This is a genomic window from bacterium (assembly GCA_035559435.1).
Lineage (GTDB): Bacteria > Zixibacteria > MSB-5A5 > WJJR01 > WJJR01 > JACQFV01.
This window is the reverse complement of the sequence record DATMBC010000043.1, coordinates 1-54,291: the sequence shown is the minus strand read 5'-3', so window position 1 is coordinate 54,291 and position 54,291 is coordinate 1. Positions and strand designations below refer to the sequence as shown.

General features: G+C 62.8%; 42 protein-coding genes, 1 tRNA gene and 1 riboswitch. Of the genes, 6 read left to right on the top strand and 37 right to left on the bottom strand.

Going from position 1 to position 54,291, the window contains the following annotated elements; translation table 11 throughout:
- Positions 1-62: 62 nt before the first annotated feature.
- From dnaB to VNN55_04835, 12 genes are all read right to left on the bottom strand, one after another.
- On the bottom strand, positions 63-1,499 hold the full coding sequence (gene dnaB, locus VNN55_04890; protein ID HWO56885.1) for a replicative DNA helicase: 1,437 nt from the start codon (positions 1,497-1,499) through the stop codon (positions 63-65).
- 653 nt (positions 1,500-2,152) lie between these two features.
- Complete coding sequence (locus VNN55_04885) at positions 2,153-3,199, bottom strand: Gfo/Idh/MocA family oxidoreductase (GenBank protein ID HWO56884.1); 1,047 nt, start codon at positions 3,197-3,199, stop codon at positions 2,153-2,155.
- Complete coding sequence (locus VNN55_04880; GenBank protein ID HWO56883.1) at positions 3,196-5,391, bottom strand: glycosyltransferase family 39 protein; 2,196 nt, start codon at positions 5,389-5,391, stop codon at positions 3,196-3,198. The genes VNN55_04885 and VNN55_04880 overlap by 4 nt, the downstream gene beginning before the upstream one ends.
- A gap of 6 nt (positions 5,392-5,397) precedes the next feature.
- Positions 5,398-6,417, bottom strand: a complete 1,020-nt coding sequence (locus VNN55_04875; GenBank protein HWO56882.1) for a lysylphosphatidylglycerol synthase transmembrane domain-containing protein — start codon at positions 6,415-6,417, stop codon at positions 5,398-5,400.
- A gap of 3 nt (positions 6,418-6,420) precedes the next feature.
- Entirely contained in the window at positions 6,421-7,554 is a 1,134-nt protein-coding gene (locus VNN55_04870; protein ID HWO56881.1) for a glycosyltransferase family 4 protein, read from the bottom strand.
- A 107-nt stretch (positions 7,555-7,661) separates the two neighbouring features.
- Positions 7,662-10,277 (bottom strand): DUF2723 domain-containing protein, encoded by a 2,616-nt coding sequence (locus VNN55_04865; GenBank protein ID HWO56880.1) that lies wholly within the window; start codon positions 10,275-10,277, stop codon positions 7,662-7,664.
- Positions 10,278-10,283: 6 nt separating this feature from the next.
- Positions 10,284-10,709, bottom strand: coding sequence for a transcription antitermination factor NusB (nusB, locus tag VNN55_04860; GenBank protein HWO56879.1), 426 nt, complete (start codon positions 10,707-10,709; stop codon positions 10,284-10,286).
- A gap of 87 nt (positions 10,710-10,796) precedes the next feature.
- Positions 10,797-11,261: a 6,7-dimethyl-8-ribityllumazine synthase gene (gene ribE, locus VNN55_04855; GenBank protein ID HWO56878.1), complete on the bottom strand. Its 465-nt coding sequence runs from the start codon at positions 11,259-11,261 to the stop codon at positions 10,797-10,799.
- 38 nt (positions 11,262-11,299) lie between these two features.
- Entirely contained in the window at positions 11,300-12,592 is a 1,293-nt protein-coding gene (locus VNN55_04850) for a bifunctional 3,4-dihydroxy-2-butanone-4-phosphate synthase/GTP cyclohydrolase II (protein ID HWO56877.1), read from the bottom strand.
- 61 nt (positions 12,593-12,653) lie between these two features.
- Positions 12,654-13,283, bottom strand: coding sequence for a riboflavin synthase (locus VNN55_04845; protein ID HWO56876.1), 630 nt, complete (start codon positions 13,281-13,283; stop codon positions 12,654-12,656).
- 15 nt (positions 13,284-13,298) lie between these two features.
- The gene (gene ribD / locus VNN55_04840) at positions 13,299-14,528 is read right to left on the bottom strand and encodes a bifunctional diaminohydroxyphosphoribosylaminopyrimidine deaminase/5-amino-6-(5-phosphoribosylamino)uracil reductase RibD (GenBank protein HWO56875.1); all 1,230 of its coding nucleotides are present in this window, start codon (positions 14,526-14,528) and stop codon (positions 13,299-13,301) included.
- A 153-nt stretch (positions 14,529-14,681) separates the two neighbouring features.
- Positions 14,682-14,844: riboswitch (FMN riboswitch) on the bottom strand.
- Between the two features lie 498 nt (positions 14,845-15,342).
- Positions 15,343-15,969 (bottom strand): thermonuclease family protein, encoded by a 627-nt coding sequence (locus VNN55_04835; protein HWO56874.1) that lies wholly within the window; start codon positions 15,967-15,969, stop codon positions 15,343-15,345.
- A gap of 158 nt (positions 15,970-16,127) precedes the next feature.
- On the opposite strand from VNN55_04835, the gene VNN55_04830 reads away from it, so the two are divergent.
- The 3 genes from VNN55_04830 to VNN55_04820 all read left to right on the top strand — a co-directional run bounded on the left by VNN55_04830 (position 16,128) and on the right by VNN55_04820 (position 18,489).
- Positions 16,128-17,918 carry an ATP-binding protein gene (locus VNN55_04830; GenBank protein ID HWO56873.1) on the top strand — a complete coding sequence of 597 codons (1,791 nt, stop codon included), beginning with the start codon at positions 16,128-16,130 and terminating at the stop codon, positions 17,916-17,918.
- Between the two features lie 92 nt (positions 17,919-18,010).
- Positions 18,011-18,096, top strand: a tRNA-Leu gene (locus VNN55_04825).
- 153 nt (positions 18,097-18,249) lie between these two features.
- Entirely contained in the window at positions 18,250-18,489 is a 240-nt protein-coding gene (locus VNN55_04820) for a dockerin type I domain-containing protein (protein HWO56872.1), read from the top strand.
- Positions 18,490-18,636: 147 nt separating this feature from the next.
- Here the strand turns inward: VNN55_04820 and VNN55_04815 are convergent, their stop codons facing one another.
- From VNN55_04815 to VNN55_04740, 16 genes are all read right to left on the bottom strand, one after another.
- Positions 18,637-20,271, bottom strand: coding sequence for a S8 family serine peptidase (locus VNN55_04815; protein ID HWO56871.1), 1,635 nt, complete (start codon positions 20,269-20,271; stop codon positions 18,637-18,639).
- 189 nt (positions 20,272-20,460) lie between these two features.
- Positions 20,461-21,087 (bottom strand): SCO family protein, encoded by a 627-nt coding sequence (locus tag VNN55_04810; GenBank protein HWO56870.1) that lies wholly within the window; start codon positions 21,085-21,087, stop codon positions 20,461-20,463.
- Complete coding sequence (locus VNN55_04805; protein ID HWO56869.1) at positions 21,080-22,012, bottom strand: COX15/CtaA family protein; 933 nt, start codon at positions 22,010-22,012, stop codon at positions 21,080-21,082. Before VNN55_04805 ends, VNN55_04810 begins: the two co-directional genes overlap by 8 nt.
- Before the next feature lie 572 nt (positions 22,013-22,584).
- Positions 22,585-23,007, bottom strand: coding sequence for a cytochrome C oxidase subunit IV family protein (locus tag VNN55_04800; GenBank protein ID HWO56868.1), 423 nt, complete (start codon positions 23,005-23,007; stop codon positions 22,585-22,587).
- A 7-nt stretch (positions 23,008-23,014) separates the two neighbouring features.
- Positions 23,015-23,662: a cytochrome c oxidase subunit 3 family protein gene (locus VNN55_04795; GenBank protein ID HWO56867.1), complete on the bottom strand. Its 648-nt coding sequence runs from the start codon at positions 23,660-23,662 to the stop codon at positions 23,015-23,017.
- Between the two features lie 7 nt (positions 23,663-23,669).
- Positions 23,670-25,289, bottom strand: a complete 1,620-nt coding sequence (gene ctaD / locus VNN55_04790; GenBank protein ID HWO56866.1) for a cytochrome c oxidase subunit I — start codon at positions 25,287-25,289, stop codon at positions 23,670-23,672.
- A gap of 2 nt (positions 25,290-25,291) precedes the next feature.
- Positions 25,292-26,248: a cytochrome c oxidase subunit II gene (gene coxB / locus VNN55_04785; protein ID HWO56865.1), complete on the bottom strand. Its 957-nt coding sequence runs from the start codon at positions 26,246-26,248 to the stop codon at positions 25,292-25,294.
- A 14-nt stretch (positions 26,249-26,262) separates the two neighbouring features.
- Positions 26,263-27,132, bottom strand: a complete 870-nt coding sequence (locus VNN55_04780) for an SCO family protein (protein HWO56864.1) — start codon at positions 27,130-27,132, stop codon at positions 26,263-26,265.
- Positions 27,129-27,482 (bottom strand): hypothetical protein, encoded by a 354-nt coding sequence (locus VNN55_04775; GenBank protein HWO56863.1) that lies wholly within the window; start codon positions 27,480-27,482, stop codon positions 27,129-27,131. The genes VNN55_04780 and VNN55_04775 overlap by 4 nt, the downstream gene beginning before the upstream one ends.
- A 4-nt stretch (positions 27,483-27,486) precedes the next feature.
- Positions 27,487-28,671: a hypothetical protein gene (locus VNN55_04770; protein ID HWO56862.1), complete on the bottom strand. Its 1,185-nt coding sequence runs from the start codon at positions 28,669-28,671 to the stop codon at positions 27,487-27,489.
- 5 nt (positions 28,672-28,676) lie between these two features.
- Entirely contained in the window at positions 28,677-29,318 is a 642-nt protein-coding gene (locus tag VNN55_04765) for a cytochrome c (protein ID HWO56861.1), read from the bottom strand.
- Between the two features lie 4 nt (positions 29,319-29,322).
- The gene (locus VNN55_04760) at positions 29,323-29,865 is read right to left on the bottom strand and encodes a DUF3341 domain-containing protein (protein HWO56860.1); all 543 of its coding nucleotides are present in this window, start codon (positions 29,863-29,865) and stop codon (positions 29,323-29,325) included.
- Positions 29,862-31,277, bottom strand: a complete 1,416-nt coding sequence (gene nrfD, locus VNN55_04755) for an NrfD/PsrC family molybdoenzyme membrane anchor subunit (GenBank protein ID HWO56859.1) — start codon at positions 31,275-31,277, stop codon at positions 29,862-29,864. Before nrfD ends, VNN55_04760 begins: the two co-directional genes overlap by 4 nt.
- Positions 31,274-34,291 (bottom strand): TAT-variant-translocated molybdopterin oxidoreductase, encoded by a 3,018-nt coding sequence (locus tag VNN55_04750; protein HWO56858.1) that lies wholly within the window; start codon positions 34,289-34,291, stop codon positions 31,274-31,276. The genes nrfD and VNN55_04750 overlap by 4 nt, the downstream gene beginning before the upstream one ends.
- Positions 34,279-34,926 carry a cytochrome c3 family protein gene (locus VNN55_04745; GenBank protein ID HWO56857.1) on the bottom strand — a complete coding sequence of 216 codons (648 nt, stop codon included), beginning with the start codon at positions 34,924-34,926 and terminating at the stop codon, positions 34,279-34,281. Before VNN55_04745 ends, VNN55_04750 begins: the two co-directional genes overlap by 13 nt.
- A 430-nt stretch (positions 34,927-35,356) precedes the next feature.
- Positions 35,357-36,349 (bottom strand): DUF6569 family protein, encoded by a 993-nt coding sequence (locus VNN55_04740; protein HWO56856.1) that lies wholly within the window; start codon positions 36,347-36,349, stop codon positions 35,357-35,359.
- A gap of 260 nt (positions 36,350-36,609) precedes the next feature.
- Here VNN55_04740 and VNN55_04735 point away from each other — a divergent pair, with 260 nt between their 5' ends.
- Positions 36,610-39,009 carry a hypothetical protein gene (locus tag VNN55_04735; protein ID HWO56855.1) on the top strand — a complete coding sequence of 800 codons (2,400 nt, stop codon included), beginning with the start codon at positions 36,610-36,612 and terminating at the stop codon, positions 39,007-39,009.
- A 66-nt stretch (positions 39,010-39,075) separates the two neighbouring features.
- Here VNN55_04735 and VNN55_04730 read toward each other — a convergent pair whose 3' ends face one another.
- Together VNN55_04730 and VNN55_04725 are read right to left on the bottom strand one after the other, a co-directional pair.
- A complete protein-coding gene (locus VNN55_04730) occupies positions 39,076-39,411 on the bottom strand; it encodes a hypothetical protein (protein ID HWO56854.1) in 336 nt (111 codons plus the stop codon).
- Positions 39,412-39,435: 24 nt separating this feature from the next.
- A complete protein-coding gene (locus VNN55_04725) occupies positions 39,436-40,002 on the bottom strand; it encodes a hypothetical protein (protein HWO56853.1) in 567 nt (188 codons plus the stop codon).
- Between the two features lie 372 nt (positions 40,003-40,374).
- Between VNN55_04725 and VNN55_04720 the strand changes: the two genes are divergently transcribed.
- A complete protein-coding gene (locus VNN55_04720) occupies positions 40,375-40,569 on the top strand; it encodes a hypothetical protein (GenBank protein ID HWO56852.1) in 195 nt (64 codons plus the stop codon).
- Positions 40,570-40,700: 131 nt separating this feature from the next.
- Here the strand turns inward: VNN55_04720 and VNN55_04715 are convergent, their stop codons facing one another.
- The 6 genes from VNN55_04715 to VNN55_04690 form a co-directional block, all read right to left on the bottom strand.
- Entirely contained in the window at positions 40,701-42,206 is a 1,506-nt protein-coding gene (locus VNN55_04715) for a pitrilysin family protein (GenBank protein HWO56851.1), read from the bottom strand.
- Positions 42,203-43,543: a pitrilysin family protein gene (locus VNN55_04710; protein HWO56850.1), complete on the bottom strand. Its 1,341-nt coding sequence runs from the start codon at positions 43,541-43,543 to the stop codon at positions 42,203-42,205. Before VNN55_04710 ends, VNN55_04715 begins: the two co-directional genes overlap by 4 nt.
- A gap of 58 nt (positions 43,544-43,601) precedes the next feature.
- Entirely contained in the window at positions 43,602-45,125 is a 1,524-nt protein-coding gene (locus VNN55_04705; protein ID HWO56849.1) for an aromatic amino acid ammonia-lyase, read from the bottom strand.
- A gap of 170 nt (positions 45,126-45,295) precedes the next feature.
- Positions 45,296-45,805, bottom strand: coding sequence for a hypothetical protein (locus tag VNN55_04700; GenBank protein ID HWO56848.1), 510 nt, complete (start codon positions 45,803-45,805; stop codon positions 45,296-45,298).
- Positions 45,806-46,074: 269 nt separating this feature from the next.
- On the bottom strand, positions 46,075-48,285 hold the full coding sequence (locus VNN55_04695; GenBank protein ID HWO56847.1) for a S46 family peptidase: 2,211 nt from the start codon (positions 48,283-48,285) through the stop codon (positions 46,075-46,077).
- 529 nt (positions 48,286-48,814) lie between these two features.
- Positions 48,815-49,021 (bottom strand): cold-shock protein, encoded by a 207-nt coding sequence (locus VNN55_04690; GenBank protein ID HWO56846.1) that lies wholly within the window; start codon positions 49,019-49,021, stop codon positions 48,815-48,817.
- Between the two features lie 2,336 nt (positions 49,022-51,357).
- On the opposite strand from VNN55_04690, the gene VNN55_04685 reads away from it, so the two are divergent.
- Positions 51,358-53,274 (top strand): S8 family serine peptidase, encoded by a 1,917-nt coding sequence (locus VNN55_04685; protein ID HWO56845.1) that lies wholly within the window; start codon positions 51,358-51,360, stop codon positions 53,272-53,274.
- Positions 53,275-53,387: 113 nt separating this feature from the next.
- On the opposite strand, the gene pgl is transcribed toward VNN55_04685, so the two are convergent.
- Complete coding sequence (gene pgl, locus VNN55_04680) at positions 53,388-54,167, bottom strand: 6-phosphogluconolactonase (protein HWO56844.1); 780 nt, start codon at positions 54,165-54,167, stop codon at positions 53,388-53,390.
- Between the last annotated feature and the right edge of the window lie 124 nt (positions 54,168-54,291).

Genomic DNA, 54,291 nt, shown 5'->3' with positions numbered 1-54,291 from the left:
CGACCGGGTGAGGGCATTCCCCCGCCCCACCTAATCCCGCACATGACCGACGGTCTCAGGGACTAAAACGGCGCATCATCCGGGGGCGCTCCCGCGGCGGAGACGGTCGGCGGCGGCACGCCAACGGTGCGGGTGTCGGCCCGGTTCTCGAAGCGGGTGAACTCTTTGAGGAAGGTCAAAAGCACGGTCCCGGTGGGACCATTGCGCTGCTTGCCGACAATGATTTCGGCGGTGTTTTCCAGCGACTGCCCCTTCTCCTCGGTGATGCCGTAGCGCTCGGGACGATAGACAAACATGACGACGTCGGCGTCCTGCTCGATGGCGCCCGATTCGCGCAGGTCCGCCAGTTGCGGGCGACGATCGCCGCCGCGCTGTTCGACCTGACGGGACAGCTGGGAGAGCGCGAGGACCGGGACCTTGAGTTCCTTGGCCAGAGCCTTCAATGACCTCGAGATCAAAGAGATTTCCTGCTGTCTGTTTTCAAGACTTCTCGGACCATGCATCATTTGAAGGTAGTCAATCACAACAAGAGAAATGTCATGTTGCGCTTTCAGCCTGCGTGCTTTGGCCCTGAGCTCCAGAATGCCTAACGCTGCGGAATCGTCTACGAATATCTTCGTTTCATAGAGCATTCCCGCCGAGACGTTCAGTCGAGCATATTCTTCATTGCGTAGACGGCCAGTCCTCAGGTTATGCGCGCTTACTCGCGCATGTGATGAGAGCAGTCGCTCGGCGAGTTGCTCCTTGGACATTTCGAGGGAGAAGACAGCGCATCCTTTACCCGTTGAAAGCGCGATGTTCTCAACGATGTTCAATGCGAAGGCAGTCTTACCCATTGAGGGTCGACCCGCAAGAACGACCAAGTCTGTCGAATGGAGGCCACCTGTCAGAGCATCGAGATCTTTGAATCCCGTTGAAAGTCCAGTGATGCCTCCGCCTTGTGTGCGATAGCGCTCAATCTGCTCGAAAGTGTGTGGTAACACCTCTCCGATCCTTGAGAAGTCTTGGTGCAGCCTTCTCCCAGCGATCTCGAAGATGACCTTTTCCGTTTCGTCAAGTAGATTCCCGATATCACCGAACGCACCAAAGCACTTTTGTTCAATCTCAGATGCAGCGGCTAACAATTGCCTTAGGAGTGACTTCTCAAGGACGATTTGGGCATGAGTCTTCGCATTTGCCGAAGTGAAGACAGAATCTGCGATGTCTACAAGGTAGGTTCTGCCTCCAGCGCTGACTAATTCAGAAGTTCGTTCCAGCTCGGATGCCACAGTTGCGATGTCAATAGGTTCATTCTTCTGAAACAATTCCTGCATTGCCAGAAAGATCTTCCTGTGTGCCGGTTTGTAGAAGTCCTCTACGCGCAGAAGCTCGATTACCTCGACACTCGCGGCCGAATCTCGCATCATGGCCCCAAGTACCGCCATCTCCACCTCAGGAGCCGAAGGTGGAACTCGACGAAGTACTTCCTCTATTGAGATCGACTCAGGGTTAATGCCCATGGCGTGGTATCACTCCAGTCATTGCCTCAAAAGCACTCAATCTGACTTATCAAAGGCTGCGAGGACTTACGTAGGAGCCTGAAGCTACCATGAATCCGCTCCCAAGAAACTCAATCAGCCTTCCACCCTCACTTTCTGTCAATAGGGATGAGTAAATGTGGGAAACTTGTCAATCATATGTTGAGAAGTCCGAATCTGACCCCAGCGGTACCAGGGGGTCCACTCCCATGTCGAAAAAGCTTACTCAGCAGCGGAAGGCCACGGATGATGCGCGGGAACAGGGATTGCTTCGACCAACCGATCCGTCGGCGGCGGCGCGCCCTCCCGATACTTCATGGAATACGTGAATGGGAGGGCGAAGCTCCTGCTGAGCCGCCGTGGATTGTAGGCCCCTCGCGCGGCGATGCGCAAATCCATACAAGTGAAAGCAACGGACTTGGGTGCTACGTGGTGGTACGTCGGCGGCGGCTCGCCGGGAGGCTCGCCCTCCCGATACTTCATGGAATGCGTGAATGGGAGGGCGAGGCTTCCGCCGAGCCTGTTCTTTTTCCGATGGAGACGCGGGTCTCGGACCTGCCCCATGATCCGACTTCGTGATCCCGGCCCCAACGTTGTCATCGCCCCGTGACGATGACAGGATTGTTTCTGGCGCGCTAAAGCCGCACCAGCCGGCCTTCCTGGGTCAGCGATTTGTTGGCGGCTTCGAGGACGGCGACCACCCGACGGCCGGCGTGGGCGTCGGTCAAGGGGGCCCGTTTCTCGCGGATCGAATCGGCGAATTCGCGCGCCACCAAAAGCAGCGCCTCGGTGTCGTCGATTTTGGGAGCGTGCATGTCGCCGGTGCGGTACTGGACCAGCGTGCGATGGACTTTCTCGACGTCGGTAGCGACATCGACGCCCTTGTCGTAAATCTTGACCTTCTCCGACGGCTCGGTGTCATCGTAGACGATCATCCGGCGCGAGCCGCCGATGAGGGTGGTGCGGACCTTGACCGGCGCCAGCCAGTTGACATGAAAGTGGGCGATGGCGCCGTGATTGAACATCACGGTCATGTAGGCGATGTTCTCGACATGGGTGCCCAGATGGGCGCGTCCGAGCGCGGAGACCGCCTCGGCGCCCGGCCCCATGACCGCGTCCATGATCGACAGATCATGCGGGGCAAGGTCCCAGAGCACATTGACATCATGTTGGAACAGTCCGAGGTTGACGCGCACCGAGTCAAAGTAGAGGACCTCGCCGATCTCGCCTCCGGCGACCAGCGCGACGATCTTGCGGACCGCGCCGGTGTAGAGGAAGGTGTGGTCGACCATCAGAGTCAGCCCTTTTTTCTCGGCCAGTTCGATCAACCGGTCGCACTCGGCGACCGAGGCGCACATCGGCTTTTCCAGCAGGACATGCCTGCCCGCCTCCAGCGCGGCCTTGGCCAGCGGGAAATGGGTATGGACCGGGGTGGCGATCACCACCGCATCGGTTTGGTCCCAGCGGATCAGCTCCTCGGCCGACGCGAAGACCTTGACCGTCGGAAAGCGCGGCGCAATGAAAGCGCGGCGTTCGGGCTTAGCATCGGCCACCCCGGTCACCGCCGCATCGGGAACGAGCGCAAAGTTGCGGATGAGATTGGGACCCCAGTAGCCGGCGCCGATGACGCCTACGCGCAGTTTGTCGGATGCTGTGATGGCACACCTCCCATTGGACGTCAAAAATACAGCGAGCGCTCGTCGGCAAGCAACAACTGCAGGATCATGCGGTACTGACCGGGCTGGCGTCCCCACCGCTCCGAGAGATCGTCGAAGTCGCTCTGACCGTTCTCAATGCGGACGCTGACCGTGGAGTCGGAGCTGATTGTCAATTTCTGCCAGATGCGCGGATCGGCGCCCTCGTAGTAGCGCTCAATCGACGAGTAGGTCAGGCCCGGCAAGTCCCAGTGATCCGGGTTCTCCTGCGGCAGGTCGCCATAGACGATCAAGGCGCCGCGCGGGGCGCCCTCGGATTCCATCCCCAGACGCACCTCGACCTGCCCGTCGGCGAGGATCGAATCCAGAAGCGGGCCTTCGAAGAGATTGCGCGACCAGCCGCGAATGGTGGCGGGCACGTCACCGTTGTAGCGCATGAAATTGCGGTAGTGCGGCTTGCCGTAGAAGGAATCATCGCTGATGATCAGACTCTCGGGAAAAGCGGAACGGACATGGTCGACGTGGGTGACGACCTTAAAGTCGCTGCCCGGCGTGATGTTGGCGTCAATCAGGACATAGGCGCGTTTGACCGAACCCAGATGGAGATCAGCGGGCAGGATGATTCGCCGGCTGATCTCCGTTTGCGGGTCCTCAATGGATGCCGCCCACTCGGCATGCCCTTCACGCGTGGTGGCCCAGCCGAGGAACACCAGCGCCACGCCGCCGCCAACGACGACCGTGTAGGCCCAGCGTTCCCACCCCCGGTGTCCGCAGAGGACAATCGCGGCGCCGACCGTGGCGATGATGACCAGTAAACCGACTATCCAGTACAGCCACGCGGCCGTGGCCGCGGAGACGCCGGGAACCATCAGCCAGAAGGATGGCCGGACCATCGCCAACACCAGCAACGCCAGAAGGACCAGGCCGCCGACGATGCCGAGACGCCGGAGGGCGCCTGGCATCTCCTGCCGCACAAGCCAGAATGCGCCGGTCACCGCCGCGCCGATGACAAAGGGCATCGCCGGCAAATTGTAGCGCGAGACCACATGCATCATCGTGTGCAATCCGGCAAAGTAGACGATCACCGCCAGCGCAAGCCAGACCGGCGGCCCGGCGCGACGGGTCCACAGCCACATTCCCAGCGCGGCCAGCAAGACAATCAACCGATGCAGCCACTGCGTGGCGGCCGGACCAAACGGAAAGCCGATGCGATAGTCGTCGCAGGCGCGCCACCAGAGACGGCGGAATTTCTGCAGATAGAGACGGGCATATTCCATCGGCCGGTTGCTCAATTCGCGCCAGACCGGATAGGTCCAGAAGTCGACCGGGGCCATGTCGGTGTTGTATCCCTCGGTCTCGAGGATATTCGCCTGCCGGAAGTTGGCCGTGCCATAGGAAGGGTCGCGCACGGCGAATCGTCCGTAGCGATGGTTGACCAGAAAGAGCCAGGGCAGCATCACGATCAACCATGACCCCAGAAGGCAGACGACGCTGGTCCGGGGACGGAGCGCCCTGCCGCGGTTGGCCCAGAGCCAGGCGGCGAGCACCGGGGCAATCAACAGGGCGGTCGAGGCCTTCCCCATCGCCAGAATCGAACAGACCGCGCCGGCGGCAATCAGCCATTTGCGCGACTGCAAGTCATAGGCGCGCAGAAGCAGCCAGACCAGGAGCACGACCAGAAAGATGGAGAAGGTCTCAGTCAGCAGTTCGGCGGTCTTGACGATCGCCGGACCATACACCACCCACGCGCCGGCGGCGATCGCGCCGCCGAGGGGCGAGATCAGACGTGCCATCACCAAACCGATGAGCGCGGCGGTCAACGCATCGAGGATCGCCTGCGCGATGCGCACGACCCAGAAATCATGCGCGGGGGTCAAATGAAAGATGGCGGTGAGAAACGCCGGATAGGCCGGGCCGCTGAAAAACAGCCAGTCGAGCGCCTGCCCGAAGGTCGGCGGGTCATACGGGGCCCAGATGACGGTCTCGTCATCGATCAGATCATTCATCACGCGGCTGAAGGAAATGTTCTCGCGCGCGGTGGTGTCGTTCCAGAGAGACGGATTCCACACCGCGATCGGAGCGGCCGCGGCAACGGCGACATACTGCCGGGCGTCGAATTGCACCGGCGGCTGGTCGACCGCCGCGAAGTAGATCAGGCGGACCAGGAGCGCCGCGGCAAAGACGGCCAGCGAGGGGCGCTTGGTAAGCCGGTTCCACATGGCGGGTCAGGGATGGGTGGATTGGGCCGGCGGCGCGGGTTCCTCGCCCCCGCCGACACGCGACAACGTCAGATGCTCACTGCGCAGATGGTAGAGACCCAGAAGCGTGATCGGGATGTACTGGGCGGCATGGAGAACAATCGCCACCGCCAACGCCTGGCCGTCGTTGAGTCCATAGATCCGCAGCGAGACCTGCACCCCCCAATGGAAGACCCCGACGTATCCGGGGCTGGAGGGCACGGAGATCATCAGCGAGACCACCACCAGCACCACAAACGATGCCTCCACCGGCAGATGGTCGAACCCGAGAGCCAGCAGGACGAAGTAATTCGAGATGCCCAGAATAAACCAGATGACCAGCGAGGAAGCGGCCACACCGATCGTCGTGGGAACATTGTGGTGCATGCGCAGGCCGCGGGCGAACTTCTCGGTGATCTCGCCGGCGAGGTTTTGTATCCGCGGCGAGAACCGACGGCTGACCTTGCGAATCCAGCGGACCGCCGCCTCGTTTTTGACCTGCAGGATGATCAGGATGGCCAGCAACGCGACGTTGATGGCCAAAAAGATCCAGCCCACATAGCGGACCCGTCCCACCTCGGTCAGTTCGCTGATACGGGAGAAGGCAAAGACCAGCCAGAGGAACAATAGCAGCGTGAAGGAATCGTAGATGCGCTCGACGATGATGGTCGCCAGCGTGGCCGAGCGCGACAGATTGGCCTTGATCCCCAGCGAAACCGCGCGGGCGATCTCCCCCAGCCGCGCGGGGAGCACGTTGTTGACCATGAAACCGATCATGGTGGAGGAATACACCCGCGAGAACGAGACATCGCCGACCGGCTTGAGGATCAACTGCCAGCGCCAGGCGCGCACCCACATCACGCCGACGACGAGGATGATGTTGGGGATGAGCCACTCCCACTTGCAGCCGCTCACCACCGCCCAGAGTTCGGAATAGTCGACCTTGCGCAGCGCCAGGTAGATAAAGACGATGCTGATGATCGTGCCGATGATGGCTTTGCGTTTCATGCGCTACCGCTCACGTCCGATGGCGGGGTCGCCGCCGGCCACCTGACGGAGAATCGCCTCGGTCTGTTCGGCGGCCTGATCCCAGCTGAACCGTTGCGCCCATTCCAGCGCCCCGCGTTCGAGGCGGGCCCGCAGGTCGGCGTCGGTCAACAGGCGCCGGATGCGCTCGGTCAGCGCCCCGATGTCGCCATAAGGATACAAGAGTCCGGTTTGGTCATCACGCGCCGAATCACGCAGCCCGGGGACATCGGCGCAGATGACCGGCGTGCCGCAGGCGTTGGCCTCGATATTGGTCAGCCCCCACCCCTCCTTAACCGACGGGCAAACCACCGCCCAGCAGCGGCGGACCAGGTCGATTTTCCTGTTGGCTTCGGCGAACCCATGGAAGGTGACCCGGCCGGCGATTCCCAACCGTTCGGCGATGGCCTTCAAACGCGGCTCATCGCCGCCGGAGCCGATGATGTGCGCCGCCAGATTCGGGATCTCCGTTTGCAGACGGGCGATGGCCTGCAGCAGATGGTCGATCGACTTGTAGCGTTTCACCCGTCCGAGAAAGCAGAGGGTGGGATTGGGCGCCTTGGGCACCGTCGGATCAGGCGTGTACTGGGCCAGATCGATGCCGTTGTGGACGACCCGGATCAACTCGCGGCTCATCCCCTTGGACACCAGGTCATCGCGCGTGCTCTCCGAGACCGCCATGACCGGCAGCCCGCGGTAGTAGCGCGGCACCAGCGATTCGGCCAGGTAGACATAGGCCCCCGCGATCGGGTTGACTTCGCGGAAGATCGCTTTGCCGAAGAGGTGATGGACGACCGTCAGGATCGGCTTCTCCACGAAGCGCGCCGAATAGAACGGGATCTTGTTGATGTCATCGACGACGACATCGAACGTCTCGCGCCGCATCAGCTCGCGGGTCCAGTCCGGCACCCCCCAATTGAAGAGGAGCCGTCCGCCGCGACGGATGATCCGCATGTGATCGTACTCCTCCTCTGACGGCGCCCGGTCGAAGCCGCAACAGAGCAGAGTGACCTGATGGCCGCGCGCGCCGAGGCGGGAGAAGATCTCATGGAGATGGACCTCCGCCCCACCCGCATACGGGTGTTTGCGGTCCTGCCAGTTGAGGATGAGGATGCGCATGGTGGCTGGTCGCTGGCCAGACCCGCCGGTCGGCACGGCGGTCGCGGTCCGACGGGACGGGAAAGTTAACGGCCCGGGGCAATTGGCCCAAGGAGAGTTTGGCGGCGCTATGGGGGCGTCGGTGCCGGAGCCGCCGACTGCAGCCGCGCCAGCACGCGCACCGAGTCGAGCAACACCCGGGTCTGCTGGTCGCCGGGGTTGGCGAGAGACCAACGCTCCATCAAGGCCAACAGCGAATCGAAGCGGCGCTCGCCGTAGTAGGCCTGAACCAGCGTGCGGTAGGCCGGCTCATACGCGGTGTTGCGCGCCAACACGTCGCGCAGGATGGCATCTCCCCGCTCGGCGCGTCCAAGACGGCGCAGCGAGTAGCCGATGGCGGTGGCCGCCCGCTCCCACTCGGCGGTCACCCGCTGCGACAGCGGATAGAGGGCTTCCAGGCTGTCGGGTTGCCGGGTGTCGGTGTAGAGCTGGGCCAGATAGACGTACGGTTCGCACAGCCCCGGCAGTAGTTCCAACGCGCGCTTCATCTGACGGATGGCGCCTTCGAAATCGCCGGCGCGGCGGAGAGTGTCGCCCAGGTAATAGAAGCCGGCAAGGTAACTGCCCGTCATCCGCTCGCCGTTTTCGTCCTTGTACACCGTGGGGTCATTGACGCCGCGGTACTGGTAGACCTGCCAGACCAGGCTGTCGAGCCGCGCGACATCGATTCGTCCGGTGCCGGTGTCGGCGACCAATCGGTACGACATGCCGGTGAGCACCAGGTAGGGTTCGAGCGACTGCTCGCGGAAGCGGCGGTTGCCTTCGGTGACCGTCACCGCGAAGTTGACCGGGATGCGGTTCTTGTTCGCCATCAGGATGGCGTCGATCATTTGGTCCTGCACGCGGCGGATGCTGCCGTCGTTGCGATAGTAGTGCACCATCCGCGCGAGCTTGTCATCGGGCAGATCCATCGGCACCTTGCGCAGATCGCGCAGCTGGCGGATGTACCAGTGCGTGTTGAGCAGACTCAGGTTGATGATCTGGACATCACGACGGACCCCATAGACTTCCTGCAGGCACCAGACCGGGAAGGTGTCATTGTCGCCGTTGGTGAAGAACATCGCCCCCGGGTCGGCCGAGGCCAGCAGGTTGTAGGCGTAGTCGTAGGCGAGAAAGTTGCGCGACCGGTCGTTGACGTGGTAGTTCGCCTGCAGGGTGCGCAGCGGCAGACACGCGATCACCAGCGCGCCGGCCAGCGGCCAGATGACGGACCCGCCGCCCAGCCAGCGGATCAGCGCCCCTCCGCCCATGCCGATGGCGAGCCCGAAGAGGATGAACGCCGGCGTGAAGAAATAGTCACGATCGCGAACCTCGAGGTAGGCATCCTGGGTCGCCGCGTTGTAGCGGGTGCCGTCGGCGAAATTCATGTACCAGACCAGCCCCACCGATGTGATCAGCAAGAGCAGCAGGAGGACGATCCCCAGCGCGCGCCGTGAGCGGAACAACTGGTAGACCCCCAGCATGCCGAGCCCGAACAACGGCAGAAAGGCAAGGTCATTGTAACCGTACTGGCGGTCAAAAAAGCCCCAGAAGCCCATGCGGGGATGCTGTCCCAGTTGGTTGGCCAGTTCACCGCGACGGATCAGCGCGCGCTCGAACATCGTCTCGGTGCCGTACTGCTTGCGCTCAAGAAAGCCGCGGAAGGCATCCCAATCCTTCGGTTCGTTCTCGTTTATCGAGGGATTCTGCTGGGCGCGGATCGGGATGTACGCCTGCGTCGAATAGCCGACCAGCGCGGCCACAATCAGGAAGAATGACAACCGCCAGGCCGTGCCGACCATGACCCACGGGATGATTGCCAGCCCCCAGGCCAGAACCGACAGGAAGACCGGCCAGGGTTCGCCGGTGCGCAGCGCCCAGAGTCCGCCGAGGCCCCACAGGACGACGGTGAGGATCGTTGGCGCCAGTCCCCAACGCCTATAAGCGCTGACCACGCCGGTGATCGCCAGAAGTCCGGTCATGGACCAGAGGAAGAGCGAGACATTGACGGTGACCAGGAACATCACGACGCCGGAAAGCCAGAAGCGCCAGTCACGGCGCAACTGCGGCGAGAGCCACACGACCAAAAGGAAAATCGGCGGCATGACCAGGAAGACGGTCATGTGGACGCCAATGGAGAGAAAGGCGACGAGCGCAATGGCGATGAGAAACCGCTCGCTGCCCGGCTCGTCGCGTTTTTGCGCCCAGATCAGCGCCAGCCAGATCAGCGCCATCATCAGGAACATCGAGAGACCATAGACTTCGGCCTCCACCGAGTTGCTCCAGTTGGTCGAGGAAAACGCAAACAACAGCGCGCCGCACAGCGACCCGGCGTAGACCGACAACCGCTCGGTCGGGCCCAGCCTGGGATCGGGGTAGCGGTCGGAGTACCACCAGGTGATCAGCCGCGCGGTGACGAAGAATCCCAGCGTGGCGGCCGCGGCGCTGGAAAACGACGAGAGCAGATTGACCCGGTGGCCGATGTCGCCGGCAATCGGCAGCATCGCGAAGATGCGTCCCAGCAGGATGTAAAGCGGCGCGCCGGGAGGATGGGGAATGCCGAGAATGTGGGAGCAGGCAATGAATTCGCCGCAGTCCCAGAAGGAGACCGTGCGCGAGACGGTCGCCAGGTAGACCACCGTGGTCAGCAGGAAAACCAAACCGCCCAGAGCGCTGAGGATCGGATCGACAAAGTAGCGGCGCATCGTCGGTCAGGGTTTGTCGGACGGTGCCTGGTCCATCGCTTTATACACCGCGTCGAGGATCCCGTTGATGAAGGTGCCCGACTCGGCGGCGCCGAACTCGCGGGCCAGATCGACGGCCTCATCGATGACCACTTTGGCGGGAGTTTCGGGGAAAAACCAGAGTTCGGCGATTCCCATGCGGAGGATGTTCTTTTCGACCAGGCCGATGCGGGCAAAATCCCAGTTCAGGGCGCGGTCGCGGATAACGCGGTCGATCGTCTCCGCCTCGCTGATGGCGCGCAGGAAGAGCCGCTTGGCGTAGGCCAGCGTGTCGGCGTCATAGGTGACCCGCCCGGCCTGGGCGCGGAAGATCGCCTCGGCCGCCTCGCCGGTGGAGAAATGGGCGTAAAGACATCCAAGGACCAACTCTCTCCCCTGACGGCGTCGGCTCATGGCGTCAAATCCGAAAACGGCCCCGCAGGCGGGGCCGTTGGGAAGGCAAGGTACGGCGAGGGAAGTGGGATTGCAACAGAGCTCGGCTTACAGTTTCCGCCGCAGATCCGCCATTTCGATGGCCGATAGCGCCGCGTCGGCGCCCTTGTTGCCCGACTTGGTGCCGGCGCGTTCGATCGCCTGTTCGAGCGTGTCGGTGGTGATGACGCCATAGATGACCGGCGTGTCGCCCGCCAGCCCGATCTGCGCCACCCCTTTGGTAACCTCGGCCGCGATGAAGTCGAAATGGGGCGTGTCGCCGCGGATGACCGCGCCGAGCGCGATCACCGCGTCGTACTTGCCCGATTTCGCCAGCCGCTGCACCGTCGGCGGAATCTCGAACGATCCGGGCACACGCACCACCGTGATGTCGGCATCGGATGCGCCATGCCGGACCAACGTGTCGATGCACCCCGTCAGCAGTTGATCGGTGATGAAGTGGTTGAAGCGGGAGACCGTCACGGCGAACTTCCGTCCGGCGGCGTTGAGATGACCTTCGATATAGGTGGGCATGTGGCCTCCAATGTGCCTTGCGATGATCGCGCCGGATCCTACCAGCGGTCCGGGATGATCCACGGGGCGCCGTTGACTTCCCCGGCGCCGGACTCCTCCGCCACCGACAATAGATGGCCCAGGCGGTCGCGTTTGGTTTCGAGGTAGCGGCGGTTGCTGTGCGACGCGGGAATCTCAATCGGGACCCGTTCGACAATCTTCAGTCCGTATCCCTCCAGCCCGACAACCTTGCGCGGATTGTTGGTCAACAGGCGGATGGTCGAAAGTCCCAGGTCGCGCAGAATCTGAGCGCCGAGGCCGTAATCGCGCAAGTCGGCCGGGAATCCCAATTTCAGATTGGCGTCGACCGTGTCCAGTCCATTTTCCTGCAGATGGTAGGCGTGAATTTTGTTGGCCAGCCCGATGCCGCGTCCCTCCTGCCGCATGTAGAGGAAAACGCCCGCGCCGGCGCGGTCGATCATGCGCAACGCCTCATCACGCTGCTGCCCGCAATCGCAGCGCTCGGAGCCGAAGACATCGCCGGTCAGGCATTGCGAGTGCACCCGGACGAGGACATCCGCGCGCCCGGCCACGTCGCCGCGCACCAGCGCGACATGATGGTCGCCGTCGACCAGCGATTCGTACAGATGCAGTCGGAAGTTGCCGTGCTGCGACGGCATGTCGACTTCCTCAATTTTCTTCACCAGCCGCTCGTTGCGGCGGCGGTGGGCGATCAGGGCGGTGATCGAGACCAGCGGCATGCCGTGACGGTCGGCGATCTGGCGCAGGCGCGGCAGACGCGCCATCGAGCCGTCATCGTCCATCACCTCACAGACCACGCCCGCGGGGCGCAGCCCGGCCAGACGCGCCAGATCGACCGCGGCCTCGGTGTGGCCGGCGCGCACCAACACGCCGCCGTCGACCGCCGCCAACGGGAAGACATGGCCCGGACGCGCCAGGTGCTCGGGACGCGTCCCCGGATCGACCAGCGCGCGGATGGTCAACGCGCGGTCGGCCGCCGAAATGCCGGTGGTGGTCCCGTCGATCAGGTCGACCGATTCGGTGAAGGCGGTCTGCATCTTGGCGTTCGAATGACGCACCATCGGGTGCAGATCAAGGGCGGCCAGCTGCGTCTTCTCCAGCGCGACGCACACCAGACCGCGCGCGTGGGTCACCAGAAAGTTGATCTTCTCCGGGGTGGCATGCTCGGCGGCGAGAATGAAATCGCCCTCATTCTCGCGGTGCTCGTCATCGACCACGATGATGATCTCGCCACGGCCGATGGCCGCGATCGCCGATTCGATCGGATCGAGACGGACCGGCTCCGGCGGATGTGGCGTGGCGGTCTTCACGGTCAGACTTCCCTGCATTGCGACATTCCTTTCATGCGCGGCGTTGCTCGGCCACGGCGCGCTATTTCCAACCCGCGCGGACAAGCGCCTGCTCGTCGAGGCGGGATGATTCCGGATCGGGGACCACGGCCTTCACCAGCATGTCGAACTCGAGATTGACCCGGTCGCCGCGGCGCAGGTCGGCGAGCGTGGTGCGCGCGACGGTCTCCGGGATGAAGGAGACGGTCAACAGGCCGGGTGATTTGTCCATGACGGTCAGACTGACACCCTCGATGGCGATCGAGCCCTTGCGCAACACCCAGCGGTCGAAGCGGGGCGCGAAGCGGACATCGACCCAGTGCCCCGCCGGGGACACGCGGATGTCGGTCACCGCTCCGGTCGTGTCGATGTGGCCGGTCACAAAGTGGCCACCCAGACGGTCGGTCGGTCGCAGCGCGAGTTCAAGATTGACCCGCCGTCCCACGGTCCAGTCGCCGTAGTTGGTGGCCTTCAGCGTTTCCTGAATGGAGGTACCGGTGAACAGTTCGCCGGACACGGTCTCCACCGTCTGACAGGCGCCGGCGATGTTGACCGAATCGCCGGGCTTGATCTCGGCGGCGGTGCGGGGAGCGTGGATGGTCCAGCGCATCCCGCCGGCGGAGGGAGACAGGGCGCGGACGAAGCCGATATCGGAAACCAGGCCGGTGAACATGGTCGCTTAACGAGACTATCGCTCCTCGGCGCGCTGCGGCGCGCTGGTTTCTTCCTCGACGATGACCCCGGCCGGCCCGGCATTCGTCGCCGATTCGACATCCGGTTCAGGCGCAACGAGCGGCGGCTCGCTGGATTCGGGGCCATAATCCGGATAGCCGGTAATCAGCAAATCGCGTCCCAGCCAGCGCACATCCGAATCGATCAGCCTCACCGCCGCATCCAGCGACGGCGCCTTCCACTTGCCGGTCGATCCGATGCCGCCGGCGCCGAGCAGACGCGTGGAGACGATCAGATGCGCTTTGTCGGCCAACTGTTCGCGGATGAAGGAGCCGAACACTTCGGCGCCGCCCTCCACCAGGATGCTGGTGATGCCGTTGCTGGCGGCCTTCTTCAGCATCTGGTGCAGATCGACCTGATGGCGATCGTCATGGTCGAGGTACCAGTCGAAGCAATCGGGGTGCGGCGAGGTGTCGGGGCGTTTGCCCATCGACAACCCGACGCGCACCGTCTTTTTGTCGGCGTTCTCCCTGAACACCCGGGCGCCGAGCGGGATCCGTCCCCAGGAGTCGAGGATCAGCCGCAACGGATCGCGTCCGGGCACCTCGCGCACCGTCAGCGCCGGATCATCCAGCGCCACGGTGTTGCGTCCGACCAGGACCGCATCGTAGCGGGCGCGCAGCGAGTGAACAAACTGCCGCGCCTCGGGACCGGTGACCATCTCCCGACGTCCGCCGAGCGTGGCGATCTTGCCGTCGAGCGTCTGCGCGATCTTGAGCGTGATCAACGGCAGGCCGGTCACCGAGAACTTGATGTGCGCCTCATTCTGACGCATCGCCGCGCGCCGCAACACGCCGACACGCACCCCCACCCCTTGCGCGCGCAGATGGCGGATGCCGCTGCCGTTGACCTGCGGGTTGGGGTCTTCCATCGCGCAGACCACGGTGGCGATGCCGGCATCGAGGATGGCTTTGACGCAGGGCGGAGTCTTGCCGAAATGCGAGCAGGGCTCGAGGTTGACATAGAGCGTGGCGCCCTGGGCGCGTTCCCCGGCCTGTTCGAGCGCGATCACTTCCGCGTGTGGGCCGCCCGCCCGTTGGTGCCAGCCGCGGCCGACCTCGAGGCCATTTTTCACCACAATGGCGCCGACCATCGGATTGGGGCTGGTGCGGCCGGCGCCATGCTCCGCCAGCGCAATGACCTCGGCCATCCACTGACGATCCAGTGCCTGTTGATCTATCGTCACGGTCGAATCCTCAAAAACGAAAACCGCGTTTCAATCCCGAAGACCCGGTGCGGGCGGACGGGGCTGAAACGCGGGATGGCCTGACTTAGAGCGTTCGTTACTCAAAACGCCATAAGGCATTGCATCGCAACGTATTACGCCAACTAATCTGGCGCTTGCCTTCTCCCATCCGGACTGTGTCCCGATCGTTTGCAGATCGGAAGAACCGTCGGCGCCGGAATCTCACCGGCTCAGCCGCCCCAGAATGGGTAATGCGCGGGACGGGTCGCGGGCTATACCGCCGGTCGAGGAATTTCACCTCGCCCCGAAGGCCCTCTGTCGGGAGTATGTACGTGGCAAATCGTGAGTTGGTCAAGGGGTGTTGGGGAGGAATTGACAGGGTGAGCGTGCGGAAACCAAGGGGCTGAACACCCTCTGTCGCGCGGATTGATCATGAGAGCGCTCCGGCCGAGGGCGAGGCTCCTGCCGAGCCGGCTCTTTTCCGGTCGCGACCGAGGGCAGACTCTCCGCCGCGGCGGATCGTCCTCCCGATTCATCGACAGCCGGGATGGGTCTCGGCCCTGCCCACAATTGCAGGAGAAAGCCCGGAGGGGCGACACTTTCTTCACACGAAAAAAGATTCCAAGTTCGGCGCCGGCGGCTACACCGCCTCCGCCGGCCTTGGAATGACGGGGGGTGGGCATGTCGTATCGGCGGCCGTGGAATGACAGGGGTTGGGCATGTCGTATCCGCACCTGGCAAGTCCCTGTTCCATCGACCGTCGGGGCAGGTTTGAGACCGGCGCGGATCGTCTCACCTTTTACGACAGATCAAATCACGGCGTGCAGCGGCTGCATGGGGCGTAGCCATCGTAGAACGCCGAATCCTTGGAGTAGTAAACCACCTCCAGATCGGGATCGACGTTGTCCATGCTCTTGCATTCGGGGCGGTGGAAGCGGTAGAACAGAAACGAGGCGCGATAGTACTCGGCGGTCTCGGTCTGCGGATTCTTCCAATGGCCGCGATGGGCCTCCATCGCTTCATGCTGCGCCAGCAACAGTTCGCGCGAATGGCGCAGGTTGCCTTCGAAAAAGTAGCACCAGGCCCATCCGGCGCGGACAATCTCGCGATTGACCAACTGGTCCCCCGTCCAGAGGAAGGCGAGGGTGCGTCCATAGCGGTCGGTCTGATCACGGTCATACTCCAAACGCACCCGCTTGCGCAGAACCAGCCTTCGGGTCAAAGCCGAGGCGGAATCGTAGTCGGTGTCGCCGCGCTCGGGGGTGTCGATGCCGACCAGACGGATGGTGCGCCCGTCCTCCAGTTCGACCGTGTCGCCGTCGATGACGCCGACCACGGTCACCCCCTCCTCCGCCGGCGGCTGGCTCTTTTTGCCACAGGCGGAGAGCGCCACCCCCAGAAGCAGGATGAGCAACGCGCCAAAGCTGATGTTCCCTCGCATAAGCCGTCGGACGAATGCGCCGATAATCGTTAAGGATGGCGCATGTCCGTGATCATACGGGTACGCAACCGGCGTGGCCGCCGCAATCACATACTGAGGCAGGGCGGACACGGTCGACGGCATTCACCCGTAACCTCAAAGGGGTATTCTTCTTCCTGGTGGCCCTGATCCTGGTCAGCCAGGTCTCCCCCCTGCTGCTCATCGTGCGCCTGGTCGACAGCGAGATCCAACGTGCCGACACGCGGCTGCAGGAAGCGGCCGCGACGCTGGCGGAGGCCTGGCTGCGCACCAATACGCCCGACTACTCCGATCTGGATGTGTCGCCTCTGGTCGACGGTCATGCCCTGCAGCATTTGCGTTTGGCCGCCTTTCTCCCTGACACGTCGGGCGGCAACTGGTACTACCTGGCCACCTCGATGCACAGCCGTCGCCGTCCCGGCTGGGACTCGGTGTCGCACATCCCGCCGGTGCCGGAGGAGGCGCGTCAGCGCCACGGCGTGCGCGCGCTGGTGGTGACCGAGATTTGGGATGGCCATCCGGTGCGCGCGGAATTGGTCACCGCCACGCCGGCGGTGGCGGGGTTGTGGCGGCAGTTTCGTCTGGAGCTGTGGCTGCGCGGCATCCTGCTGACCTCGTTTGTGCTGTTCACGATCCTGTTTTACCGCCTGGTGCTCCTCCCCTTCCATGACATGCGACGGCGCTCGGCGGCGTTGGTCGAAAGCGGCGTCATTCCGCCCGGCCCCGACGGGAGCGATCAGGACCCTGAGTATGTGATGGCCACCTTCGATCATCTGGTGCACAAGCTCTCGCGCCAGGCCGGTCAGATGGAGCTGCGGGCATTGGACTCCGAGCGGCGCGCCCGCGATGTCGAGCGCTTCAACGAATACATCCTCACGTCGATGACCACCGGCATGATCATCCTCGATCAACAGGGCGAAATCCTGCGCTTCAACCGCGCCGCCGAACTGATCCTGCGCATGCCGGCGGCGGCGATGATCGGACGGCATTACACCCAGTCGGGGCTGGCGGACAATCTGCTGGAGATGTTCGCGGCCGGGCTGGAGCGCGGCGAAGTCTTCTCGCGGCACGAACTGCGTGTCGACCGCGAGGGGGCCGAGCCGATCTACCTGGGGATCAACACTTCGTGCATCAAAAGCGACACCGACGAGACCGTCGGCTTAAGCATCCTGCTCACCGATCTGACCGCGATCAAGAAACTGCAGGATGAAGTAGCGGAAAATCAGCGCCTGGCCGACCTCGGCGAACTGGCGGCCGGGCTGGCGCATCAGCTGCGCAATTCGATGGCGGCGATCCTGGGTTATGGACGTCTCCTGCGTCAATCAGTGCCGGAGGAGGGGCAGTTGGGCGACTGGGCCGAAGGGCTGTTGAACGAGACCGCCGAGACTTCGGACATGATCAGCCGCTTCCTCGACTTCGCCCGTCCGCTGCATGCCGAGAAGCACACTGTTCACTTGGGCGAACTGCTCGATTCGGCCGCGGGAGCGGTGCGCGCGCAGGCGGATGCGGCGGGGGTGCAGATCGAGACGCTGTCGCGGCCCGAACAGGCCCCGTGTGTGAGCGGCGATGAACTGCTGCTCAAGCAGGTGTTCGTCAATCTTCTGCAGAATGCGATCGAGGCCTCGCGTCCGGGAAGTCGGATTTCGATCGCGATCGCTCATCAGACCGCCAACGGCGGGCGTTGGGTGGTCAGCGTGGCCGATCAGGGGTCCGGCATCGCGCCGGCCGAGCAGGGACGCATCTTCCATCCGTTCTACACCACCAAGGACGCCGGCACCGGCCTGGGGCTGGCGCTGGCGCGCAAGATCGTCGTCTCGCATGGCGGCAGTCTCATCCTGCAATCCTCGACACCGCAGGGCTCGACCTTCCTGGTGGTTCTCCCCGCATGCCCGACCCCGATCCCCGCGCCGGGTGTGGGCGCGCTGGCCTGATCCGCCGCGCGCGGACGGCGCATTCGCCGCGTTGACTTCCCCTCTGTGGTCGATTATTCTTCCGCCCCGGTCCAACAGGGCCGGACGCAACTGCCGGAGTGGTGGAATTGGTAGACGCGCCGGACTCAAAATCCGGTGGGACCTAAATCCCGTGTCGGTTCGATTCCGACCTCCGGCATTTTTGTTGCCCCGGATAGTTCCCCCCCTCGAAACACGCCTCGCGATTGATGACCAGGTCGCTGCCCTGCCCCCAAACAGGGGCAATAACGCATCGACGTCTTCCGCGAACAAATCCTTGATCCCGGCGACACCACCTGCTTTCCGGGTATCCGTGATCCCGGCGGCGCTGAAGCTGATTGCGACAACCGACCGCCGCGGCGATTTGAATGCCGATGGCGCCTTCGATGTCGTCGATGTGGTCGCAGTGGCGGCGGTGGCATTTCGCGCGCAGTCGCTGCCCGAACCGCCGTTTATCGCCGATGTCAACAGCGACGGTGTGGCCGCCGACCCGCTCGATGTCGCGCGCCTGATCAACCACGTCTTCCGCAGTGGCCCGCCGCCGGGACCGTGAGGGGGATTCGTGTGAGATTCCGTGGGCTTGCGTGACCGCGGGCTCGGAACACGTCATGATCACCCACGCGTTGGTAAACAACCCGGCACCGGGAGGCACTTTGCAGCGGCGGGCTTGATGCTCTTCCTCCGCTCCCCAGGTCACACTTCAGGGGCACGGAGCCACAAAATTGGCCGCGGTCGTCCCGCCGCGGAATGCGACATTCACTACGCGCACTACGTCCGCCACCGACGTAGCGCCGTTCCCATCAAAATCCGTGCGTTGGCGGGGGCAACCGAAGTCGTAGACTGGCGTCCCTCCCCGGAACGCCACGTTCACCGTCTCAACCACATCCGCAACGCTGGAAATCACGTGGTCGCAGTTCGGATCATTCCCGCACTTGCAGACACATTGGCCGAGCGCCAATCGTATGGAATTGGCCGCGTTGATACGCCCCCAGCCGTGGTACGGGTCCCATCCCTCTACATCCTCAAAACTGAGACCAACTCTATCCTCTGCTCCGGCAGCGATAAAGAAATAGAGACTGTCGGGTGAGAGTGTCGGTCGGATTGAAAGCAGAAGTGACGCGAGTCCGCTTACGTGCGGAGTAGCCATCGATGTGCCCGACTTGACTCCGTATGGGGGATTCAAGTACCACGTCGGGACGGTCGACCAGACCTGATGTCCAGGGGCAACCACGTCAAGTTGAAAGCCATAATTCGATCCCTGGCTACTGTTCCACCACCGTGCGTCCGTTTCCTCCGTCGCACCGACGGCCAGAGCCCAATCAGAAGCCGCTGGGTAGATTACTCTGGAGGAATCGTCGTTGCCGGCAGCGGCGACACATAGAACGCCCGAGTTGTATGCGAAATGCACGGCCACATCCTGCGCTTGATGGTAAGCGTACCCACCAAGTGACATATTGATCACTTTCGCCCCCATTTGCACTGCGTAGTAGATGGCGATCGTCACGTCGTCTGAAGACGCACTCCCCGAAAGCGAGTTGAACACTCTGATTGGAAGCACCAGACAGCCCCAGTCTACACCTGCGACCCCGATCCCGTTGTTCGTAAAAGCACCTATAGTCCCGGCAACGTGCGTTCCATGAGTGTCCTCCGTTGTTCCGGGCGCCGGATTGTTGTCGTCATCTCCAAAGTCCCACCCGAGTACGTCATCGACAAGCCCATTTGCGTCGTCGTCGACCCCGAGGTTTCCTCCATATTCCACTTCATTTGTCTTGAAGACCCCCTGCAAATCGGGGTGGTCATATTGGATTCCATCGTCCAAAACGGCCACGGTGATGTTGCCAGAGCCGGTCGTTAAGTCCCATGCAGCAGGCAGGTCAATCGCCGCATAGTGCCATTGCAATGGGTAAATAGGGTCGTTCGGAGTGGCATCCGCTTCTTGGCGGGAGAGGGAGACATTTAATTCTACTTCCGCGATCTCATCACGACCAGAAAGGCTATCTTTGACATTGAGTGGGGTATTGGGATAGCGAATCGTGGCAACGAAGTACTGCGCCATATCAAGCGAATCGTACAGCGCTCGGTTGGTCAGTCCCTTGGGAGGAATAGGGAACAGAGGAGCGATTGAGTCAATCCCCGCCTGTACGAGAGGCCCCAGCCACGCTGGCACCGCACTCTTTGCATTGTTCAGCCCTCGCGCGAGGGATGTTCCGTTAATGAATGGGGCGAACTTCACGATCAGCGTGTGCGGATCATGCTCGTGAATTGCCGATTGGACGGTCCCCGGATGGAGCGTTAATCCGCACGCAAGCGCACAGAGCAAGACGATCTGTCTCATGTAGCCACCTCCCAGCATGGTCGGACTCGGATACCCCCCACAAAATGGGGCTTTCTGGTCCTGCGGCAAAAACTAAATCCCCACACTGACAGATCCTGTCACTGGATCTCCCACTTTTTTGAAGATTTTGTGCTTTAGTCGGAGCGTGGAACGTAACCGATTGCAAATCCGGGCTTTTGCGCGCCACCTTCACACCCCGCCGGGAAATTGCTTCATCGCGGTGGAAAGGGCGCGGATGTGATGCTGGAGGAGGAGTTGGCTGGATTCATCCTCGGTGGAATAGTAGCCGCGGATTTGGCCGCGGGCATCGACGAGGACGAACTTGCTGGAGTGGCCTTCGGGGAGCGCGCCGGTGGGCAGGAGGAAGCCCTTCTCGCTTAAGGCGGCGACGGCGGCGGTGTCGCCGCGCAGGAAGAGCCAGCGGCGGTCGGTGACGCCCTGACGGGCGGCATACTCGCGCAGAACTTCGGGAGTATCATACTCCGGATCGACGGTGATCGAGACAAATTGAATGTCGCGGCGCCCTTCGAAGAGTTTGTAGAGGCGGCTCATGCGGTCGGCCATCACCGGGCAGACGCCGGGACAGCGGGTGAAAATAAAATCCACGACGCTGATTTTGCCCATGAGACTGTCCCGCGTAAACGGGGAGCCGTCGCGCTCGGTCAGCGTGAAGTCGGGCACCGCGGCGATCACGGGCAACGCCAGACGGTCGCGGCTGGAAAGATGCACCATGTAGGCGCCGACCAGCGCGATGATGAGCAAGCCGCCCATCGCAAAGATGACGAATCGTCCGGGGAGCCGTTGGATGTCAGCCATGATGCGCCTCCGCCAGCCGGCGCAGGGAGAGTTGCAGGACCACCAGCGCGCCGACATAAAAACTCGATAACCACAGATGCAAGACACGTAACGCCGCCGGCATGTCGGCGGCGACCAGCGCCAGCCCGAGAAACATCTGCGCCGCCGAGAGAATCATGAACGCCCAGGCGGAGCGTTGCACCAGCGGCAGGGCAATCCCGCTTTTCCAGATGATGCGCAAGCCGACCCACCAGGTCGCGATCAGGAGCGCGCCGCCGATCAGCGGATGCCCCAGCTTGATCCAGCCGACCTGATTCATGAGCGCGCCGAGCGTCTCGTTCGGATTGTTGGCCGCCAACGTCTCGATGTCGCTGCGAATCTGCGTGCCCATGCCCACCGACACGATCGCGATGATCCACAACGGCCAGGTCCAGCGCGACACGGCGCGGGCGCGGGCATCGGGCGCGAGCGGATGCAGATGCCAGTGGACTTGCAGCGTCAGGTGAATCAGGACACTGGCGAGGATGAAGGCGATCACCATGTGCACGGTGACGACAAACGGCGCCAGCTTCGTGCCGACCACCTCTCCCCCCTGCCAGCCCTCGAAGGCCACCAGCGCCAGCGACAGCAGCGCGGGATAGAGGATGCGTGGGTGACGCCGCGCATGACGAATCGCCAGGATCGCAGTGATCAGGATCAACAGACCGATGGTGACGCCGATCAGACGGTTGATGTATTCGATCCAGGCGAGGGTGACGTTGAAGGTGGATGGATCAATGTGCGGCGGGAGTTGCTCGACGCTGGTCGGCGGGATCCAGCGGTCGAAGCATTTGGGCCAGTCGGGGCAGCCCAGACCGGCGCCGGAGACACGCACCAACCCGCCGACGAAGATCAGGAAGAAGGTGGCCAACGTGGCGGCCAGAGCCCAGGAGCGCAGTCGGTTCATCGCGTCATCGCCTCGCAGTCGGAATGGGGGGAAATCAATGGGTTGCGCGGGCCGTGTCCATGATTATTGCGCGGTGCCGCGATCGGCAGTCTGCTGAAATTGCCAGATTCCTGGTGAAGTTAAAAAGATTGCTTCGTCGTCGTCCGCCTCCGGCCGACTCCTCCTCGCAATGACGCGGTGGGGCAGGAGCCCGGACATTCCGCCACTGCGGTCGGCTCCCGGGAGTCTCTTCCAGCGCCGTCGCGTTGGCCTCGCGGAAACTGCGTCCCAGCGTCATTGCGAGGAGGCCTCACCCGCCGAAGGCGGGTAAGGCCGACGAAGCAATCTTTTTCGGCGGGACAAGCGAATCGGGGGTTTGCAAGAGGCTGAAAGCCCGTTGTCCGGCGGGCAGCGGGGGCAACAAAGATTCCACGGTCATGACCCTGCGGCTGCGGCTCCGGGCCATGACCTTGGAATGACGATTGTCCTGTCGATGGACCGCGGATGAGCGCCCGCGCCATTTGGCGCTCATCGTAGGGGCAGGTGTGAGACCTGCCCTGGCTCCAACCGCGCCATGTTAGCGCATTCGCGGCCTAATGGGTGGCCGGGGCGGTGGTGTCGGCGGCGGAGTCGGCCGGATGGGCGGCGGCGGAATCGGCGGGCCGGTTGTAAATGGATGCGGGCACCTGAATCGGACGGCCCACTTCGGGATACAAATCGGCGCGGCGTGTGGTGTCGATCATGGTGAAGCCGATGAAGATGACCAGAAACAACAGCGCGATCGCAAACACCATGAAGTAGAACTTATTATCGTAGTAGAGGTGCATGAAAAAGAAGGCGACCAAAAGCGCCTTGAAGCCGGCAATCGCCAACGCCACGACGATGTTCAGCGCGCCCAGGTGCACAAACGAGACCGCGATGGTCACCGCGGTCATGACCAACAGCAACGCGGCCACGGTCAGATAGACCCGCAGCGGGATGGTATGGGAATGGCGGGCGGTGCTCGGTGCGCTCATCGTCGTCCTATCCAATCAGGTACAAAAGCGGGAACAGGAAAATCCAGATCAAATCGACCAGGTGCCAGTAGAGACCGGTCATCTCGATCGGCGTATAGTAGTCGGCGGAGAAGTCGCCGCGCGCGGTGCGTCGGATCATCCAGGCGATCACGCCCATGCCGCCGATCACGTGAAGGCCATGCAGTCCGGTCATCAGAAAGTAGACCGAAAAGAAGATGTGCGGGTTGGTGCCTTCGACGCCGGTGTAGGTGTAATACTTGCCGGGCAGCTGGCCCAAATGGAACTTGTGCGCATACTCGAAGTACTTAATCACAAGAAACACGCCGGCCAGAAGCAGCGTCGCCCACAGCAGACGCAGGGTGTTTTGGCGCTGCCCCAGTTGCATGCAGCGGATGGCCAGCGCCATGGTGAGCGAACTGGTGATCAGCACCACGGTGTTGATCCCGCCCATGGTCACATCGAGCGCCCGGTGGGCGTCGAGGAACATCTGAGGATACCATGAGCGGTAGATCGTGTAGGCGCAAAACAGCCCGCCGAAAAGCAGGATCTCGGTCACCAGAAAGATCCACATGCCGAGTTTCGACGACTCGCGCTGCTGCTCGGCGTCGGCGAAGTGGTGGGCCAGGTAGGCCGGATGTCCGGTCGTGTCGCTCATCGTTGTGCTACCGTCCCGCCAGTGTGGATGGGGCAATGATCTTGTCGTAGTCGTGCGGCCCATGGGTCACAACCGGTTGGCTGTCGAAGTTGTGCGGCGGCGGCGGCGAGGTGGTGGTCCACTCCAGCGAGAGCGCGCCCCACGGATTGTTGCCAGCCGGTTTGCCGCGCCAGAACGAGGCGATCAGGTAGGTCGCCATGATCAAAAAGCCCAGGGTCATAATCCATGAGCCGACGGTCGAGGCGGCATGCATCGTGCCGTACTCCGGCACATAGTCGAAGTAGCGGCGCGGCATTCCCTGCGCGCCCATGACGAATTGCGGGAAAAACGTGCCGTTGAAGCCGACAAAGACCAGCACGGCGGCGATCCGTCCCCAGAACTCGCTGTACATCCGCCCAAACATCTTCGGCCACCAGTAGTGAATGCCGCCGAGGAAGGCCATGACCGTGCCGCCCATCATGACATAATGGAAGTGGGCCACGACGAAATAGGTGTCGTGCAGATGGACATCGACCACCAGCGCGCCGAGGAAGATGCCGGTCAGGCCGCCGATGGTGAAGGTGCAGAGAAACCAGAGGGCATAAAGCATCGGCGTCTCAAAACTGATCTGCCCCTTGTAGAGCGTGGTCAGCCAGTTGAAGATCTTCACCGCCGACGGAATCCCGACCAGGAAGGTGAGCGCCGAGAAGACCATCGACGCCGCCTCCGACTGGCCGGAGGTGAACATGTGGTGCCCCCAGACCAGAAAGCCGATGAGGGCGATCGCCACGCTCGAAAAGGCGACAAAGCGGTAGCCGAAGATCGTCTTGCGGGCAAAGGTGGCGACCAGTTCCGACATGATCCCCATGCCCGGCAGAATCATGATGTAGACCGCCGGGTGGGAGTAGAACCAGAAGAAGTGCTGGTAGAGGACCGGATCGCCGCCCATCGCCGGATCGAAGATGCCGATCGCGAAGAGCCGCTCGAAGATCAAAAGCAAAAGCGTGATGCCCAGCACCGGGGTGGCCAGCACCTGGATGATCGCGGTGGCATACAGCGCCCAGACAAACAGCGGCATTTTAAACCAGGTCATCCCCGGGGCGCGCAGTTTGTGCACCGTGACGATAAAGTTGATGCCGGTAAAGATCGACGAGAACCCGAGCACGAAGGCCGCGAAGGTCATCGAGATCACCGCGGTGGTGGTCTGCGTGCTGTAAGGCGTGTAGAAGGTCCAGCCGGTATCGACCGCGCCGGCGAAGATCGAGTAGAGCGCGATGATGGTCCCGGCGACATAGACCCACCAACTGGCGAGGTTCAGCCGCGGGAAGGCGACATCCCTGGCGCCGATCATCAGCGGCAGCGCGAAGTTGCCCAGCGCCGCCGGGATCGAGGGGATGATGAACAGGAAGATCATGATCGCGCCGTGGAGCGTGAACATCTTATTGTAGGTGTCGGCGCTCATCAAATCGGCGCCGGGACGCAGCAGCTCCAGGCGCACAATCAGGGCGAAGATCCCGCCCAACAGGAAGGCCAGCAGGATCGCGGCCAGATACATGATCCCGATGCGTTTGTGATCGAGCGTAAACAGCCAGGACTTCCAGCCGCGCGGCTCGTTGAGATAATTCTGTGCGGGTCGCAGTGTGTCCATGCCTATTGTCCCGTCGACGGATTGAGCGACTTGATAAATGCGACCAGCGCATCGACCTCATGGGCCTTGAGCAGCCCCTGGAAGGTCGGCATCACCGGCTGGTACCCCGCGGCGACCTTCGCCTGCGGGTTGAGGATCGATTCGCGGATGTAGTTCTCATCCATGAGGACCGCTCCTCCCTTCTGCAGGGCGACCTCCTTGCCGAAGCGTCCCACGAAGGTCGGCCCGGTCCCCGCCTTGCCGTCGTTGCTGTGGCAGGTGACGCAGGTTTTCGAGACATACAACTTGGCGCCGTATTCCTCCGGCGCCATCCCCTCGCCGGCGAAGGCGGCGGTTTCGAGCCACTGGGCATACTCGCGTTCGCCGAGCACGCGCACTTCGCCGATCATGCCCGAATGCTCCTTGCCGCAGTACTCGGCGCAGAAGAGGTTGTGGTTGCCGGGCTTGGGCGCCTCAAACCAGGCAATCGTGTAGCGGTTGGGCAACACATCGCGCTTGATGCGGAAATCGGGCACGAAGAAACTGTGGATCACATCCTGCGACGACATCAAAAGACGGATCGGCTTGCCGGCCGGAACGACCAGCGTGTCGATCATCACCAGGCCGTCGGGGTAGGTGAACGACCAAAACCACTTCTGCCCTGAGACCTTGATTTCCATCGCGTCCTTGGGCACGACGTTCTGCGCCATGAAACTGCGGAAGCCCCAGACGAAGATGATGCCGACCAGGATCAGGGGGATGACAATCCAGGTCATCTCGAGCGCGGTGTTGTGGTGCAGGCCGGGAGTGAGGGTGGCGGCGCCGCGGCGGCGGTACTTGACGACAAAGATCACCGTCAGTGTCATGATCAGCGCGAAAAACGCCACCGACATCCACAACAGGAAGTTGAAAAGCGCGTCGACGTCGGGCGCGACGGTCGAGGCCTGCGGCGGGAGAAACAGGGATCGGGTGGTGTCCATATCCGGGTGTCGGGCTACGTTGTCGAGGACGCCTCCCGCGGGGCGCGTGAACGGCGCCAGTCGCGCCACCATTGGAGGCACAGGAAGCTGCCCAGAAGCAGCAGCGTGAGGACGCCGCCCAATTTCATCAGGTTTCCGGCAAAGAGGACATACCCCTTGGCGTCCGGGTCATAGTGGAAGCAGTAGAGAATGATCCGGTCGATGGTGTTGCCGATTTTGCCCTTCGATGCTTCCATCAGCGCGAACGACAGGTCGCGCGGCTTGAAGTCGATGCCGTAGAGGTAGCGCGAGATCATCCCATCCTCGGCGATCACAAATGCCCCGGCCGGGTGGGCATACTGCTTGCGCTCGGCGTCGTAGTAGTACCGGAAGCCGATCGCGTCGGCCAACGCCTTCGATGATGACTCGGGTCCGACCAGGAACACCCAGCCGTCGGCCTCGGCCTTCGGCAGCGACTCGAGGTAGCGCTGCTTTTTCGCCGCGGCGATGGCGACCGTCTCGGTGGGATCGATGCTCACGGTGAGCATCAGAAACTCGCCGCCGGGATGCCAGTCGATGTCGCGCACGCCGTTGGTCAGGCCGTTGAGCACAATCGAGCAGAGCATTGGGCAGTCGGAGTAGGCCAGCGTGAGGAGAACCGGCCTCCCCTGCCCGAAGTACCGGCGCAATGTCACCGAGTCGCCGGCGTCGTTGACAAACGGCAGATCCAGCGGGATGGTGTCGCCGAGATGCTCGACGATGTCGATTTTACGCAGTTCCGGCACGCTGTCCTGGATCAACTGCGCGGCCGCCGGCTGCGCAAGGCCGGCCGCGAGCGCGGCCGCGAGAGCGAGCCCCCTGCCCCATCCGGCCCATTGCCGGGCGCTGTGGATGCGCCGCTTCACTTCGGCTCACCGCCTCCTGTGGCGCGGCGGGCATAGGCCTCATCGACCATCAACTGCATGGCGCGGTCGATGGGGATGCGGTAGACGCCGAGCGAGTCATCGAGGAGGGCATAACTGGACAGCTCGGCCTCCTCGCGGGCGCGCAGTTCGCGCAACGTGACCGACACGGGGGCGTAGACCGCCGTCTGGAACTGCTCTTCCTTCTCCACCCAGAAGAACTGGAAGAGGACCACAATCACGGCGACGGTGAAGACCACCGCCGCGCCGGTGATGAGCGCGACGCGTCCGACGGCGACGTCGGTCTTTTCGTAACCGGTCTCCCCCGGCGTGTGATCGTGAACGGTGGTCATGGGCTCAGAGACTCAGACTCTCAATCGAGGCGTCCAGACGCGGATCACCGACCGGAATGATCGAGGCGCTGGCGAACTTCCGCCAGAACAGCCAGAGGAAAACGCCGCCGATGCCGACCATCGCCACCGGATCGATCCACGACAGCGCGGCGCCATCGGGCGAAATCGACGGCATCACCAGCCAGAACAGGTCGACCCACTGCATGAGCAGAAGCCACAGCGACATCCCGACCAGAAACCCGAGGTTGCGCTTGATCGTCTTCGGCAACAGCAGGATAAACGGCACGACAAAGTGCCCGATCACCAGAAGCAGCGAGACGAACTTCCACGATCCCGCCCAGCGGTGCTGATACCAGATGGTCTCCTCGGGAATGTTGGCGTACCAGATGATGAAGTACTGCGAGAAGGCCATGTAGGCCCAGAAGATGGTGAACGCGAACGTGAGTTTGCCCAGATCGTTGTAGTGCTCGACACCCACAACGTTGGCCAGCACGCCCTGGCGGCGCAGGTAAGCCAGCAGGATGGTGACAAAGCAGACGATCGAGAGCGCAGCGCCGGCGAAGACATAGACGCCGAAGATCGTCGAGTACCAGTGCGGATCCAGCGACATCAGCCAGTCGAAGGCGGCGAACGTGGTGGTGAAGGCAAAAAGCAGCATCCCGCCGGCCGCCACCTTGCGGGTCTTCGCCCGACGCGCCTCATCGTAGCGCGTGTCCTCGGCGATCGAGTTGCGGTAGAGCGTGCGCGCCAGCACAAACCAGATGGCAAAGTAGGCCGCGGCGCGCGCGATGAAGAAGGCGGCGTTGAGGTACGGCGCCTTGGCGGTGAGCAGTTCATCGCCGGCGACCGCCTCGGTGTGGGTCCAATGATAAAGATCGTGCATCCCGCCCAGAATCGGCAGGAACAGGATCGCCATCGCCGGCAGGACGGTCATGATGCTTTCGACCAGGCGGCGGATGACGATGCTCCAGCGGGCATTGACCAGGTAGTGCAGCATCACCAGAAAGAGCGCGCCCAAGGCGATGGTGAGCCAGAACATGTAGGCGGTGAGGTAGGCGTGGAAGAACCGCTGGCGATCGACCAGAAATCCCACGCCGGTGATGGCCAACGCCACCAATCCGATGATCAGCGCCCGCTTGCCCGCGCCCGCGCCGCCGTCCAGCCGGTATGTGTCTTTGGCGATCGTCATGCCGTTTACGGTGTCCCCAGTTTGTCGCGCTGTTCGAGCGGAATATCATTGAGCGTCGCATTGTGCGCGCGTTGCAGGGTGCGCAGGTAGGCGGTGATCGCCCAGCGGTCATCGACCGGAATCTGATGACGGTAGGAGGGCATGTTGCGCACGCCGTTGGTGATGACGCCGAAGATCTCGCCGTCGCGCATGTTGCGGATACGGTCGGTGTGGAAACTGGGCGGCGGAACATAGCCGCGCGTGACCATGATCCCACGGCCATCGCCCACCTGCCCATGGCAGGGCGAGCAGAAGATGTTGAAACGCTCGCGTCCGCGCTGCAAAAGCGGCATGGTGATCGCAACCGGCATCTGGCGCAGCGTGTCGCCGGATGCGTCGACGCCGGTGTGATAGGCGATGTCGGTGACCAGTTGGCCGCGGGCCACGGTCCCGGCCGGCGGCGTGCGCATCGCCGCGCCGTCGGCGGAGATCCGGCTTTCGCCGTAGGCCACCAGCTTCTCCTGATTGTCCATATTCGGATTCAGGTGAATCGGCGGATCGGCGCTCGGCTGGCCCTGGCAGGACCACAGCGACAACGCCGCGGCGACACACACCGCGCCCCGCCGCGCCATGCGCTCCAGCCCGCTTTTCATCCACGACCGGATCACGTCGCTACTCTCCCCGCAACAGCTCGACATGGATGGCGCCGAGCCGCCTGAGCAATTCCTCGGCCTGCGCCGGGTCAAAGTTGGGTTCGTTGGCCTCGATCGAGACAAAGAAGCCGTCGTTGGAGGCCGCGCGGAACCGGTCGGAATAGAAGACCGGATGATGCAGACGCGGCAACCGGTTCAGGTGAAACATGCCGAAGACGGCGGTGATGGCCGACAAGAGCACCCCGACGCCGAAACTGATTGGGACATAGGCCTGGAAACTGAAATACGGCTTGCCGCCGATGACGAACGGGTAGGCGATGGTCGATGCCCACCACTGCAGCAGGAAGGCGCCGCCGACGCCGACGATCGCCGACAGTCCGACCAGCCAGCCCAGCGGCGAGCGCCGCATCCCCATCGCCTCGTCCATGCCATGGATCGGGAACGGCGAATGACAGTCGAAATGCTTGTAGCCGGCGTCACGGACCCCATAGGCCGCGCGCATGAGCGCGCCGGGCCCGTCGAACTGACCGAGAATGCCGAGAATGCGTCCGGAGCCGCTCATCCGTGCACCCCCGCGGCCGTTTCTTTCTGCGCCGGACCGTGATGGTGCGGGTCGGCCTGGGGCAGCACGCCTTTGACCTCCGCCATCGCGATCATCGGCAGGAAACGGATAAACAGCAGGAACAAGGTAAAGAACAACCCGAACGACCCGGCAAAGAGGCCGATATCAAACATCGTCGGCTTGTAGTAATCCCACGAGGCCGGCAGGAAGTCCTGTGTGAGCGAGGTGATGACGATCACGAACCGCTCGAACCACATGCCGACATTGATCAGAATCGAGGCGATAAACAGCACCGGGATGCTTTGGCGCAGACGCTTGAACCAGAACGCCTGCGGCACCACGATGTTGCAGAAAATCATCGTCCAGTAGCCCCAGGCATACGGCCCGGTGGCGCGATTGAGGAAGACGAAGCGCTCGTAGAGATTGCCCGAGTACCAGGCGGTGAAAAACTCAATGGTATAGGCGTAGGCCACCATCATGCCGGTGACCAGCATGACCTTCGACATGATGTCGAGATGGCGGGCGGTGATGAAATCGGTCAGCCCGAAGATCTTGCGCGCGATGATCGAGAGCGTGACCACCATCGCAAAGCCCGAGAAAATCGCGCCGGCGACGAAATACGGCGGAAAGATCGTGGTGTGCCAGCCGGGCATCAGACTGACGCAGAAGTCGGTCGACACGACCGAGTGCACCGACAGCACCAGCGGCGTCGACAGTCCGGCGAGGAGCAGGTACGCCAGTTCATAGTGCCGCCACTGCCGGTTGCCCCCGCGCCACCCCAGCGAGAAGATGCCCAGCACGAATTTGCGCAGACGGCTGGTGGCGCGGTCGCGCATCGTCGCCAGATCGGGCACCAGACCGACATACCAGAACAAAAGCGACACGGTGAAGTAGGTGCTGACGGCGAACACGTCCCACAGAAGCGGGCTGCGCCAGTTGGGCCACATCCCCATCTGATTGGGCAACGGAAACATGTAGTAGGCCAGCCAAACGCGCCCGACATGCAGCGCCGGGAACATCAGCGCGCAGATCACGGCGAAGAGTGTCATCGCCTCGGCGAAACGGTTGATCGAGGTCCGCCACCGCTGCCGCAGCAAGAAGAGAATGGCGGAAATCAGCGTGCCGGCATGGCCGATACCGACCCACCAGACAAAGTTGATGATCGCCCAGCCCCAGCCGGTCGGCACATTCACGCCCCAGATGCCGATGCCCTCATAGACCAGATAGCCGACCATGATGACAAACAGACCGAGCAGCGAGAGCGCGACGCCAAAGGCGATGTACCAGGCGCGGGTGGTCTTTCGCTCGGTGATGGCGCTGATCCGTTCGGAGACGGCGCCAAAGGTCGGGTTGCCGAGAATAAGCGGCGGTTCGGACGCCGCGGCCACGGTGTGGTTGATCTGCGAGCTCACGCGGATGCCGTTCTCCCGGACGTCGCGGCCAGCAGCGCCGGGTTGGGGTTGCGCAGTTTGGCCAAAAAGGACGTGCGCGGTTGGGTGTTGTATTCGCCGAGCAGTTCATAGCGCTGCGCCAATTGGCGCATGCGCGAGACCCGGCTGTCGGGATCGTTGATGTTGCCGAAGACGATGGCGCCGGCGGGGCAGGCCTGCTGGCAGGCGCTGACGATGTCGCCGTCGACCAAGTCGCGGCCTTCCGCCTTGGCGTTGATGCGGCCGCGGCTGATGCGCTGGACGCAGTAGGTGCATTTTTCCATCACGCCGCGGAAGCGCATGGTGACATCGGGGTTCATCGCCATCTTCATCACCTCCGGCGTTTCCTTGACGTAGTTGAAGAAGTTGAACCGGCGCACCTTGTACGGGCAGTTGTTCGAGCAGTAGCGCGTGCCGATGCAGCGGTTGTACACCATCTGATTGAGGCCGTCGGCGCTGTGCACCGTCGCCGCCACCGGGCAGACCTGCTCGCAGGGGGCGTTTTCGCAATGCACGCAGGCGACGGGCTGATGCACGACGTCGGGCTCGTCCTCATCCCCGGTGAAGTAGCGGTCGACACGGATCCAGTGCATCTCGCGTCCGCGGCTGACCTGCTCTTTGCCCACCACCGGGATGTTGTTCTCGCTCTGGCAGGCGATCGTGCAGGCGTTGCAGCCGGTGCACATGGTCAGATCGATCGACATGCCCCACTGATGGCCCTCATCGTAAGAGTGCTCCTTCCACAGCGACACCAGCGGCGGATGCTTGACCATGTCGCGGGCAAACGCGGGGTTCCGGCGGAACTCCTCGATGGTCCCCTCGCGCACAATCGGCCGCCCCTCCATCGCGCCGTGCTCCTGCGTGGCGGCGATCGGATAGGTGCGTCCGGTCGGCTGCAGAGCGGCGCCGGCGGCGATGAAGGCGGCGGCGCGTGTCCGCAGCGGGTAGACATCGAAGCCGACACCATCGGCGACGCGGCCGAGACTCTCACGGCCATAACCGACAAACACGGTCACGGTGTCATCGGCCTGTCCGGGCTGAACCCAGACCGGGATTTCCAGCGAGCGGCCATTGAGCTCCAGACGCGCCAGGTCGACGCGATTGCTTTTCAGTGTCGGCAGGGTCTCAAAGCCCAGACGGCGCGCGCTGGCCGGCGAGATGATCGCGGGATTGTCCCAGGTCACTTTGGTCAGTGAATTGGGCAGTTCCTGCAACCAGCCGTTGTTGGCGAATCGGCCATCGTGGACCGACGGCGACGGCGCAAACGTCAGCTCCAGTCCGGCGGCGTCATTCGACCACGCATGCGCGGCCAGATGTCCGGCCAAACGCTGCGGATCGATGACAGCCTCCGCCGGCGGCACGGCGCTGTTTTCCAGCAGACCGTCGTGGAGAACCTTCTGCCAGGCCGCCTCGAAGCCGAGGCCCGGCAGGAAATCGGTCCAGGTGGCGCGCACCAGATCATAGCCGCGGGTCTCGCGTCCGCTGGTGATCAGCTCCGCCAGCTCGATGTCGGAATGGCCGTTGAAGAGCGGCTCGATCAACGGCTGAATGACGCTGAGTGTGCCATCGACGGCGCGGGCATCGCCCCAGGCTTCGAGGAAATGCGCGCGCGGGATATGCCAGTGGCAACGACGCGATGTTTCGTCCAGATAGGGCGAGAGGTGGATGGCATTGGCGACCTTGGTGAGCGCGGCGGCGAATCTCAGATCGGCGGGCGCGTTGTAGACCGGATTGCCGCCCAGCATCACCAGCGTGTCGACCGTGCCCGCCTGCATGGCGTCGGTGAGCGCGGCCAACTGATCGGTGTCGGAGAGGGCGGCATCAGGCAGCGACCGGTACTCGACCGTCTGCCCGACATTGCCGAGCGCAAAGTTGATGGCGGCCACCAACGCATGCACCGCCGGCGGCTGCGCCATGCCGGCGCAGACCAGCGACGCGCCGCGATGCGCCATCAAATCATCGGCGACGGCGTCCAGCCAGTCGCGGCCGATGGCGGAATCGGAGGGCAATAGACCGCCGGCCACGGCCAGCCCGCGCTCGCGCAGCCGATTGGCCAATGTCGCGGCAAAAGCGCCGATCCGGCCTGCCTTCAACCGCAGCCGATGATCGGCCATTGTGCCGGTCAGGGAGTAAGCGCCCTCGACGACATAGAGCCGGTTCATCTCGTCGGACGGAGACAACATCTGACGACGCGCGGCAAAGTCGGCGGTTGCCGTGATTGATTCCGGTTCAGTCAGCAGGAAATCGCAGTCCAACGCCAACACGCGCGCGGCACGGTCGAAGCGATGGACGGGACGCAACGTCTGCCCGAGCGCGGCGGCTGTCCCGCGCAGCGGGTTCTCCATGGCCATCGGCTCATAGGCCACCCATGTGCCCTGCGGGAAGGCGGCGTGGAATTCGGTTTTCAGCCGCGCCAGAGTCGGCGAGGCAAATTCCTCGGATAGGATCGCCAGCCCCGCGCCGCCCGTCTGACGGTGTTTCTCCAGCAGCGGACGCCAGAAGGCGACGAAATCGGCCCAGGTGCGCTCGCCCCCATGATGAAGGACAACCCGCGAGCGATCGGGATCATAGAGTCCCAGAATCGCCGCCTGCAGGATGGCGTTCGATCGGCCGCGGGTCGCGGGATGCCGTGTGTTACCTTCGATTTTGGTGGGGCGCCCTTCATGCGCTTCGACCAGCAGCCCGTAGGCATGGGCGCCCAGGGGCATGGTGGTCGCGTAATACTGCGGAATGCCGGGGACAAGGTTTTCCGGCGGCACGACATACGGAATGATCTTCTCAACCGGCTTGCGGCACCCGGCGAAGGTGGCCAGCGCCACCGAGGCGCTCATCAGCGACAGGAACTTGCGCCGCGACACGCCATCGAAAAGCTCGGAGGCACCTTCGGTAAACTCGCGGCGCAGATACTCCTGCGCCAGCGGCGTCTCGGCGCGGGCATCCAGGCTGCGCCAGTAGTCGCGTCCGGACGGCGGCGTCTGTGGATTTAGCGATGACACGCGGCGCAGTCCTCCGGGGGTATGATCTTGTGCTCGGTTTTCCAGCGGGCCACATATGAGGCGTGGTCGGGCCCGGGGGTCCAGTTCATCCTGGTGACATCCTCCGGACGGCGCAGGTGCGGGTCGGGGTTGCGGTGGCAATCAAGACACCAGGACATCGAAAGCGTCTCGCGCAGGGTCACCTTTTCCATCTCCGCCACGTTTCCGTGGCAGCTTTCACAGCCGACACCGGCGCGCACATGGACGCCGTGGTTGAAGTAGGCGTACTGCGGCAGGTCATGCACCTTGACCCATGTGATTGGCACGCGTGTCGCCCAGCTCTCGCGCACCGGGAGCAGCTTCGGGCTCTCCGGCAGGATGAGCTTGTGGCAGTTCATGCAGGTCTGGGTGGGCGGAACACCGGCGTGCGGCCCGGTCTCCACGCCGGTGTGGCAGTAGCGGCAGTCGATGCCGAGATCGCCCGCGTGCAGTTTGTGGCTGTAGGGCACCGGCTGCTCGGGACGGTAGCCGACATCGGTGAACTTCGGCGACCCGAAATGCCAAAAGAAAAAGACCGCGCCAACGATCAGCCCCACCCCTGCCAGCGCGATGACCAGCGGCAAGCGATTGGTCCAAGGCGGGAAAAGCTGCGGCAAGCCAATATCAGGACTGTTTCTGTCTTGTTCTCGCTCTGACATCATAAGACCGCGACGCTCGTTACCTTCCGGCGGGACCGCTTCGGGTCTTCCATGGCGTCCGCGGTAACCCCTCAGAACCACTCTCTTTTTCGCCGCCAACCGGGGAGGGGTCCCGATTGGGAGCGTGAGGGATACGCAATTTCCCGCGGCTTGGGAAGAGGTCCGTGCGAAAAATTGACAAAAATTTCACAAGAAGCGCTTAATCAGACCAGGGGCGGGGCAGATTTGAGGCGCCGGTTGAATCCTTAACGCGATCGATCCGATCCGGTTTGCGGCGCTGCAACACCACGGGAGAAAATGAATTCCCCCCTCCCGCCAAGACAGCGGAAGAGGGGAATTTTAAGACGGAGTAAGATGTGAGAGATTTCTCTTTGTCCCGATGACCTGCCTACGGCCGGTCGCTGCGAAATCCCCGCCGCCGGCCCAGCGAAGGAAAATGATCCTCGCCCTCGGCGGCACGCAGGGCGCGGAAGAAGGCGGTGTGGATTACGACCCCCTCGACAACCAGCGCCGAGCCGACCAGGTCATCGCCCTCGAAACGCCAGTCCTCGCCCAGCCCGATCGATGGGTGCGGGGTTGGTGTCAGCGCGGCGGCCCGGCGAAGAAATGCTTCCGCCGCCGCCACGTTGACCGCGGGGCCGTCATCCTTCCCCACCGCGAGCGCCTCCATTGCGGCGCTTCGCAGGAGCTTCGGCGCCAGCGTGGCGAATGCCTCCGGACGCGAGAGCGCATCGAACCCCATCGGCTCTCCCGCGACGAATACCAGCATCCCGTTCTGCCCGGGTTCCACGCGGAAGTGTGAGACGTACTCCTGCAGATCGTTGGCGCGCTGCGCAAAGGTATCGCGCATGGCGCGGGTCGGCGACATGGTCGACGTGCTGTGGGCCAGTTCGGCCACGCTCCTCCAGACGTCCCCCTGATCAGAGAGGAATAAACCCTCGGCGCGCACCGATCGCGTCACGAAGTTCATCTTGCGCGCGCGCATCCGCGGCGACATAACCACGCCCGAATCCGCGAAGGTGCTGCTGGTGTAATGCCAGCGTCCCTGTTCGGTGCAACTGACCGGGATCAGCGTCTTCGATTTCCCCTTCAGCAGGACCGAGGTGTTCAGCACGCGATTCTGCTTGGCGCCGGCCACCTCCTCCCCATCGAGCAGCAGAATCGGACGGTCGGAGGTGTTTTCGACGAACAATTCCGGAACGCGCCCAGCGGCGGACATTTCGGTCACGATCAGGACTCCGGCGGACATCGCTTCGGACAACGTCATGTAGTCGGGGCCGCCGTTTCCTTCGGCAAACAACGGCACCACCGCCAAGCGCTTGTAAGACTGGACCGGCCCGGTGCGAATACGGGCCAGGTATTCCCGTACAGCGACGTTCATGAACTCCCTCACTTCCTGTGATGGGCACACGTCGCGGTCGGACTCCGCGCGTCCCAGGTTATACTGCCTACCGCCTGTTACCACTCCAACGTGGCCAGTTGCGCAAACGTTTGCCGCTGTCGATGGTTGTCAAATCCCGCCGGCCGCGGCTGTCAATACTTTGCCGGGGCGGTGTCGGCCCCGTGGCGAATGCCGTAGTTTCTGAGGGACATTGATGCTCGATGAACCGGACACTCACCGACCCAGCAGGAGTTTCTGATATGCCCGCCATCGCCGAACCCCACCCCTCCGCACGGACCGCCATGCCGCTTCTGCCGCGGCGCGGCCGCTTCTACGACATCGCGGCGCACCCGTCGGCACAGGGAACGCGTTTCGACACCAGCGAGCTCGGCCAGTGGGAGAAGCTCGATCTGATCTACCGCACGCTCTGCGCCATCATGTACAACTTCGTGCCCACCTCGGGGCATCCGGGCGGTAGCATCTCCTCGGGGCGGATCGTGCAGGGGATCATCTACCAGTCGCTCGATTATGATCTCGGCTTACCCGACCGTCCCGACAACGACATCCTCTCCTACGCCGCCGGACACAAGGCGATGGGGCTTTATGCCCATTGGGCGCTGCGCAACGAACTGGCGCGGGTGGCGCGTCCCGATCTGCTGGCGCCGGAGAAACGGCAACTGCGCTTGGAGGATCTGCTGGGGTTCCGTCGCAATCCGACCACCACCACGCCGCTGTTCCGGCAACTGCGCGCCAAGGCGCTGGATGGCCACCCGACCTGCTATGTGCCGTTTGTAAAGCACGCCACCGGCGCGAGCGGTGTCGGTGTGCCGGCCGCCTTCGGCCTGGCGCTGGGCGCCAGGGATGTCTATCGCGATGATCCGCCGCGGGTGCATGTCCTCGAAGGCGAAGGCGGGATGACGCCGGGGCGTGTCCATGAAGCGCTGGCGGCCGCGGCCACCATCGGGCTGTCGAATGTCATTCTCCACGTCGATTTCAACCAGGCCTCAATCGACTCCAACCATGTCTGCCTCGACGAGAGCGGCCCCGGCGAGTATGTGCAGTGGAATCCGCTGGAGCTGACGCTTTTCCACGATTGGAACGCGATCCACGTCCCCGACGGAATGGATTTCCGACAGGTGCTGGCCGCGCAGCGCCTGGCGCTGTCGCTGGACAACGGCCAGCCCACCGCGGTGATCTATCGCACCGTCAAGGGGTGGCGCTATGGCATCGAGGGACGCGCGTCGCACGGCGCCGGGCATAAGTTCGCCTCCGAGGGGTACTACCGGTCGCTGATGGAGTTCGAGGAGGTCTTCGGCGCCACCTGTCCGCGGTTCGAGGGGGACAAGACACCGGAGCGGATCGAGAAGTGCTACTTCGACACGTTGATGGTGATCCGCGCCGCCATCGAAAACGACCGCGAGTTGACCACCTTCGCCGGCGAGCATCTGGCCGCGGCGCGCGAGCGGCTCAACGGACGAGTCCGTCGCGCGGCGGCCGCGGCGCCGCAGCGGAATCTGCTCTATTCCGACGCCGGGATCCGCGCGCAGGAACCGCCCGAGGCGCTCCGCTACAAGCCGGGTGATACGGTCACGTTGCGCGACGCCCTGGGCACCGCGCTGGGCGAACTGAACAAGCGCACGCACGGCGGTTTTTTCGCCGCCGCCGCCGATCTGTCCGGGTCGACCAGCATTGCCAACATCGCCAAGGGATTCCCCGAAGGATGGTATCACACGGCGCGCAATCCCAACGCCCGGCTGGTCCCGATTGGCGGCATCTGTGAAGACAGCATGGGCGCCTTCATGTCCGGCCTGGCCAGTTTCGGGTCACACATCGGCGTGTCATCGTCGTATGGCGCCTTCCTCGCCGCGCTGGAGCACATCGCGGCGCGCCTGCACGGCATCGGCCAGCAGGCGCGCGAGGCCATCACCGGCCAACCGTATGACACCTGGATCATGGTCAACGCGCACGCCGGCGTGAAGACCGGCGAGGACGGCCCCACCCATGCCGACCCGCAGGCGTTGCAACTGTTGCAGGAGTGCTTCCCCGGCAAGGTGATGATCACGCTGACCCCGTGGGATGCGCGCGAGGTCTGGCCGCTGCTGATCACGGCGCTGCGACATCGGCCGGCGGTGCTGGCCCCCTTTGTCACCCGCCCCGCCGACAAACTGGTCGATTGGGAGCAACTGCGCCTTCCCGACCGGATGGAGACGACCAAGGGCGTCTACGCGCTCCGCAAGGCCGATCCGAAGGCGAAGCGTTACGATGGCACGGTCATCCTGCAGGGCAACGGAGTCGCGTCGATCTTCGTCAGGGAGGTTCTCCCCCGTCTCGACGCCGCCGGATACAACATGAATGTCTACTACGTCTCATCGGTGGAGCTGTTCAACCTGCTCGAAGCGGCCGAGCGCGAGCGCATCTTCCCGGAGCATCTGGCCTTCGAATCGATGGGGATCACCGATTTCACGTTGCCGACGATGTACCGCTGGGTGCGTTCGGGGCTGGGGCTGGAGCACACGCTCCACTCGTTCCGTCGCAATCACTATCTCGGCAGCGGATCGGCGGAAAAAGTGCTGGAGGAGGCGGGGATTCACGCCGACGGCCAGTGGGAGGCGATCACCGCCTTCGCGCGCAAGTTGAGCGAGTCGAAATCCAGGCGATAGCCGGCGCGCGGCCGAAAGACTGACAGGCCCCGTCCAAGCGGATGGGGCCTGTGTTCGTGATCGCCATCAGCGGCGCTTGCCCTGCGCCTCGATGAAGAGTTCGGCGGCGCTCTCGGCGCGGCGTTTGCCCATCAGCCAGTCAATCGAGATGTCATGCGCCAGCATGCTGATCACCAGCAACTGGTACGAGTCCGGCACCGCGCGGCTGTCCGGGTTCATCCAGCGGGTGACCGAGGAACGGCTGGTCGGACAGCCGTTGTCGTTGAGCCGCCGGGTGATCGCCTCGCGGGTGGCGCCGCTGCCGCCGATCACGGCCAGCACCCCGCGCAGACGTTGCTTGAACTCGCCGAGCGCATTGAGCGCCTTGCGCCGGCCGATCTTGGTGGATTTGCGCAGTCGCATCCTGTCCCCCTCCTGGCCTGTCGCCTACATGGCCCTCGGCCAGAGCCAGCCAAAGGTTCCCCCGGTCAGCAGACCATAGATGAGACCATCCAGTGTCAATTTGATCGTCGTGCTCCACGAGCGCCCGTACCATATCGATGCCTGCCAGAGAGCGACCGCATACCCGATGAAGGCCGTGCAGCCCGCAAATCGAAAGACTTGGAGGTAGTGCGCGCCCGGCGGTTGGGCGCGACCGGCGATATAGGCCGAAAATATCCCGACGACCACCGTGTACAGGAACCACAAGACCAGACTCTTGCCCATCGAGATTTGCCCGTTCGGCAGCACGGTCATCACCAGCACCGGCCCCTTCTTGAGTTTTTCAGCGAACTCCGGCGATTTCATCTCCGCCGATGAATTACAGCGCGGCACCATGTAGTCCCCGGGCGGGATCGCCAGCGGACGCAGGGCGTCCATCACCTTGTCCTCGTTGGGGACTTTGGCGTAGTCATTCTTGTGCCAGAACGGCCCCATGTGGATGATCGAACTGGCAATGAAGACGATGACCGCGGATAGCAGGATCGGAAGCCAGAGAGCGGTTAACTCAACCATGACTGCCTCCTTGGGGCGCGGACGCCCGGGTTATCACGATCGCGAATCGTCAGAATATGCGGACAAGCACGGGGTGAAGCTAAACCCGCCCCTCTCTGTTGGCAATTGTGATTAAGGAGGCGAGCCCGGACCTGACGCTGGCGGCTGGCCGGCCAGCTGCCCTGCTCCCCGTTGCAGGCGATCCGGGCCGCCTCCAAACCAGCCCGATTTCATCGGTTTTAGGGCGTCTTCAGGCGAATTTGGGAGAAAACTGCTGCCTTACCCCAACAAATGGGCCCGTAAACCCAAGAAAACCCAATATTTAGTGCTCTTTTTCTTCGGCTTTTTGGCGCAAGTTTCGTATAAGTAAGACAGGGGCAGTGAAGGAAAGATATGGTTACCATCGCTCGTTCTGGTCACAAGCAGCGTCCCAAACAGTTTCGCGGCACCGGCAATATCGTGCGGGTCCGTTGTTGCGTCTGCAACGCGGTGATCGGCGAAACGCGTGCGCGACAGTCGACGATCGGGTCGTCGAATTTGCGCGCCTGGTGCAGCAAGCACCTTCCGATGGCGATCGAACACAAGTAAGCGCATAGCCGAGTGTCTGGCCAAGCCCGCGGGACGTCTCTGTCCGGCGGGCTTTTGCTTTTGCACCCCCCACAAACAAAGTCGGCCCACCTGGGCGGTGGGCCGACTTGGCGCATCAACAGTGACGGCGACTACCGCATAAAGACGCTGTCTACCGGCACGATCACGACTTTGGCCGGATCGATCTTGAGCGGATAAGTGCCGATGATCTGGTCCTCATCGGCCAGTTCCGGCTTGGGCGTCGCGTAGTTGACCGAACAGGGGGCGTTGGAGACCAGCGCCTCCTTCATTGCGGCGGCGTCCTTGGTGATCATCGCGATCTTCATGTTGGCCGTCTGCAGGTGCTTTTTCAGCGCCGCGTTGACGTCGGCCAGCGTGATTTCGTCGAGGATCTTCTCGGCGGTGGCCAAATGATCGTTGATGCCGTAGAAGGCGTCGTCGAGCTTGTAGCCCAGCCGGTAATCGGTGGTCGGCGCGTAGTGGCGGACATACTTCTTGAGGAACTTCTTCGTCAGTTCGAAGTCCTCGGCCTTCATGCCGTTGTCGATCAGCGACTGCACTTCGCGGATCGCGGCGCGCAGGGCAAAGTGCGCGGCCTCGTTGGCCACCGGACGGATCCACACCTCGAACAACTGCCGGCGGCGGGGCGTGTTCGGCGGCGGGAACGAATGCCACCAGCCGTTCTGGAAGTACTCGATGTAAGAATAGTCGCCGTAGTTCAAGCCGCGCGCCTCGCGGATCACCTGGTAGAGATGGCTGGATGAGTTGCGATGCTCGCCCAGCCAGGAGTTGGCGATCCAGAGGGCGTACCAGTCGCGCTCGCCGCGCAGGACATCCAGCGGGAATCCGAAACTGATTGCCGTCGCCGGCGTCTCCTTGTCAACCAGCACCACATCGATGCCTTCAATCGGGGCGGGCGCGGGTTTGGCCACCGGCGGCGGAGGATCGGCCGGCAACACGCTGAGCGCCGTCTTCACCTTCTCGACCAGCGCGGCGTCATATCCCCCGCCGAGGCCGATCACGACGTTGGCGGCGGTGTAGTGCGTCTTGTAGAAATTCCTCACGTCATCCAGCGTGATCGAGCGCACCGACGCGGGCAAACCGGCGTCGGGATGCCCATAGGGCGTGCCGGCAAAGACCGCGTCGTAAAGCATCTGCTTGCCGAAGGCCTCGTCGTTGGAGAATTTCAGCGTGCGGTCGAGGTAGTTGAGCACATTGGTCTTGTTGCGCTCGAAGTCGGCCTCGCTGAAGGCGGGGCTGGTGATCGCCTGCATCAGCAGTTCGAGGTAGGCGTCGAGGTGATCCTTGTGCACCCGTCCGCTGACCACGGTCACTTCCTTGTCGGCCGAGACGCCGTAGCCGGCGGCCATCGGGTACAGTTTCTCAAGGATCTGATCGTAGGTGTTCTGCAGCGTGGCGCCGTCACTGAGCATCGCGGCGGTCAGCGCGGCCAGCCCTTCCTTGCCGGGCGGGTCATTCTGCGTGCCCACTTTGAACATGATGCGGAAAGTGACGGTGGGATCGGAGGGGACCGGCAGTTCGACGGTGCTCATCCCCCAGGCGGTGGCGATCCCGCCGCCGAGCACGGCGGCCAGAACGGCCACCGTCAGACAGGCAGTCCAGTGATTGCGTTTCATGATTGGCCCTCCACCACGACCACCGTGCGCCGCGCATCGGTCAGATACGTCTTCGCGGCGTTCATGATGTCCTCCGGCGTCACCTTGTTCAGGGTTTCATAGAATTGATTGAGCGAGTCCATGCTTCCGGTCAGGGCCAGCACGTCGACGAGCCGTCCGGCGACGTCGCCGGGGGTCTCCAGCCCCATCAGGAAGCCGTACTTGACGTTGCTTTTCACATCGGCCAGTCGTTTCTCATCGACGCGGTTGGCCTGGAAGAAGGCGATGGTCTTGTAGATTTCCTGCTCGATGGCGTCACGGTCAGCGGGGTCTTTGATCATGGTCGTGACGGTAAACAGCCCGGGATCGCGGTTGAGCCCGGCGCCGCCGCGCAGGTACTGCACGCGCTGCTCGTCGAGCACCAGCTTTTTGTAGATCGCGCTGGTTTCGCCAAAGGCGAGGTCGCCGAGGAGCATGCAAGCGGCCGGCTCGATGGCGGTGGCCGAGTAGGCCGGCGCTTTGTAGGCGATGGCCACAATCGGCAGCGTGCGTCCGGCGAACCTGGCATCGGCGCGACGCGGGGCGGTCTGCTCCGGCTCGGGCTGCACCTGCGGCGGGACATACCCCTTCTGCCAGGCGCCGTAGTACTTCCGGACCATCGCCAGCGTCGGCTCGGTCTCAATGTCGCCGACGATGACCAGCACGACATTGTCCGGACGGTAGTAGCGGTTGAAGAACGCGATTGAGTAATCGTACATGGTCGGCATCGCGGCGATGTCCGCCTCGAAGCCCATCGTCGTGTGCTTGTAGGTGTGCACGTCGTAGGCGGTGTTCATCAACGTCTCGAAGAGGACGAACCCGGGGCTGGCGACGCTCTTGCGGTACTCGCCGTAGATCGCCCCCGCTTCGGTCTTGAAGGCCGGCTCGGTGTAGGCGAGGTTCTGGAAACGGTCGCTTTCCAGCTGCATCACCAGCTCGAGATCCTCGGCGGCGAACTCGATGTGGTAGCAGGTGACGTCATCTGAGGTGAAGGCGTTGGCGTCGGCGCCCATCTCGGTCATCAATTTGTCATAGACATCGCCCGGGTACTTCTTCGTACCGCGGAACATCATGTGCTCGAAGAAGTGGGCGAAGCCGGAATGGCCGGGCTCGTACTCATCGCGGCTGCCGGTGCGCACGATGCTGTAGTAGGCGACCATGCCGGGGCTTTCCATCGGGACCAGCACCACGGTGAGCCCGTTGTCGAGCACGGTCTGGGTATAGGGGTAGGGGAACATCGGCTCGGCCTGCGCGGTGACTGCCGACGCCAGGCCGACGAGCGCGACGAGCAGGGCGGGCAGCGCCCAGTGTCGTTTCATCGGGGACTCCTGTTGGTTGTGACGGTTATGACCCATTGTGTCGACTTGGTGACGACGGCTATTCCAGCGGCCCCACGGCCTTCTCTACCGCGTCAAGTATCGCGCCCGACCGCACCAGGTCCTTCATGATGTTGTGGTCGACATACATCGGACGATCGACGTCAAGATGCGCGACATGCTGCCGGATGACGGCGTGCGCGGCGCGGACACCCACGCCCGGCGTGAAGTCGCGGAAATCCAGCCCCTGCGCGGCGGCCATGAATTCAATGCCGAGGATGCCGTAGGCATTGTCGAGAATCTGTTCGTTTTTCAGCGCGGTGTTCATGCCCATCGAGACGAAGTCTTCCTGATCGGCGGCGGCGGGAATCGAGCCGACGCTGGCCGGCATCGAGAGCATGCGTTGCTCGACGATCAGCGTGTCGCAGGTGTACTGGCTGAGCATCATCCCGGAGAACATCCCGGCGCCCTTGGTCAGAAACGGCGGCAGCCCGACGCTGAGCGCGGGATTGGCGAGGCGGTTGAGACGGCGCTCGGAGAGAACGCAGACCATGGTGATCGCCGCCCCGGCCAGATCCATCGGCAGGGACACCGGGCTGCCCTGGAAGTTGGCGCCGGTCAGGGTCAGTTTCTCTTCCGGGAAGAAAATCGGGTTGTCGCCGATGCCGTTGAGTTCGGTCTCCACCTGCTTGCGCGCATAGACCAACGCGTCATGGGCCGCGCCGATCACCTGCGGCGAGGAGCGCATCGAGTAGGCGTCCTGCACCTTGGTCTTCATCTTGCCGGTGACCAAATCGGAGCCGCCGATACACTTCATGATCGCGCGCGCGCTGCGCATCGCGCCGGGGAACCCGCGCACCTCGTGCAGTTTCGGCTGATAGGGCTTGAGATTGGCCAGCAGCGCTTCCAGACTCATGGCACAGGCGATCTCGGCCTGCTTGAGCCAGCGGTTCATGTCGTGGAGGTGCAGCGCGCTCATCGCGGTCAGCAGGTTGGAGCCGTTGATCGCCGCCAGTCCGTCGCGCGCCTGCAGACCGGGAACGGGGATGCCGGCTTTCTCCAGCGCCACCTTGCCGGGCAGACGCTGTCCCTGGTAGAAGGCCTCTCCCTCGCCGAGCAACAGCAGGGCAATCTGCGACATTGGCGCCAGATCGCCGCAGGCGCCGACCGATCCCTTCTGGCAGACCACCGGCGTGACGCCGCGGTTGAGCATCTCGACATAGGTCAGGGTAATCTCGGGACGGCACCCCGAGTTGCCATGGGCATGAACGTTGATGCGGCCGGCCATCGCGCCGCGCACATGCTCGATCGGCGCCGGGTCGCCGATCCCGGCGGCGTGGTTGTAGATCAGGTAGCGCTGGAAGTCCTTCACCTGGTCATCGTTGAGCACCACTTCCGAAAACTCGCCGATGCCGGTGTTGACGCCATACATGATCTCGCGCGCGCGGATCTTCTCCTCCAGCAGGGCGCGGCAGGCCTTGATACGCTCCAGGGCCGCCGGCGCCAGTTCCACCTTCTCGCCGTCGCGGGCGATCCGTGTGAGTGTCTCTATTGTGAGATTGGAGCCGTCCAGAACAATGGACATCGTCGCTTCTCCTGTCGTTCCGGCGCTCCGCCGCCGGGACCGACCGACAAAAAACAGCACAACCGCCGCCGAACAAAAGCGGCAATCAGGGGGTCAAATTGGGACATTTCGCCGGTCAGGACAACCGGTGTCCGTGGGTTTTTCGGAATTGTGTCAACGTGCCGGGATCGTTAATGCGCGGTGCACCACGAGCAGACCCAAGGGTCGTTGGCGACGATGACGATCCGCTGGCCATCGGATTCATCCACCAGCATCTGCACGCGCTGCGCTTCGCCCTGCCAGCGATAGGTGATCTCGGCCTGGCCGTGCGGGTGCCGCAGGACCGTCGGCGCGCCGACCGCCGCGGTCATGGCGCGCCGCAGACGCTCGGCGAAAGCATAAAAGTCGTGCGGCGACATCGCCCGCACCCTGGAGAGCCAGCAGCCAACCGCGCAGAGGTAGCCCTTCCGGAAGCAGAGTTTCAGATCGGCGTCCTCGCCGCAGACGCTGCCGCAGGTGGCCAGCGACACGGCCCGGCAGGGGCAGCGTCCCTGCCCGAAGCCGTGCGGGATCCCGTGATTGATACGGCACTCCGACGGCGAAGCCGACAACGCCGTCACCACCTGATCGACGCGCGTGCCCCAGCGGGCCGACAACACCGGCGGCAGATCGATGTCGATCAAACGCGGAATGCACGCCATGACACCCTCCTGCTGTGATCCCCATGTCCGATGCGCCAGTTTCACAGACGCGGTTCGGTCGGACTGCTTGTTTCGGCCCGCGACCGGCGGCCGATGCGTCCTGCGGTGCACGAGGTGCAAAGGTTGCAGTATTGTATACGCTCCGCCGCCGGGAGTTTTGCGATTTTTCATCCGGCGGCCCCAAAAAGCGACGTCCCCTGCGCAGACATCGCGCAGGGGACATGGCTCGTGGCGCCGGAGAGCGTCGCGGCGGGCTTCGCGACCTGCGTCTACTCGGCGCTGGAGACTGCGCCGCGCACCGACAGCTCGTTGAGCAATTCGGTTGCGCCCATCACCTTGTCGAGCGTGAAAAGGATATAACGCGAGTCCACATTAATGGTGCGGTTGACCCGTTGGTCGTATTCATAGTCGCCGGCAATGGCTTCGTAGTTGCCGTCAAAGCACAACCCGATCAGTTCGCCGCGCGCATTCAGGATCGGACTGCCGGAGCTGCCGCCGGTGGTGTCATGGTCGGTGAGGAAATCGACCGGGACATCGCCCAGGGTCAAGTCCATGTAGCGGGCGAAGTCGCGGGCCCGCGCCACTTCAATCAGTTTCTTCGGGCTGTTGAAGGGCGACTCGCCGGTCTCCTTTTCCATCACGCCGGAAAGCCGCGTGAAGGCGTCATAGTGCGTCGCGTCGGCGGGAGAGTAACCCATGACAAAACCGTAACTTAGGCGCATGGTGCCGTTGGCATCCGGATAGGCGGGGCCGACATTGGCTTCACGTTCGGCCGCCACCAGTTCGGAGTTCAGCTTCTCGGAGAGCGCCGCGAAGACCTCGCCGCGCTTGCGCGACGTCTCGAACTCGTCGTAGAGGGCCGCGGCCAGGTTGATGAACGAGTCATCGCGGGCCAGCAGCTGCTCGGTCGTCATCTCCAGCATGGCCATGCGCTCGTCGAGATTGCCCACCTGTGTGCCGGCGTAGAGTTTCGCGGTGAAGGCCGCCACGGCCGCTTCGACGCCGGCGGTGGTGTCGCCGATCAATTGGTCGAGGGCGGCGATTCGCTGGCCGGCAGGCAGACGCATCGCCTGCACGAGCACATAATTAAGCATGGTCCGCTCGACATCAGGCACCAGATTGACCTGCGCCTCCCTGGTGCGGCGGATCAACGACGGCACGTTGCGCTCCATGTACGCCGGCTCGCGCTGCATGTCGGGCTTGGTCTTTTCGATGCTCCACTTATAGAGCCGGTTGGCCAGCCCGAGCAGATCGGAGGCCTGACGCATCCAACCCAGGACTGTGGACTTTTCGCGGTACTGCCAGCGCTCGTCGTACATGGCCTTCAGACCCGGCAGGGTCTGGGCGTACTTTTTCGACAGCGCCTTGTCGGCGGCGATCGCGGCGGTCAGCCGCGCTTCGCGTTCGCGGCGCAGGTCGAGGACATGCCCCTTCTTCAGCCCCTTGATCATGCCCTCAAAATTCTTGAGGTAGTTGGCCAGCCCGGCAATGTCGTTTGAGACCCGCACGGCGATCTCGGGATCGCGGGCGCCGGCCTCCTCCATGATGCCGATCAGCGCCTTGCGGTAGCGCACGCTGGTCGGATAGTAGAAGTCGAGCCCGTCTTCGATCTCATAGGAACTGGCAAAGCGCGATGTCCCGCCGGGATACCCCAACACGAAACTGAAGTCCCCCTCCTTCAACGGCCCGGCCGAGATCGGGAAATAGGTCTTCGACTGATAGGGCACATTCTGCTTGGAGTACTCGGCCGGTGTGCCGTCGGGGGCGACATAGGCGCGCAGGAACGAATAGTCGCCGGTGTGGCGCGGCCACATCCAGTTGTCGATCTCGCCGCCGAAGTTGCCGATGCCTTCCGGCGGCACGGCCACGATGCGGACATCCTGAATGCGGAAAAACGTGACCAGAATGTAAGTCAGCCCGCCGTCAAAGGCCGCCACCTCGCAGCGCACATTGCCGGGCTTCTCGCCACGGGCGATAATCTTCTTGGTGACTTTGTCGTACGCCTCGTGCCGCTTTTCGGGAGTCATCGAGGCCTTGAGCGCGCCCTTGACCTCCCTGGTCACATCCTCAAACGACTTGATGACATAACAGTTGTAGCCCATCGCCGGAATCTCCTCGGCAATCGAGTGGGCGATGAAGCCATTCTCGACATAATTTTTCTCGGCGGTGCTGGCGGCCTGCACCGCGCCGAAGGCGACATGGTGATTGGTGATAATGAGCCCGTTGGGGGAGACAAACGACCCCGTCCCTCCGCCCAGCTGCACCACGGCCGCGCAGAGGCCGCCGTTGTCGCGATTGTAGATCGCCTCGCGATCCAGTTGCAGACCCATGGCCTTCAGACTGTCGAAGTTCAATTGTTCGAGCGCAAACACCGGCCACATCCCCTCCACGGCGTTCGCCGCTCCGGGGACAAGCAGGACAACCAGAAGCGCCGCACACACCGACAGCCGACAGGCGGCCTTCCCACACACACTTGGCATTTCAGCTCCTCCTTTGGGCACAGTCACGCCGGAAGTTAAGAGGCGGCCGGCGCGCGCAGTATTCACGGACCGTCAAAGTCGGGTTTTTTCTGTCAAAAAGACAGCGGAATCAGGACAACGACGCTCCTCATTGATGCACACAACGAATGGCGACAGTTATTCTCGATGTCAGAAGCCCGACGGCACCCCCCGCCGATGCGATTGTCCGTATACTCAAACAGGGAGGCGCACATCCGATGGCACATCAGGGCGAAACGAGCGGCCGGTACCGCATCGAGCGGTCGCTGGCCGGCGGCGGGATGAGTTCTCTGTTTCTGGCGACGGATTTGACGTTGGACCGGCAGTCGGCGGCAGGGTCCGTGCGCTGCCGCCGGCGGGCAAGCCCGACAAAGCGATCGACTGCCTCGAGAACGCGGTGAAGGGCGTCTCGCCAGCCAACTGCGGGACACGGAAATGAAAACCCCCGGACCATCGGTCCGGGGGTTATGGGTGCGGCCGCGCAGTGAGCGCGACGCGTTATGGTCGTGTCTCAGCCGCCGACGCGCTTGACATTCGCCGCCTGCGGGCCCTTGGGACCTTCGACGATCTCGAAGGAGACCCGGTCCCCTTCCTTCAAGCTGCGGAAGCCCTCCATCATGATGGCCTGATGGTGCACGAACACGTCCTTGCCGCCTTCCTGGGAGATGAACCCATATCCCTTGGCGTCGTTGAACCACTTCACGGTGCCTTCCGGCATACTCCACGTTCCTTTCTTGCATGGGACAACCCGGGGGTCCCACCTCCCCTGGCCCCTATGGCCGTAGAAACAGGTCGTGCGTCCTTACGGTTTTCCGGGAGTGTTCCAGAACTTAGACCTTCGTGAGCGACGGCTGTTTCCAGTTGCTTCCGCTGGTAGAATCGGCAGAAGCAAGCGGGCCGTCAAGTGAGATTTTTTAGCCCGGTAAGAAGGGGGCCGCCGCCACAGATCGGCACGATCGGGTTGGGACTGATGCGCGGTAACATGACCTCGCGTCTGCCGGCCTGGGGCCACCATGCGGTGGCCTATGCGACAAACCGCGACTCGGCCGCCGCCACGCGCAGATTGGGTAATGGTGCCCGCCAGCGCGCCCACCGAGGAGACGGCCCGGGGTTGATAAGACCTCACTTCCCTGAGGACACCATTCTCGAGGGCGGCATTTCCAATTCCAAGGACTCCATGCGGCGTGCCGCACCCGCCGGCAAACCCGGCATCCGCTGTCTCGAAGTTGGCACATCCGACGGCAGTTGGCGATAGACTGAAGAGTAGAGTTTGAAGTTCGGCGGTCCGACGGAGGCGGTCGAACGTCTGCAGCCGATCTTCGCCACACTGGCTTCCGCCCCGACAAGGGTTCGGGCAAATCGGCCCCGGCGCGTCTGCCGACCCATGAGTTTATCATCATGTTCTGGCTGCACTATCGGCTTCTCCTGGCATTCGTGGTGTGGGGGCTGCTGGTCACTGATTTCCACCGGGAACCCGCGCATGTTGCGCCAATTCAGAAATCCGCCCGGAGTCGCGGGTTTGTCAGGCAGCCGTTGTGAAGTATGGGTGCCAACACGTTGTAGCCCCACCCGTGTGCGCTCCTTGTCGGATTATGTGATCAAGTGAAGCGCCCCATACGCCAAATGGCGTCGCCACCTATGCCGTGACACCAGATGCAAATGATGTATTGCCGACGCTGCCGCGTGAGATGGACCTATGACGCTGGAGGATAAGTGAGTCAATCAGTCCCCTATCGAACGCATGTCACTCAGATATCCGCAAGTCCTTCGTCTGAGGCGGGAGCAAGCTCTTGACACCCTTATGATTCCAGATCGCGTCCAGACGCGCATGCTTGATTCTCCCATAAGTGTCGAGACTTGCATTCCGGTACTCCATTCTGCTTGACGCCGACGCGATTGGGACTCAATATATGGGCACAAACTCGTAGACGGAGCCTGAATGCCATACGCTGTGGCCCGATTCTTGAGCAGTGAAACCTGCCGATCATGCGCGTATTGGGCACTCCTGCTGTGCATGCTCTTGGCTGCGTGCTCCGACGACAAGACGACACCGACACAAGAGCACTACCTGCTATGTGCGGGAGTCCGGCCGGGAGGCTGGATCGGCGTGTATGATTGCGACAACGACTCACTCATCGACAGCCTAGGATATCCTGGGATGCTCACTCCATCTGAGCTTACCGGTTCCTCCACGGGGTTATACATTACGAGTCTAGAATCCGGTCGACCCACGAGAGTCTGGGACCTGCGATCAAGGACCCAAGTGTCGACGCTGCTGGCTCCAGAGCACGCAGTGTTTTTGGAGGATCACGGCGTATTATTGACCACAACTCTCGACACGTTAAGAACATACCAGCTTCCGGAGTTCGCGTTTGACACGGCGTTCTGGATTCGCCTGCGGAATCCTATCCGGCTATCAACCCAAGATACCATCTTGTGCATCGTCGCACGAGGCTCTGCGGGATCGCCTCCAGACTATTCACAGATTGGCGTATTCGACCTCAATTCACTCACACTGGTTGACAGCTTCACAGTAGACGAGGGTTCAGAGCCTGTTCAGTGCCGATGGATCGAGCCGTCTCGCGACGGCGATGTGCTTTACCTGTTAGGGGCGGACTGGTCGAGTCCCTCTGTCTTTGCCTACTCCCTGAAGGACCGCCGTGTCATCTTTCGCGCAAACCTCTATTCGGCGCTAGGTCGCTGCAGATTGAGTCCGGACGAGCGTGAATTGTGGATTACAGATCCGGGGCCGCCTCCCACATTCGGTGAAGCGTGGCCCGGCCATGTCTTGGTCCTGGACGCCAAGACCGGAGCAATTCTCGATACGATTCCCACTTTCGGACTCGACGAGGAGTTTCCCGAAATACGCTGGCGCGTCGATGACATTCGGTTTGTGCCCGGAGGGCACAAAGCGTACGTGAACTGCATGTTTCGAGGACCAATCCTTGTCATTGATACCAGATCGAAGGAAATCACGAACTTTCTCTTGAAAGCCCCAAAGCGGTCCGCAGATGGCATAGTCGTACTTCCACGCTATTAACACGGGAGGTCATCATGTTACGGGCATGGGTGGTACCTGCGCTCTTGGCCGTTGCCGTCACTGTCACCTCAATCGTTGCGATAGATCCACAAGAGGTCCGCTCAGCCGCTCCTTCATACCACGGTCTTCCCATTTCGCCCAGGAATGTCTGCATCAAGCTTCTGAGCTCGGCTGATGCAAGTGGCGCGCTCAACTTTGCAAATGATCATCCCCTGATCGACCCAGGAGTGACTCCCGTTGCCATTGCTCACGGATTCTTTGTGTACGCACTGACAAGCAGCGTAGACGCGGAGTTGGCACTTGACAGTCTGCGACGTTCCAGCGATGTCGCGATTGCAAATCCCGCCCTGCTCGGCCGGGACGGCAGCGACGTGTACATGACGGATCAAATCATAGTCAAGTGGCGGAAAGAGGTATCGGGCCAGCTCCGTGATTCGCTCAACGAGCAATTGACGGAGATCGCCGAACAGCCTGACCCTGAGAGACCCCATCATCAGTTTGTTCGGATGCGCGGGGGATCGGAAACGACGGCACTCGACGTGAGCGATGAGTTTGTGGCCAGCGGGCTCTGCGAATGGGCAAAGCCAAATCTGATCTGGAGACCGATCCTGAATGACGTGAGCCACAATTTCTGGCCGAGGCAATGGAACTACAGGCGGAATGGCATCGACAGTGCCGGAATCGATGCAGACAGCGCTTGGTACTTGTCCAAAGGTTCATCCAATGTCACGGTCGCAGTCATTGACATCGGATTCCCATGGGATTCGATCAACGGGCGGGTCGATCACGAAGACCTGAGCGTGAGCAATCCGATTCTCGGTTGGGACGTAGTCGGAGAAAGCTTCGCCGACCCGCTCGCAGATTCGAATCCGTACTTCCCGTGCTCAGGCCCGCCCCCTTGGGTGGACAGACCCTGCAACTGCTCTCACGGCATCGAAGTGCTTGGGTTAATCGCCGCGGATCAGTCTGATACGATTGGAATCAGGGGGCTGGCACCGAAATGCGATTTCGTGGCAATCAAGGTTCTTGACGACAACAACGGCTGGACAACTGACAGTCTGTTCGCAGAGGCATTCCGCTACGCCTGGCAGACTGCGGGCGCACAGGTGGTTTCCATAAGTATTGGGGCAACTCCTGATGTGTACGGCGGCTGGAGCGATACCACGAAATCCTGGATTTGGTACGACGAGCTGTACTTGATGTACCAAAATGGAATTACGGTCTGTGCAGCAGCCGGGAATCTCGGCGGAGACGTTGAGCCGCCGGCGGACGGGGCAGGCGTGTTCGCAGTTGGAGCAACCGATAGTGCCGACGCGCTCTGGTTCTACAGTGCCCACGGAGGTCGATTGGATTTTGTCGCACCTGCGGGGGGCCATCCGGCAGACCGAACGGACTGCCCGGATTCGCTTAGCAATTTCTGGACCCTCGACGTCATGGGTGACAGCGGCTACGTCCCTGACAGGTCCGGCGGAGAGTGCGGTGATTCAAAGAACTACGAGTGCCGAGGCACTGGAACATCCGTGGCCGCCCCGGAAGTGGCGGGTCTCTCCGCGCTGATACTCTCCCGCAGGTCCGACTTCATCTCGTCTGGCGATCCGCGAGCGATAGTCTTCGACATCATCAAGAATACATGTGATGATCTCGGCGCCCAGGGCCCGGACGACGATTACGGCTACGGACGCATCAACGTCTTTCGCGCCATGTGCGCCGTCAGCCGTGGCGATTGCAATTGGGACGGGCTCCTCAATGTGTCAGATTGCGTCCTCGTTTTTGATGAAGTGTTCAGAGGCGGGTCTGCTCCGGCCCTCTTTGCGGGGCTTTCGGACGTGAACTGTGACGGGAACAAGAGCATCACCGACTATACGTTGCTGTACAACCACGTCTTCCGTTCTGGTGATCCGCCCGGCGTTTGCTACGAGTTCAGCTACTGAGCGCGTCACCAGCAGGCGTCGGTCGCTCCGGCTTGAAGTCTGGCACGTTCCGACTCTAGTCCCCGCCCCCGAACTTCCCACGAAGGACCCGGCCGATCCTCGGCTCGGCCCAGTTAACCACCATGGGCTCCCTTTGAGGAAGTTTCAGATGCCGGCGGGCCGGAAGCCCCGATACGGCGTTCACCACCCTCCTCCCCCGTCGCTGCCCGGTCGACAAACCAGCGGAGGTGGCCATCCGCGGGATGAACCTGGGCCAGCGGCAACGACGGCTCGCTGCCGGAACGCGTCTGCCGGACCGCCTCCGCCTTGTCGGCCCCGGAAGCCAGCACCGCAACGCTCACGGCGGCATTGAGCGACGGCAGAGTGAGTGTCACCCGCCATTGCCCGGTCGCCGGATGTTGGACCGGCGTTACCAGCCGCTTGTGTTCGCGCAGGGCCGTTGAGTTTGGGAAAAGCGACGCGGTATGCCCATCGGCGCCGAGTCCCAGGAGAATCAGATCAAATCGCGGCAGGGGCGCGCCAAAGTGGTCACGCAATTGGCGCTCATAGTCCGCGGCCGCCTGCGCCGGAGGATCCTCGCCGTGGATGCGATGTACATTCCCCGGCGGCGCCGGGACATGGTCCAAAAGCGCGCGCCGTGCCATGCCATAGTTGCTCTCGGGGTGGTCGGGCGGCACGCAGCGCTCATCGGTCCAGAACAGGTGGACACGATACCAGTCGATGCGAGCGCTGACCAGCAGGCGGTAGACCGGCTCCGGCGTCTGCCCGCCCGACAGCGCGACCCGGCAGATGCCGCCGCGGTCGATGGCCGCGCCGGCCACATCAAGGATATGTGCGGCCGCCGCTGCGGCCAGCGCCGCGCGATCGGGAAAGACCTGAAAGTCCGGGTTCATGGCCCCCTGGCGATTTCAACTATGCGAGGTCATCGGGACAACCCAGCCGCCAGTGGCGCGACTTGCGCGCCAGCAGTTCATCGGCGGCCGGCGGCCCCCAACTGCCCGGCTCATAGAAACATAA

Bases quoted from the DNA above. Each gene is read 5' to 3' on its own strand.
- dnaB (HWO56885.1), bottom strand. From the start codon at position 1,499: ATGGGCATTAACCCTGAGTCGATCTCAATAGAGGAAGTACTTCGTCGA.
- VNN55_04880 (HWO56883.1), bottom strand. From the start codon at position 5,391: ATGTGGAACCGGCTTACCAAGCGCCCCTCGCTGGCCGTCTTTGCCGCG.
- VNN55_04875 (HWO56882.1), bottom strand. From the start codon at position 6,417: ATGAAACGCAAAGCCATCATCGGCACGATCATCAGCATCGTCTTTATC.
- VNN55_04870 (HWO56881.1), bottom strand. From the start codon at position 7,554: ATGCGCATCCTCATCCTCAACTGGCAGGACCGCAAACACCCGTATGCG.
- VNN55_04865 (HWO56880.1), bottom strand. From the start codon at position 10,277: ATGCGCCGCTACTTTGTCGATCCGATCCTCAGCGCTCTGGGCGGTTTG.
- nusB (HWO56879.1), bottom strand. From the start codon at position 10,709: ATGAGCCGACGCCGTCAGGGGAGAGAGTTGGTCCTTGGATGTCTTTAC.
- ribE (HWO56878.1), bottom strand. From the start codon at position 11,261: ATGCCCACCTATATCGAAGGTCATCTCAACGCCGCCGGACGGAAGTTC.
- VNN55_04845 (HWO56876.1), bottom strand. From the start codon at position 13,283: ATGTTCACCGGCCTGGTTTCCGATATCGGCTTCGTCCGCGCCCTGTCT.
- VNN55_04835 (HWO56874.1), bottom strand. From the start codon at position 15,969: ATGCGAGGGAACATCAGCTTTGGCGCGTTGCTCATCCTGCTTCTGGGG.
- VNN55_04815 (HWO56871.1), bottom strand. From the start codon at position 20,271: ATGAGACAGATCGTCTTGCTCTGTGCGCTTGCGTGCGGATTAACGCTC.
- VNN55_04810 (HWO56870.1), bottom strand. From the start codon at position 21,087: ATGGCTGACATCCAACGGCTCCCCGGACGATTCGTCATCTTTGCGATG.
- VNN55_04805 (HWO56869.1), bottom strand. From the start codon at position 22,012: ATGAACCGACTGCGCTCCTGGGCTCTGGCCGCCACGTTGGCCACCTTC.
- VNN55_04800 (HWO56868.1), bottom strand. From the start codon at position 23,007: ATGAGCGCACCGAGCACCGCCCGCCATTCCCATACCATCCCGCTGCGG.
- VNN55_04795 (HWO56867.1), bottom strand. From the start codon at position 23,662: ATGAGCGACACGACCGGACATCCGGCCTACCTGGCCCACCACTTCGCC.
- ctaD (HWO56866.1), bottom strand. From the start codon at position 25,289: ATGGACACACTGCGACCCGCACAGAATTATCTCAACGAGCCGCGCGGC.
- coxB (HWO56865.1), bottom strand. From the start codon at position 26,248: ATGGACACCACCCGATCCCTGTTTCTCCCGCCGCAGGCCTCGACCGTC.
- VNN55_04775 (HWO56863.1), bottom strand. From the start codon at position 27,482: ATGACCACCGTTCACGATCACACGCCGGGGGAGACCGGTTACGAAAAG.
- VNN55_04770 (HWO56862.1), bottom strand. From the start codon at position 28,671: ATGACGATCGCCAAAGACACATACCGGCTGGACGGCGGCGCGGGCGCG.
- VNN55_04760 (HWO56860.1), bottom strand. From the start codon at position 29,865: ATGAGCGGCTCCGGACGCATTCTCGGCATTCTCGGTCAGTTCGACGGG.
- VNN55_04740 (HWO56856.1), bottom strand. From the start codon at position 36,349: ATGAACGTCGCTGTACGGGAATACCTGGCCCGTATTCGCACCGGGCCG.
- VNN55_04735 (HWO56855.1), top strand. From the start codon at position 36,610: ATGCCCGCCATCGCCGAACCCCACCCCTCCGCACGGACCGCCATGCCG.
- VNN55_04730 (HWO56854.1), bottom strand. From the start codon at position 39,411: ATGCGACTGCGCAAATCCACCAAGATCGGCCGGCGCAAGGCGCTCAAT.
- VNN55_04725 (HWO56853.1), bottom strand. From the start codon at position 40,002: ATGGTTGAGTTAACCGCTCTCTGGCTTCCGATCCTGCTATCCGCGGTC.
- VNN55_04720 (HWO56852.1), top strand. From the start codon at position 40,375: ATGGTTACCATCGCTCGTTCTGGTCACAAGCAGCGTCCCAAACAGTTT.
- VNN55_04715 (HWO56851.1), bottom strand. From the start codon at position 42,206: ATGAAACGCAATCACTGGACTGCCTGTCTGACGGTGGCCGTTCTGGCC.
- VNN55_04710 (HWO56850.1), bottom strand. From the start codon at position 43,543: ATGAAACGACACTGGGCGCTGCCCGCCCTGCTCGTCGCGCTCGTCGGC.
- VNN55_04705 (HWO56849.1), bottom strand. From the start codon at position 45,125: ATGTCCATTGTTCTGGACGGCTCCAATCTCACAATAGAGACACTCACA.
- VNN55_04700 (HWO56848.1), bottom strand. From the start codon at position 45,805: ATGGCGTGCATTCCGCGTTTGATCGACATCGATCTGCCGCCGGTGTTG.
- VNN55_04695 (HWO56847.1), bottom strand. From the start codon at position 48,285: ATGCCAAGTGTGTGTGGGAAGGCCGCCTGTCGGCTGTCGGTGTGTGCG.
- VNN55_04690 (HWO56846.1), bottom strand. From the start codon at position 49,021: ATGCCGGAAGGCACCGTGAAGTGGTTCAACGACGCCAAGGGATATGGG.
- VNN55_04685 (HWO56845.1), top strand. From the start codon at position 51,358: ATGTTACGGGCATGGGTGGTACCTGCGCTCTTGGCCGTTGCCGTCACT.
- pgl (HWO56844.1), bottom strand. From the start codon at position 54,167: ATGAACCCGGACTTTCAGGTCTTTCCCGATCGCGCGGCGCTGGCCGCA.